Source organism: Ginsengibacter sp. (genome assembly GCF_057362405.1).
In genome coordinates this window covers 1-57,671 of sequence record NZ_JBMQQG010000082.1, presented here as the reverse complement: position 1 = coordinate 57,671, position 57,671 = coordinate 1, and the positions used below count along the sequence as shown (strand labels likewise).

Genomic DNA, 57,671 nt, shown 5'->3' with positions numbered 1-57,671 from the left:
ATAAAGTAGAATTCGACTTGCAAAATGGACAAAAAGGCATGAATGCCGTTAATGTGAAATTAATCGGCTAAAATCGATATTTTCAAATTACAAAGGGAAGTTTAATTACTTCCCTTTTTTTATTTAAAGATCCTGCCAATTAGTACATTCAGATGCAACTCAGGTAACATTTTTAAAAGTTACCTCCAGCCGAATAGCTACCACCCAATTCACCTCTAAAACATCCTTATAAGGCAATTCTAATACTTTACCAGCCTATATTTGTAATCAATAAAAAAACTAATGAAAAAAAATATTCTTTTTGCATTTATTATTATAATCACGGCAACTCGTTGCTCTCATAAAATATCGGGGAATACTACAGTTGTTCCAAAAAAAGAGGAACCCGCAGCCAAAGTAACACTCATAAAGGGCCAGAAATACATTGTAGAAAATAAGATAACTACCACCAGCACTTCTGAAATGCAGGGGCAATCAATGCAGACAAATGCTGATATAACCTCTGTTTATAACATAGAAGTGAACGACGTAAAAGACAGCATTTACGATTTGACCAATAAGATTGCTGCTATTAAAATGAATATGTCTACAATGGGTCAAAACATTACTTTCGACTCGGAAAAAAAAGAAGATATGGACGGCGAAATGGGAAGTAATTTAAAAGGTTATATTAACCATGCATATCCTGTTGTTATGGATTTATCAGGCAAAGTTATTTTTCACGAAAAAAATGATTCTGCACAAAATAGTGCCCCTACTCCGACTGAAATGATGCTAAAACAAATGGGTGATCCTGAAGCACAGGGTTATGGAGCAACATTTGCTTTCATCGCAATTTCAAAAAAAGCGCAGACGGGCAACAGTTGGCAGGATTCGACGTCAAAAGACGGCGTTAGCCGTGTAACCTATTATTCTATTAAAGAGGTAAAAGAAAATATAGCGACGATTGCCATTTCCGGAACGGAAACACGGGATACAAAAATTGAAATGCAGGGGATGGAAATCAACACAAGAACCAGTGGCAAATTTTCCGGGGAAGAAACCGTTAATATTAATACCGGGGTGATCTTACAAAATAATACTACAATGGTTGCCTCAGGAAACATTAGCGTTATGGGGCAGGAAATTCCTACAAAAATTAACGCTACGTCATTAACGACAGTAAAGGCGATGTAATTATTTAATCTTCCAGGTAAGTTAAAAATTTGCCTGGTCTGCTGCTGTAATTTTATTACCTTTTTTTTGCTGCAAATACAAAACGACTGAAAGGTTATTTAAGTCAGGCGATGAAGGCATATCTATCGTTGCTTCATTACTTCCGTCAGCAACTCTGTTTATGGTTTTAAAATTTGTTACGACGTTATAGTTAGTGAGTGTAGCTCCTCCATTCTCTCCCGCTTTTACATTCGTACTTGTCTGCTTTTGAACAAGAGCAATATTCAATACTGCATTGCCGGTTTTTCCCGATACATCGAAATTTATAATCGCTTTTCCCTGTCCGTCCGGCAGGCGGTCATTCTCAAACTTTACCGAATTGATCGAAACAGTGGCTTCAGGTTGTTCGGCCAAAGCTTTATCAATCGCATCGGAAATTTTATTTGCATCACTTCCGATCATTTCACTTTCACCATTTACTACAAGTTGCGGCGTATATACATCCGAATGTAACGCCGACGCGTAGTCGTATTGTCGTTTCGTATATTCTTTTGAACTATACGGATCCTTCCAACCTAAACGGTCCCAGTAATCGACATGAAAAGACAGAACAATCACATTTTCTTTAGTGTTGTAACTGCCCATGAGCCTGTCCGCAGAAGGACAACTTGAACAACCCTGGGATGTGAACAGTTCAAGAACTGCAACCTTTTTATTCCCGGATACGGATATGCCGGTTTCCAAATTTGCAGTACCTCCTTTGGATTTCACTCCACACGAAGAGATGCAGAACCATAATGTGACAACTGCACTAACTGAGAGAACCAGGTAAACAAACTTTTTCATAAAAACTATTTAATAAAATACGTGAGATGGTTTTGCAAAGTTTCGGTTAAAAATACTTTAACTTTTCTTCTTCAATAGTTGCTTAACTTTTTCAGTCAACTTTAAACGCATTCACTTTTCTTTACTGCTGTTAATAGTATTTTTGCCGCGTGAAAAAATATTTCGGATACATTGCCTGTTTGGCATTTTGGATTTTTTATTTTCTAATTTGCAAATCGCTTTTCCTGGTTTATCATCATCGGCTTACTGAAGCACTAACCGGCGGTGAAATTTTTAAAGTGTTTCTATATGGTTTGAGGATGGACGTATCCTTTGCGGCGTATATCTGTATTTTCCCTTTTGTTTTATTTTTTGTTAGAAATGCTTTCATAAAAATTCGAATTGAAAAGGTATTAAAAATTTATACAATTATCGTCATTGTATTGCTTTCATTTTTAACAACAGCCGACCTGGAACTATATACTGCATGGGGCTATCGGATGGACGCAACTCCATTGCTTTACCTGAAATCTCCCAAAGAAATGGGCGCCTCCGTTTCATCGTCCCCATTATTTTTGTTATTAATCATTTTTATAATTCTGTCTACATCATTTATATGGCTCTACAAAAAAGTGGTTAAAAGATATGTTCAGTTCCCGCCAGCCAGGTTTTCAATTCTTAACTTTTGCATCTCATTGTTTCTGATCGCATTCTTGTTTGTGCCTATCCGCGGCGGTATTCAAAAAATCCCAATGAACCAAAGTGATGTTTACTTTTCAACAAAATTATTTGCAGATCATGCTGCGCTAAATTTACCATGGAATATTTCCTTTTCTATTCTCAACAGGAACAATAAAAAAAATCCGTTTGATTATTTTCCCGAAAATCGTGCAGGGCAAATAGTTGGCGATTTATATAATACAGGGGCGGCGAAGATTCCCTCCATTTTCAATCTTAAAAAACCAAATATCCTGTTTATTATTCTTGAAAGCTATACCGCAAAGTTTGTTGGCTGTCTGGGTGGCGAACCAGGCGTTACTCCCAACCTTGACAAGATTGCAGCCGATGGATTATTATTCACAAATATTTATGCAGCCGGAGATAGAAGTGAAAAAGGCCTAATGGCAGTATTGAGCGGCTACCCCAACCAGGCGTTAACCTCTATAATAAAAACGCCAACAAAAACACAAAATCTGCCGTCTATAACAAAAACACTGGAAGCTAATGGATATGGCACCAGCTATACGTACGGTGGCGAACTTGAATTTGCCAACATAAAATCTTATCTCGTCAACACAGGCTTTGATAAACTGGTGAGTAAATATTCCTTTCCCATCTCGGAAAGAACGACGTCGTGGGGCGTGCATGACCAGTTTGCTTTAGATACTTTTTTTGCAGATATTAAACGAAAGCAGCAGCCTTTTTTTGCAACAATATTTACACTAAGCAGCCATGAACCTTACGATGTGCCGGCCTTTCATAAATTTAAGGGAAATGATGTAACATCAAAATTCAGAAACTCCGTTGCCTATACGGATAGCTGCATTGGTCTATTTATAAATCGCTTAAAACAAGATCCGTTGTGGCAAAATACATTTATTGTATTAGTGGCTGACCATGGTCATCCTTTGCCGGGGTATGACAGAAACGATCTGCCTTCAAAATTTCATATCCCGTTAATTTTTACCGGTGGTGCATTAAACATGAAAGGGATAGTCACAACAATAGGATCTCAAACAGATATTGTATCAACAGTTTTAGATCAACTTAATATTCCCCGCAACAAGTTCAAATGGAGCAAAGACTTGCTAGATTCATCGGCACGGCCATTCGCTTTTTATAGTTTCAACAATGGGTTTGGATTTGTTACTCCCACAGGCATCGTAACAATGGATAATGTTTCGAAAAAAGTAATTTACGAAAAGGGCAAAGTTGATTCCGCCGACATTAATAACGGAAAGGCATACATGCAATTCTCTTTCCAGGATTTTTTAAACCGATAGTACCTGTGCAGGCTGCAACCGCCTGTAAAAAATAGCCAGTAGAAAACAAATAGAACTAATAACCAACCAAAGCGTTTGGTACCCTGAATGTTCTGCAATTAAGGAACCGGCATACGGGCCCACAGTTTGGGCACATGCCCACGCCACGCTATATAATGCTGCATATTGCCCGCGGTTACTTTGTTCGGTTCTCGCGATCCAGAAGGCGTTCATAAAGGGCATGGCCAGTATTTCACCAAAGGTCAGAATCAACATTGAAAGAACTGCAATCATTCCATAATTTACTTTGGGCAAATTCAGTGATAAAAAAGCCATGGATACCAGCAAGACGCCTCCCGATATAAAATGGAGCGAGGGGCGTTTCCCTTCAAGTGAAAAGATGGTAATCATTTCAAAAACGGCAATAATCAACCCATTGAGCGCCATAATCAGCCCGATAAACAAAACACTTAAATGAAAATGTTCTTTAAAAAAGACAGGGATGGTAGTGAAGAGCTGGAAAAAACACAATGCAAATAGAAACACTAAAAACACAAAAGAAATATAAGTGCGGTCTTTGTAAGCTGAATTTTTTACTAATGTTTTTTCCCGGGTTTTTACTTCGGTAGCGGAATTACGTTTAGGCGACAACGTTATATATAAAAGGCATGCTGCCAAAAGGTTAGTAATTCCGTCAACCCAAAACAATAAATTATAATTAAAACTCGCGATAATTCCTCCCAAAGCGCCACCTGCCGCCCAGCCGAGATTAACAGCAAGCCTGTTAAGCGAATAGGACCGTGTTCTGTTAACCTCTTTACTATAATGAGCGATAGCGACCGTATTGGCCGGCCGAAAGGACTCATTTAAAATAGCAAGAATGAAGGTGCATATGCAAATGCCCGTATAGGACCGAACTTCACCAAGTATGATAAACATAGATCCGCCGAAAATCAAGGCAAACAATTGTACATAATAGTATCCAATTTTATCTACTAACTTACCACCTGCAAGAGAACCAACAATAGCCCCCAGCCCGAAAAGACTCATAACAAACCCGGCTTTGCCAATAGTAACACCATAATGTTGCGTGAGATACATAGTCATAAAAGGTATCACCATTGTTCCGCTCCTGTTTACAAGCATTACAAGCGAAAGCCACCATGTGCCTGGTGAAAGACCGCCGTAAGCTTTTTTGTAAAGGGAAAGTGTTTTGCCAATCATAATGTTGACAAATATAGATTAGTTACTAATGCAATTCTTGCTGCATTAACGGCGCCAGGAGTACACTCCATTTTTCATATTGAAGCGCAGATGGATGTAAGCCATCGCCTGCGACAAGCTGAAGATTATATTTAGCCTCCCTGGAGATGGGGGTTATATCAAGATAGTGCACTCCCGCTGCCAAAGTGATGGTTTTGTTGGCGGCGTTAAATTCGTCAATTTCTTTTGCTATCTGTGCAGTATCAGCACCCGCGGCATAAGGTGTAACGCTGTAATCCGGAATAGAGAGTACGATTACATGTTCCTTATTATTGCCAGCATATGAAACAGACCTGTTCAGTAGTTCGGTGAACTCGGCTTTATACTCGGCAATACTTAGGTGCTGATATTGATTATTAACGCCAATAAGAAGGGTTACAATTGAGTAATTGGTTTTGGGTGGATTAGCGTTTAAAGCGTTAATCAGGTTGGTGGTCGTCCAGCCCGTTACCGCAATAATATCGGGTTCTTTTATTTGGATACCTTTTTGTCTTAACAAGTTAACAGTCTGTACCGGGTATCTGTCGGCAGTATCAACCGACTGGCCAATCGTATAAGAATCGCCGAGAGCTAAGTAGGTTTTTGAAGTATCTGCAAAAGGTGCCTGGTTCATAACTACATCGTTACTTTTTTTCGCACACGATATTATGGATAAAAACGCAATTGACAGCGAAACCAACTTCTTCATAACGCATTTTTTAAGTATTAAAATCCTATATACGAAAAAATACAGGAGCAGGTAACGACATTATTAAAAAAGGCGATTGATATTAATCAAACGCCTTTTATTCTCATTAGCTTTAAGAATAATCTATTTATACAATATTTCATAATACTCATTAGCCATCCGGTTGCTGTCAAACTGGAACTGAACATCTCTCATTCCGTTTTTTACAATTTGTCGCCACGTATCAAAATCATCATAATAGATAGGCAGTATTTCCTTTTCCAGGATTTCGTACAACTTATTTAAATCGTATTCATCCTGCTCTTCAACGTGCATGTTCATATAATCGGCAGGAGGCACTACAAACCCATTATTGCCGTTGTTGATGAATTCGCATATCCATCCGTCGTTAGTACTAAGATTTACAGCCCCGTTCATCGCTGCGGTCATTCCACTTGTTCCGCTTGCTTCCCTGGGCACGCGAGGATTGTTTAGCCATACGTCAGCCGATTGCTTCAATCGTTTGCTTAGTGTAAGCTCATAGCCGGTACATACCGCAACATTTTTATATTGCTTACTCAAATTCACCAGGTGATTAAAATCAGCTATTGCAGGAAAGTCAAGTGGGTAGGGTTTACCGGCCCATATTATTTGTATCGGGTATTTCGGATTATTTAATAACGCTTCAAAACGTTTATGATCTCTCGTTAGTAACTCAGCTCTTTTATAGCCGGCAAATCTCCTTGCCCAAACAATAGTCAGCACCTCGGGTTTCATCAACTTACCGGTCTGGTCTGCAACAATTTCAAATCCTCTTTTCTTAAGATATTTCTTCCTGTCATCAAATACAGTATCATTTCCCTCTTCTTTTGCCCGATATAATTGTTTATCTGCCCAATAACGCCAGTTCTGGGCGTTCGTGATAGATTTTATTTCGCAAATACCTTCATACTTTTTCCACATTTGCCTGCTCACTTCTCCATGAAGTTGCGATACTCCATTTGCCAGGTGAGCAAAACGCAATGCGGCAAGCGAATGATTAAAAAGATTGTCCGTAATGCCGGTGAGTTCCCTCACTTGTGCCAAAGGCATCCCATAGAAATAACTCATTTTCTCGCAAAGAAACATGTCATGCTTTTCGTTACCAGCTTCTTCAGGGGTATGTGTCGTAAATACTAATCGCTTTTTTACTTCGTCTTTATTACCAAATTTTTTAAACAGGTAAAATACTGAACTTACAGCATGGGCCTCGTTAAGATGGTACAGATCGGGGTTAAAATTTAGCTGATCAATTAATTTGGCGCCGCCAATTCCCAGCAAAATAAACTGGGCAATTTTAGTGGCAGCATTTCCATCGTATAACCTGTTGGTTATTGTCTGGGATACATAATCATTTTCCGGCACATCAGTACTAAGCAAAAACAGTGGCGCTGTATTAAATGTCTTCGGATTTAAATGCCAAACTTTAACCCATACAGGATGGTCGTGAATCGGAATCTGGAACATGATGCCGGTATCTTCCAGAAAATTATAGATCTTATCGATCCAAACTACGTTCAAAGTCTGGTCCTGGTTTCTGGCCTGATCATAGTAGCCTTCTTTCCAAAGAATACCAATACCAATCAAATTTTGTTTGAGCTCATAAGCACTGCGTAAATGAGAACCAGATAAAAACCCCAAACCACCGCTATAAATTTTCAAGGGCTGGTGAATCGCGAACTCCATGGAGAAATAAGCAACCTTTTTTGAGTATCGTGCTTCGGTTTCATAGGGGACCCTGTAATTTTCAAAACTCATAATATAATCAGATCGAATTTAATGAGGGCGCAAGATAAAAGGAAAATTCAACATATTGAAGGTTTCGGCTTGCAATTGTAAGTTGCGTCTCTCATGTACAGTAACGTTAAACATTAATAATTGTTTTGTATCAAATTAATTTTTGTAAACTATCAACGTGCCAATTGTTCCAATGCTGCCCTTATGATCAGTTCGATTCCTGCTCTCATATTAAACTAAAAGATAATTTCCCGTTTGGCGTTTTAAGATTGACTTATCAAATTTAATTTTTAGATTTGTCTAAATTTTTTTTTAAATAACATGAAATTATCTGAGAGCGAAGAAAACTACATCAAAAGTATTTATAACCTCCAGTCTAAAACGGAAAAGGTAAATACCAACTCACTCGCGGCTTTTCTTGATACAAGTGCGGCATCCATAACCGACATGCTGAAGAAATTAAAATCAAAAAATCTGCTGGAATATAAGAAGTATTATGGATTCAGGTTAAATAATGCCGGCAATAAGCAAGCGCTTAAAATTATAAGAAGGCACCGGCTATGGGAATTTTTTTTGGTATCGAAGCTTGATATGGAATGGGAAAAAGTTCATGATATTGCTGAAGAACTGGAACATGTAAGCAGCACAGAACTGATAGAAAAACTGGATCACTTTCTCGGTAATCCTAAAATAGATCCTCATGGAGATCCTATTCCCGATGAAAAAGGCGTTATGCCTGTTCTTCAGCAAATCGCCCTAAAAGATTTATCCATTAAGAAAAATGCAGTTGTAAGTTCTGTCAGCAACCAATCGCCGCAAATGATGGAAATGTTGAATCATTATGGATTAAAAATAGGCTCCCCAATAAAAGTTCTGAAGTCTTTTGTATTCGACGGATCGCTCCAGGTTAAGATTGCCAAACAACCAGAGTGCATTATCAGCGGGCTGGCTGCTCAAAATATTTTTGTATATGATAGTTGAGAAGAAACTATACGATAATTCCCTGAGTGAAGTACATGGAAGCATCGAAACGAAGAGATTGGGTTGGAAAAGAATATTTTCTTTCCTGGGGCCAGCTTATCTAATAAGTGTTGGTTACATGGACCCGGGAAACTGGGCTACAGACCTGCAGGGAGGAAGTAAATTTGGCTACGCACTTATTTGGGTATTGCTGATGAGTAATCTTATGGCTTTACTTCTACAAGGGTTGTCGGCTCGCCTGGGTATTGTAAGAGGGCGTGATCTTGCGCAGGCTAACCGGGAAGCATACCCGAGAATAATCAACTTCACGTTATACATTCTTGCAGAAATCGCCATTGCTGCATGCGACCTAGCCGAGGTGTTAGGAATGGCAATCGGTATTCAGTTACTTACCGGTTTACCTTTAATCTGGGGAGTTAGCCTCACAGTGTTCGATACTTTTTTATTACTCTATCTCCAAAAGTTGGGCATGCGAAAGATGGAAATATTCATTATTACACTTGTTGGAATAATAGCCGGCGCCTTTTTGATTCAAATGATTATGGCAGCGCCCGCTGTCAGCGAAATTGCTACAGGCTTTGTGCCCCACATACCTAATAATGAAGCATTATATATTGCCATCGGGATTATTGGTGCTACGGTAATGCCACACAATCTTTATTTACATTCCGCACTGGTGCAAACAAGAAAAATAGAACGCACTGAAAAGGGAATAAAGCAAGCTATTAAATACAATAGAATTGATAGCACCGTCGCACTGAACCTGGCTTTCTTTGTTAATGCTGCCATCCTGGTTGTTGCAGCCGCAGTTTTTTTTAAATCCGGCAATTCACAGGTGGCAGAGATACACGAGGCCTATCATTTGCTTCCAAATTTTTTAGGAAACGTGGCGCCTTATTTATTCGCAATAGCACTAATAGCTGCAGGCCAAAGCTCAACAATCACAGGAACACTTGCAGGCCAAATTGTAATGGAAGGCTACCTGAGTCTGCGTATTAACCCATGGTTACGCAGACTTATTACAAGGCTACTCGCAATTATTCCAGCGCTAATTGTAATAATCATTTATGGCGATAAGCAGGTTGATTATTTGTTGGTACTTAGCCAGGTTATCCTTAGCCTGCAGCTTGGTTTTGCAATTATTCCCCTAATCCATTTTGTTAGCGATAAATCGAGGATGGGAAATTTTGTAATAAAAACTCCAACAAAGATAATGGCGTGGCTTATTGCCGTTGTGCTTATATGGCTTAATGTTCAAATGCTGGTAAGCCAGTCTGTGCCTGTATTTGAGGGAAATGCAATTATGCCAAAAATAATAATTATTGCAAGTGCCCTGTTTTTCAGTGCCTTACTTTTATATCTACTTTTTGAGCCGGCAATAACAAGAAGAAAAATGGCAGCCTCTATTAAAATACATCCCGAAATGGAAAACATCATACTTGATATCCCACGATATGACAGAATAGCTGTTGCGTTGGATTTTTCTGAAAACGATAAAAAATTGATCAGTTATGCAATAGGGCAAGGAAATGAACGGACTCATTATATACTCCTGCATATTGTTGAAAGTGCATCGGCAAAATTATGGGGAAGCCAGAGTGATGATTATGAAACAAGAAAAGATCATGCTCAGTTGGATGGCTATGTTAACCAATTAAAAGAAAAAGGATTTAAAGCAACAAGCCTCCTCGGATTTAGAAACCGTGCAAAAGAAATTGTAAGGCTCGTAAAAGAAAGTAATGCAGAAATGTTAGTTGTGGGAGCTCACGGCCACACGGGTCTAAAGGATCTCATTTATGGAGAAACTGTTAATTCTGTAAGGCATGAACTTCGGATTCCTATATTAATGGTGAGTTTAAAAGATGAAAATATTTGATGAGACTCACGGATGAAACAGACTGCTATTTTATCACGACACTTTCCCTGATCTTTTCAATTGCAGCAGCTATTTTACTATTCCATTCTAATTGCTTTTGAACGTTGATGCTATGATTAGTTTCCCGGTCATATAAATGCTGTAACTCCGAATTTTCTTTATATACTTTATCAAAAATCGAGGTCAGTAATTTCGCATAATTTCCCTTCGTAAATTTTGCCTTTTTTATTTCAGCAATAAATTTTTCTGCGCCAAGCCTTGTAATATCAAAATGATGCTGCTCATGAAGTAAATGATATTCGGAATTTATCCGGGGCTTTCTCCATGAATCGCTTTTAGTGAAAAAAGTATACACACCAATGTTTAGGTAAATATTCCTTTTGTCAAATTTCATTTGAGAATCGAAGGCGAAACCCGACGCAGTTACCGCGCCGGCAAAATTATTTTCAATTGGCTTCCCTTTAAAATCACTCCATTACAGGTCCCTGTTAAAATCATAGTAAATAGTATCACTTTTTATAGAAGCCTTTCTATTTTCCATAAATGCGTGTACGATCACTTTCTGAGCCATACAATCATGCATTATTGGTATAGACATCACCAGTAGAAGAACGGTTTTATACTGCATCATTTTGAGTGTAAATATGTTACAAAAATTTTACGAAGGCCCGAAATAAAAAGTTAAATCCCATGGTGCATTGCCCCGGTCAACGGGTGATTTTATTTGCAAAACATTACATCACATAAAGCATAATTTCTATTCAATAAAATGCAGCTATACTTCGTTATAATACATTGCCTTGATCAGAAATAAAATAAATTACCTAAATTGTTGTCTCAAATTCTTTTACCAATTCCGAAAAACTGACATGGATTCCTTCCTGACGGACATATCACATCTCAACAACTCTTCAGAATTTTTATGTGGCTTCACCGATACTGACTTCCGGTTTTTACATATGAACCGGTTATTTCAGAAATACTTTGGATTGGAAAATGAAGAATGGAAAGGGCGCCTGTTTACTGAAGTGGCCCAAATTTTCCAAATGGAAAAATTCCTCGAAGCTAACAATGAATGCATCAATAATCCTGGTAAAATTATTTGCATTGAAATACAAACTACAACAGCTACCTCCGAAAACTGGTTCAAATGGGAAGTAACTGCAATTGTTAATCAAAAGAACAAGGTGCAGGGCATCCGCTTTTTAGGCACGGATATTACAAAACACAAAAAGGCAGAACATACCCTATTACAACAGGCCGTTTTGCTTGACAACATTTCGGACGCAATTATATCGAGCGACGAAAATTTCTGCATTAAGAACTGGAATCGTAAAGCGGAAATGATGTTTAATTTATCATATGAAAATGGCGCTAGCGCTCCTTCACACAAGATTGGCAAAATAGATTTTGTAAATGATTCGGTAATTAATTTTAAGAAACAGGTTCAAGCCAATGGCTTCTGGAACGGTGATGTTTTAGTCGAAAAAATGGATGGTAACCAATTGCGTCTGCAAGGAAAAGTAAACGCAATTTTAGATTCAACGGGAAAAACGACGGGTTTTGTTGCGATGATCAGTGAAGTGGCAAAACAAGAAGTTACCGAAAACAAATTCAGTCTTGACCAAAAGAAATCAGAGCTTGACCGGGTTAAAGAACAAGATCAGTTCCATACTTTTATGGAGTATGCCCCGGCACTTGGATGGATAAATGATGAAGATGGCATATTGCACTATATGAACACTTTATTTCAAAATTCCTTTGGCCTGCCCGACAGCGCAATTGGTGAAAATATTTTTGATTATTATCCTGTTTCAATGAAGCCTAATTGCAAAGCGAGCGATCTTGAAGTGCTGGAAAAAAATACGGGTATCGAAACTTTTGAAGATAGCGTTGCCGGGAACGGTGAAAAACTTTGTTTCCAGGTTTATAAATTCCCGGTAGGTCACCACAATAAAAAAAGACTCATCGGCGGCCTGGCTTTTAATATTACGGGCCAGGTGAATGACAAGATGGAAATTATAAAAGAAAGAAACCAGTTTCAATCTTTTATGGAAAATGCACCATTATTAGCCTGGATTACAGATGCGAAAGGTGTACTGCAATACATGAATACACGCTTTAAAACTTCCTTTAATTATACCGATGATCGTTTGAACAAAACGATCGGGAATGGTCGGCCAATTTCAGAAAGAGAAAAAGTTCTATTGCCACACGAAGATGTCCTCATAAAAAAGAAAAGCATTGAATTATTTCATGAGTGGACGGATTCGGACAATAAAGTGCATTCTTACCGGACTTTTAAATTTCCAATACAGGATGTTGAAGGTAATTATCTTGAAGGAGGACAGTCTATTGATATTACGGCTGAATTATTAACCCAGCGTGCCCTGCAAAGGAGTAATGAACTATTTGAATATGCAGGCAAAGCCACCCGTGATGTTATTTGGGACTGGAGCCTAAAAGAAAATAAAATAAGAAGAACCGGCGGTTATAAAAATCTTTATGGTTACGAAATGACAGACCTGTATGAGCCGCACAATTATGATAAAATACACAAGGATGATATTGCCAACGTTATGAAAATTGTTGAAGAATCATTCAATAGTGATGCTTCACGCTGGCAGCTTGAATATAAATATCTCTGTGCCGATGGTTCTTATAAAATCGTAATTGACCAGGCATACATCATTAGAAATAAAACCGGCAAAGCGGTACGGGTAATTGGGTCGATGCAGGACGTAACGGAAGAACGTGATTTGCAGGAACAGGTCCTGATAACTGAAAAGCAAAAAAAGAGAGATGTTGTTAATGCAGTAATTGATGCCCAGGAAAAAGAAAGAAATGAACTTTCGGCAGAATTACACGACAATGTAAACCAGTTACTGGCGGCAGCAATATTGTATTTAAAGACGGCGCAAAAACAGGAAGTCATTAAAGAATCTCTCGTATCGCAGAGCCTCGATTATGTTCAAAAAGCGATTGAAGAACTCCGCAATATAAGCCGCAACCTTACTCCTTCAGAATTAAAAATGAATGGCCTTCGTGCCGCATTAAAAGTCTTTGCCGAAAAATTACACATCCCCAAAAGTTTTGAAGTCAACCTTACATTCGGTCAATTGTCTGAAAGCAAAATAACGCAGCCACTTAGATTAGCAGTATATCGTATTATACAGGAAGTAATTAATAATATTCTCAAACATGCCAATGCAAACAAGGTAAATATTAGCGTGTCTGAAAAAGACGATGTCCTAAACCTAACGGTGACGGATAACGGAAGAGGTTTTGATTTAGTTTCCTTCAAAAAAGGATTGGGAATAACCAATATTTATAATCGGGCCGAAAATTTTGGCGGTTATGCGGAAATAATTTCTTCGCCGGGAAAAGGTTGTACCTGGCACGTAAATATTCCGTTGAGTGAAACGAATCAGCAGCCTGTGATAAAAAATCAATATGTTTAAATGGCCTCAATGTTTTTGGCTGAGAAAATTTTGTGCGCTATTCGCAATCTCATCTGTTTCAATTTTATTCATACATTTAAAATGACCCAGGGGACATTTATCAAACCCAATTTTGCTGCAAGGCCTGCACCACAATTTGTTCACCTGGAAAATTTTATATTCAGTATTATAAGGATACATTCCAAACGAAGGAACTGTATTGCCCCAAACAGAATATACCATTTTTTTAAAAGCCGCAGCAATATGCATTAGTCCCGTATCGTGGCTTATTACCAAATTGGATCTGCGAATAATATCAGCAGATTCATTTAACGAAAATTTGCCGCAGGCGTTATAGATTTTTATAGAATCAACACTGCTGATATCAGCGCCGTTATTAAAGTCTTCTTTGCCTCCGAGCAAAATAACCGGGTATTCAATTTTAGCACACAGGTCTTTTAATTTATCTACGGGCAATTTTTTTGTAAAATGAGCGGCGCCAATGGCAATGGCCAAAAACCCCTGTGAATGCGAAAAAGGTATATCTGAATCTTTAACTTTATCATTTTCAGGAATAAAAAAATCAAGGCCTAATCCATCATTAACCACGCCCAAGCCTGAGACAGTTTCCATATACCTGTCAACGATATGTTTTTCAGGCATCAGGTTTATTTTAAAGTTAGTATATATCCATTTTTGGGTATTTAACTTATTAAAAGAATGAAAGGGGACACCTTTTAACGCCTGTTTAATTCTCAGCGTTCGTAAATTAAAATGGAGATCAATCACAGCGTCAAACTTTTCTTCTTTAAGAACATCTACGGTATCCTCAAAATCATCATCAAGCGTGATAACTTTAGTTAAGTAAAGGTTCGATTCTACAATAGATGCAAAATTTTTTTTTGTAAGAAACCAGATTTCTGCGTCGGGAAACTGTTTGCGCAAACAGCGTACAACCGGCGTAGTTAGTACGATATCGCCAATGGAAGAAAACCGGATAATTAGAAATTTTTTTGCCAAGAATTACGCTGATTTACACTAATAAAAATATCAATTTACCTTCATACAATTTTCTATGTTTTTAGCATCATCTGTTTTATAACCTTCATTTGGAAGGAAGGGCTACATTTCAATATAATCAAGCTCTTTATGAAATGTTTCTTCGCTCAATACAGCAGCTATTATACTAATTATCATGACGATAACGCCCGTGATAAAACCGCTCATAACATAGTTGAAATAATATTGTAAACCGTTAAAAAGCAAAAGCATTAAAGGCAAAGAACCCCTGACCATATTGGGAATGGTGGTTGCCGCGGTTGCCCGAAGATTAGTCCCGAACTGCTCGGCTCCCATAGTTACAAATATGGCCCAGAAACCGGTTGCCAGTCCAAGCCCCCCGGAAATCCAATACATGGTAGCGGCACTACTCGCGGCCGTTTGCATGAAATACAATGATATCATTACTATGGTCATGATATAAAAAACATACAACGCCTTTTTCCTGCTCTTTAAAACATGACTAAGAAGACCTGCTAACACATCTCCGATGGAGATTGCGATATATGCATACATGGTAGCCTTGCCCGGGCTTACGTCTTCGTTGATGCCAAAGCCCTTTGCAAACTTATTGGAGAAGGCAATAAGAATACCTATTACATACCATGTTGGGAGGCCCAATAAAATGCTGCAGGCATATTTCTTAAACCTTTTCCTGTTACTAAAAAACATCAGGAAGTTTCCTTTAGTTACGGAGCGATCCATTGATTGATACATTCCCGATTCGAATACACTTACACGCATTATAAGCAAAAGAAAACCGAGACCGCCACCAATGAAATAGCAAATTCTCCAATCATATCTCTCCGATATAAAAAAAGCGACTACGGCTCCCGTTAGTCCGAGGCCTGCCACCAGTGAGGTACCAATTCCTCTCTGTTCTTTTCTCAGCAATTCAGCAACTAAGGTAATGCCGCCGCCCAATTCACCGGCTAGGCCAATACCAGCGATAAACCTGGCGATGGCATATTGAGGTACGGTTTGCACAAAGCCGTTAGCAATGTTGGCAAGAGAATATAATATAATAGAGCCAAAAAGTATACTAAGTCTTCCTTTCTTATCGCCCGCTATTCCCCATATAATACCACCGATCAACAAACCAATCATTTGAATACCCAGGATCAATTCTCCCTGTTTGTCTATTTCTGTTGCACTTAAGCCAAGCGATTTCAAACTGGGAATACGAACGATAGCGAAAAGAAGTAAGTCGTATATATCGACAAAATAGCCTAATGCTGCAACAATTACAGGAATCGAAAACACCGCAATCTGTTTCTTGTTCATATCAAAAATCAAATAGTTGTATTGTTCCTACCTTCCTTTTTTTTAGGAACGAATACCTTCCATAAAACCGGGAACGTAGTAACCACAATAATACCCACTACTATTACTTCAAGATGTTCTTTTAAATCGAAGTGAAACTGGTGCATGATGAAGGTTTGCAAAAAATGGCCGGCAAATAACATACTACCAACCCACAATATGCTACCAACCATATTATAGTAAGCGAATTTTTTATGGTTCATTAAAACGATACCTGCTACTATGGGCGCAAAGGTTCTAACAAACGGAACGAACCTTGCCAACACGATAGCCTGGCCTCCATTCTTTTCATAAAATTCATGCGCTTGTACCAGGTATTTTTTTTTGAAAAAGAACGTATCTTTTCTTTCAAACAAAAAAGGTCCGCTTTTTTTCCCGAACCAGTACCCCACATAATTTCCCAAAATTCCCGCTATCGAAATCAGCAACCATAAAATAAAAAGATCTGCCCATTGACTGTTGGTTTCAAACATCGCTGAGGCGACAATGCCCGGAACATGGTTTGTTGTACTGCTGAAAATACCCGTAACAAAAAGCAAAGCATCACCTGGCAAAAAGAAACCGGCAAACAATCCTGTTTCGGCAAACACAATAAACAATATCATCCATAAGCCGCCGTGCTGTATATAGAAATGAGGGTTCAGTAAATCTCTAATACTTATTCCTAAAATGTCTAATAATTCCACTGATAGTTTTTTAAATTATTAATCGGCAAGTTCACCTTCCCATTTACTTACGGCTGATGTAGCCAATGCATTTCCCAGCACGTTAGTCATAGTGCGAAACATATCGCAAAAATGATCTATTGGCAATATTAAAGCAATTCCTGCAGGTGGAATATGAAACATACCGCAAGTTGCTAACACTACGACCAGTGCGGCACGGGGCACACCCGCAATTCCTTTGCTGGTAAGCATTAGCACGAGCAACATGGTAATTTGCGTTCCTACGTCCATATGAATTCTATATGCCTGCGCTATGGCAACACTCGCGAATGTCATATACATCATACTGCCATCAAGGTTAAAACTATATCCTAACGGTAGCGTAAATGCAACAATTTTTTCCGGACAGCCAAAGCGTTCAAGCTCTTCCGTTAGTTTGGGAAAAACAGCTTCGCTGCTTGTGGTACTGAAGGCAATTAATAACGGCTGTGCAATTCTTTTTAAAAGTAAGGGAACTCTATTCTTTAAAATTAAATAACCAACGGCGATTAGTACCAACCACAGTAGAAAAATGCCGATAACAAAAAAGAAAAGATAATCGCCATAGAATCGAAATATGCTAAATCCGTTAGTGGCAATAACTGCGGCCAAAGCGCCAAATACACCAAGAGGAGCGAAATTCATTACATACCCAACCATTTTTAAAATTACATGCGACACACTTTCAAGCGCCTTTATTAGAGGCTTTGCATAATCACCAATGGCTGTAGCAGCAATTCCAAAGAAAACACTAAAAATTACAATTTGTAAAATTTCGTTTGACGCCATAGATTGAAAAATGCTCTTGGGAAAAACATGCTCCACAAAATTGGTTAAAGAAAACTGTTGCGTATTCGTCATTAAATCCTTTGCTGCAGACACATCCGCTACACTTAAATTGATGGCATCCCCGGGCCGGAAATAATTCACCAATACAAGGCCGATAAATAGACTTACCAGGGACGCAGAAACAAACCATAAAAGCGCCTTACCACCTATTCGCCCAACGGTTTTTAAATTACCCAATTTTGCGATGCCTACCACCAATGTTGAAAATACTAACGGTGCAATAATCATTTGTACCAATCTTAAAAAAATGGTGGTTAATAAATTCATGTTAACCGAAAAAGAAGCAACAAAAGAAGATGAAGAATTTTCATGCACGATGTATCCAAGCAAGCTTCCTGCAAGCATTGCTATGAGAACATAAATGGTAAGCCTGTTCTTATTTTTACTGATAGTCTTTGTAAAACCCATAAAGTTTGCAATATAATATTTAAAATGTGTTATAAAGCGTAGCGGTTAAAAATTACACACTGGTTCAATATTTTAAAAATTAATTCCTTACTTTTCCAAATTGATAACCAAAACCATAATTCATTTATATGAGTTTATTTATTACTAAACCTATGAGCAGCCTTATGGCTGAGGCAAGCGAATCGGGCAATACATTGAAAAGAACTTTGGGTCCGGTTAATTTAATTGCCCTGGGCATAGGTGCTATAATAGGCGCAGGGCTTTTTGTAAGAACAGCTGCAGCCGCAGCTCAGAATGCAGGGCCTTCGGTAACGATTGGTTTTATTGTAGCTTCCATTGGGTGTGCATTCGCAGGATTGTGTTATGCAGAATTTGCGTCGATGATTCCAATAGCAGGAAGTGCCTACACTTACTCATATGCAACCATGGGCGAGTTTATTGCGTGGATTATAGGATGGGATCTCATTCTTGAATATGGTGTTGGTGCCGCAACGGTAGCTATCGCATGGAGCGAATATTTTAATAAACTGTTGCAAATTTTTGGACTGAATGTTCCTTATCAATGGTGTCATTCACCGTTTGAAGTTTCTACTTCCGGCATTCATGGTATCATGAATATTCCAGCTTTATTCATCATTATCGTACTTAGTTTATTATTGATAAGAGGCATGCAGGAGTCAGCGGTAGTAAATGCGATCATTGTTATTTTAAAGGTTGCAATCGTGGTGGTTGTTATAGCAATGGGATGGCAATATATACGGCCCGAAAATCACACACCTTTTATCCCGGCCGATTCTACTTATACGGATCAACAAGGAATATCACATCATTATGGAGGTATACTTGGAATATTAGGTGCAGCGGGTGTTGTATTCTTTGCATTTATTGGATTTGATGCCGTTTCAACTGCTGCGCAGGAAACGAAAAATCCTAAAAGAGATATGCCGATTGGTATACTTGGATCGTTGGTAATCTGTACAATTTTGTACATACTTTTTTCATATGTACTCACTGGAGTTGCTTCAGTTAATGATTTCAGAACTCAAGGAAAAGAAGCATCAGTAGTTTATGCAATTGAACACATGAGCGGGGCAATGGTCAACGGCGTTTGGATCCCAACTTATAAATGGCTCAGTAATCTTGTAACCATTGCAATTCTTGCAGGCTTTTCTTCAGTAATCCTGGTAATGCTAATGGGACAGTCCAGGGTATTTTATTCTATGAGTAAAGATGGGCTTGTTCCTAAAATTTTTGCCAAAATTCATCCCAAGTTTAAAACGCCATATAAATCAAACCTGATATTCTTAATATTTGTTGGCTCTTTTGCTTCCTTTATTCCTGGCGACATTGTGGGAGATATGACGAGCATAGGTACCTTATTTGCCTTCATGCTGGTGTGTGCCGGCGTTTGGATAATGAGGCGCAAACATCCCGAAATCAAAAGAGGATTTAAGGTTCCCGCTGTAGGCCTGGTATCAATTCTAGGTATTTTTGTTTGTGGCGCTATGATCTTTGGCCTGGGCTGGACAAACTGGGCAAGGTTGATAGGCTGGCTGCTTATAGGGTTTATTATTTATTTTGGTTATAGCCGCTATCACAGCAGGCTGAGAAACCCAGGTAAATTTCCGGAAGATGAAAACCCTCATGTTATTCCGGAAGAGGTACCTCCTTTAATATAAAGACCGAACTCCTTACTAACAGTTTAGCTTATACGTAGTTAAGAAATTAAAGAAATACTTTGCTGTTGTTTTGTAAGATTAAAAAAGTGTGTTTATAGCCTACCAATACATGAAGTAAATTTTATTACATAACTTCTTCAAAAATGTTATCGCTAAAGCTGTTTTTCTTCAACAACTGGTAATGTTTTTTTAAGGAAACTATAAGTGGAAAGCGTCGGTAAGGAAGATTATTTTTTTCGGCAAACTTTTTAACAAGTGCGGTGATTTCAGGATAATATACATGGTTAACTGATGGAAATAAATGGTGCGCAATATGATAATTAAAACAACCCATGAAGAACCTGGTGAACCAGTTATCTTCTGCAACATCATTAGTTGTGCGTAACTGATGCTCAAACCAACTTGTAGGTAACTGGCCATTTTTATCCGTTATTGGAAAAGAGCTATCAGGCACGGCATGAGGAGTAACTAATACGATTAACCCAAATATACTTGCGGTTAAAATCATAATAAAAAATGCAACCAATATTTGCATCCAGGTTATATGCAACACTAATTTAGGAATTACAATAAGATATGTAAGGAAGAAAAGTTTAAATAAACCCAGTTTAATATATTCAATTGCCGGAATTTTCGCCACCTTATGCACCAGTTGTTTTTTGCGAAAAAAGTCTTTAAAGTCGCGGACAAAAAGCCAGTTAAATAAGAACAAGGGGTAAAGCATGGGAAGATAAATATGTTGGTAGCGATGTATTGGCGAATAAGGGGCATTAGGAAATACCCTCGCCATAGGACTTTGCTCGAAATCACTATCCCACTGCAACACATTCGGATAATTGTGGTGAAGCCTTATATGTCTCAGGCGCCAGATATAACTATTGGCACCCATCACGTCGAATAAGTGTACATATAGTTTGTTTAACGTCTTACTTTTAAAAAGTGCATTATGTACCGCTTCATGGATGAGATTAAGAAAATTCAAATCAATCAAAAGACCTAAAAACAGATAGCAGGCATACAATACCAAAGAGTTTTTACCAGCAAGCAGCGCAATAATGTAAAATGAAAAATATAAGGCAGGAAAAAGAATCGCCTTGATGGTAATTATAGGCTCTCGCTTTTTTTCCAGTCGTTTTACTGTGTGATTAACTTCTTCTCTTAATTGTTGAAATACGTCTTGTTTTGCCGGCACTTTCAGAAAGGTCGGTTTCCTGGTTGTCTTTTCCATAACAATTCGGTTTACTGACTTTACAAACATCTTAGGTTATTTTTTAACCGATTATGCTTGATTATTACTTCCTATATAAAAAAGTTGTTATACCAAAATCAGACCAATTAGCATTTTCATGACAAAATGCTAATTGCCATTACAGTAACCAAATTACTGCCGTAATGTCCACTTTCTTTAAAAATGAAATAATGCCAGTTGTCTTGTAAAACCGGCAATAAGGGGGACATCTATCCAATAAAAAGAACCGTACTTATAATTACTTTACGAGATGTAGAGAGTGGCTCTAATAAGGTTCGATTGGCGCCAATAGAAAATCTGAATAAAAATGAGTTGATAAAATTTTCTAAGATGTGAGATAGACATAAATTTAGATATTATTAAAAATTAATTTATGGCGAAAGCTATCTTGATTCAGTACTCTTAAATTTGTTTCCACGGCTCATCAAAATCTAAATTACTATCCTTTTGAAAAAGATAACATCGATATTTATGGGAGTCACCTTAATTGGGCTATGTGCATTCGCATTCCTTCAACAACAGCAAAAAATTACGATCGCTGCCGCGGCGGACCTGAAATTTGCGATGGATTCAATCATAACTTCTTTCAAGTTGCAAAATTCCGGGGCGGATATACAAGTTGTTTATGGCTCCTCCGGGAAATTCTATCAACAAATAGCCAATAGTGCTCCGTTTGATATTTTCTTTTCGGCTGATGTAGACTACCCGAATAAATTAAAAGATCAAGACCTGATAAATGGTGATATTAAAACGTATGGCATTGGTCAAATAGTTCTCTGGAGTAAAAAAACAGATCCCAATAAAGAAGGAATGAATACATTGCTTGATGTGGACATTAAAAAAATTGCCATTGCCAATCCCTCTCATGCGCCATATGGCAAGCGTGCACAGGAGAGTTTACAGTATTTTAAATTATATGATAAAATTAATGGCAAGTTAGTAATGGGAGAAAACATTTCGCAAACCGCTCAATTTGTAACAACGGGCGCTGCCGATATAGGCGTAGTTGCCTTATCGCTTGCGCTGTCCCCGGCAATGAAAAACGAAGGTGGAAAATATTTTCTTATTCCGGAACAAAGTCATAGGTCATTAGAACAGGCATATACATTGCTGAAACATGCTGAAGGAAATGCAACAGCCACTAAATTTTTCAATTTTATTTCGTCACCAGCAGCTGTCAGTATCTTAACCTACTATGGCTTTTCTCAAAAGAAATAAAATGAATCAATTAAAAGGGATTATAAAGGGAATACAATCACATCAAGGCTTATCCATTGTGAAAGTGCAGGGCCCAAATAATTGCCTGTTTACTTCATTAGTTATGGATGATGTTGAAAGTGCCGATTGGTTAAGAGAGGGAAAACCGGTAGCGTTGCATTTTAAAGAAATTGAAGTTATGATTTCAAAAGACCCCGATGTAAGAGTGAGCACACAAAATCGCCTTCCATGCAAAATACAATCCATGAACAACGGCATAATATTATGCCAGCTTGAGTTGTTGTTTGGTGAAACAGTCATAACTTCAATTATCACGGCAAATGCATGCAAACAACTGAACTTACAGGAAAACGATCATGTAACAGCGCTCATAAAAACAAATGAAATAAGTGTATCTCCTGATGATTGACTTATCGCCATTATGGCTCAGTTGTAAGTTGGCTCTTATTGTAACCATCCTTTTGTTCGTTATTTCTATACCGCTAGCCTACTGGCTCGCTTACAGCAAATTCAAATTAAAGACTGTTGCAGAAGTGATCGTAACGCTGCCGTTGGTTCTGCCGCCATCTGTGTTGGGTTTTTATTTATTAGTTGCCTTCAGTCCTGCAAATACTTTTGGAAGATTTATTGATACGTATTTTAATCTGCGCCTTGTATTTACATTCACGGGGTTAGTAGTTGCATCCATTATATACAGTTTGCCGTTTATGGTTAACCCTGTTGTGGCAGGCTTCAGGAATCTTCCAGCCTCATTAAAAGAAGCATCGCTTACTTTGGGGAAATCAAAATTTACCACGCTTATAAAAATCCTTCTTCCCAACATCCGGGCTTCCCTGCTAACCGGCATAGTAATGACCTTTGCACATACAATTGGAGAATTTGGGGTTGTGCTGATGGTTGGGGGGAGTATACCTAAACAAACGAGGGTGGTATCTATTGCTGTATACGATGAAGTAGAATCAATGAATTATCATAACGCAAACGTATATGCGCTGATTTTATTTTTATTTACTTTTTTAATTCTTTTGGGAGTTCACCTTATTAACAATAAAAAACGGGCGACTACCCTTTTGTAATGATCCAGTTCCGGGCATATAAGATATTGAACACCTCACAAGGTAAAATGCCTTTGGAAGTTTCATTCACTTTGGAGCATGGCCAATTATTTTCATTATTCGGAAAATCAGGCGCCGGTAAAACAACTATTCTTCGCATACTCGCCGGTCTCACTAACGCAGACGAAAGCTTTATTGAAGTTGACAATGAAATTTGGGATGACAACGAAAAGAAGATACACCTTCACGCACAAAAGCGTTCCATTGGTTTTGTTTTCCAGGATTATGCATTGTTCCCTAATTTGACTGTAAAAGAAAATATTCAATTCGCTTTGCAAAAAAAGAGGGAACGCAACATTGTACCGGAATTATTGGAATTGATGGAACTGGAACAACTGCAACACAACAAGCCCGCCAGTTTATCGGGCGGCCAGCAGCAACGGGTGGCCCTGGCAAGAGCCATTGCAAGGCAGCCAAAAATTCTTTTGCTGGATGAACCACTCTCCGCCCTTGATGATGAAATGCGTTTCAAATTGCAGGATTATATTTTCAAGGCTCATCAGTATTATAAGCTCACAACAATATTAGTAAGTCACCATCTGCCGGAAATATTCCGGTTGTCCGATACCGTTATAATACTTGACGAAGGGAAAATCATAAAGCAGGGCAAACCACTTGATGTTTTTACAGAACAAAAGATGAGCAGTAAATTTAATGTTACCGGCGAGATAATTGACATCCGGAAAAACGACATTGTTTACATTGTCAGCGTCCTTTCCATGAACAACATTATAAAAATGATTGCTACGGCAGATGAGATCAATAATTTGAAGGTCGGGCAGAAAGTGCTGGTAACGTCAAAAGTTTTTAATCCTGTGATACAGGTAATTTGATACAGGGGCCTTTGGCCACCCAAAATTTTCCATAACCTACTGAGGCATTATTCCTCATGTTCAACTACCTCCTCTTCAGGGAAAGGCTGATCTTTCTGAATAAGTTGTATTATTTTTTTACGTTCACCAATTATTAAAAATGCTATTAAAATTTTTACTGCCGATACCATCAATTTAGCTATGGGCGGCTTTGTTGCCTGGAATTTTAATTGAGATTGTTCATAATACGCGTAGAGGTAATTGCAAAAACCGGGTATTTCCTCAATCAAAATATAGCCTGACAGAATTATTAATGCAATGGTTAAAATATTCACTGCGGAAACATTGAAAGTAAGGTACTCGTCACTTAACTGGGGTTCCAGTTTTAAAAAAGCCACCATAGATTCTGTTTTAAAAATTAATACATAGGCAATAGAACAGTATAACGCCATTATAAGGATTGTAACTAACAAAGTTCCGGCTTCAAATCTTCCATCATGATCAGCCATAGTAAGCAGGGGTGCTATTAAATAAGGCAGCCACGCTAAAATGTCTTTAATAATAAAAAATCCAAACACTTTAATTATGATGCTAAAAAGATCTTTGAGTTTCATGTATTTATTGTATAGACGTTAATATGGTAACACTAAATCTATAACAAAAAATCAATTTACGCCAGGCCGTTACTGCTGGCAGATTTCAGGGAACACCTTTTTTTCGTTCCCGGCAGCTAACTTTGCATTTCAAAATATAACTTAAAACAGTTTTACATTTTCATTCCTGCCATTGGATTTTTACCATGCTCAAAAATGAATTCACTATTGAGTAAGTATGCGCCGCTTGTTACAACCACATCGCCATCCTTAAGCCCGGATGTTATTTCAACTGCATCATTTTCTTCCACGCCTGTTGTCACCATCCGTATTTCATAAACACCCGGCTTTGTCTGCACCCAAACTGTAGACCCCTTACTGTCTGTTAATACGGCATCTGATGGCAGTGTAAGAGAGTTGTGTTGCTTTTTATTGATGATAAGATAGGCTGCCATTCCCGGATGCAGCAGGTTATCCTTATTCTGTATAGTGGCCCTGATCAGGTTTATTCTTGTATCAGGATTCATTTCCGGATTTACAAAATCTATATTTCCATTAATATCCATGTTGTTTAAATCCGGAATTTGAATGGTGACTTTATCATTCATATTTACGGAAGACATTTGAGTTGTATAAACCTGTGCCTCGGCCCAAAGTGTTGCAAGATTAGCAAGCTGCACTATGGAGCCGCCTTCCATTACATAATCACCTTCATTAACGTCGAACGAAGTAATGTATCCTGCCTCAGTACTGTAAAACGATGTAAGCGTGGATGCTTTTTTGCTCCCGGCAATTTGCTTAATTTGTGCATCGCCCATGCCCCATAACAATAATTTATTTTTAGCACTTTCCACCACAGCTGCATAATTAATAAGCGTATTGCCAATAGTACTCTCCTGTTCCAAAGCGTTTATGTATTCCTGTTTGGCATTATTCAGCTGTTCACTGTAGAGATCAAATAATTTATCTCCTTTGTGAACAAAATCACCTACATTTTTGAAGTAAATTTTATCAACCCGGCCTTCCACCCTGGCATTTACTGAAGACAATTCGTTTTGGTTAAAATTCAGGGTCCCTGTAAGAAGGAGTTTGGCACCGACGTTTCCTTTGCCTATCGTATCTGCCTGTATGTTTCCAAGCCTTATTTGTTCTCCACTTAAGTGAATTTCTGTTGGCATTGCCGGCTTACTGGCCAGGGAAACAGCAATCAATTTCATCCCACAGATAGGGCAATTTCCCGGATGATCCTCATGCACCTGCGGATGCATACTGCAAGTATAGTAAACATTTCTATTTACGGGCGCTAACTTCTCTTTGGGTTTTTCTTTGCACGAAGAAAAAATAAGCAATAAGCAGTATGTAATTTTCAGTAATACTCCACTTTGTCCTTGTATAATTAAAGTAGTATTTTTTAACGTGTGTTTCATTTTGTCTTTTATTTGCAGGTGACTGATCTTTCTTTTAGTTATTTGTTATTCATTTGCTTTAATAAAACTTTCACTATCCACCAGGTACTGGGCATTTGTAGCTATGGTATCAGCTGTATTGAGCCCTGAAAGTATTTCCACCTTCTCACTGGTACGGATACCTGTTGTTATTTTATGCGCCTTAAATCCATCTTCTGATTTAATGAAGGCAACTTCGTTTATGCCAAGCGTTAGCACGGCCGTCCGTGGCACCCACAGACCATTCTTACGTCCGGTATAAATGCTGGCCGCAACCTGGCTGCCTACGGTAAGCATATCCATATTATGGAAATATACCCTTGCCGTGATTGTTTTATTGTCGTTCCTGAAGAAGGGTTCAATAAAATCAATAGTTCCATTTATAATCGCATCGGTTTCTGTTTCGGGAACAGCCCTTACGCTGTCGCCTTTCTTAATAAATGAGAGGTCATTCGGAAAAATTTGTAAAGCAACCCATGCTTTATGATGATTCATTATCATAAATAATGTTTGTCCTTTCTCCACATACATACCTTCTCTTAACGACAGTTCCTGGGTGACAGATGCGCTAATGTTGACTCCTGTTTCATTCATATTATGCGTCATACCGGCATCATGAACATGCCCCGTGTACTTACTATACACACCAACACTGTATAAGGGTCTGCCTGATGTGATAACTTTATTTAATTCTGTTGAACTCATACCAAGCAACAGCAATTTTTGTTTGGCTGCCCTGATGAAAGAAATATTCTGCGCATCATTCTTTAACAGGAATAATAAATTTTCCTGAGCAGTTAATAATTCCGGGGAATATATGTCCATCACTTTTTGTCCAGCTTCTATTTTTTGATAACGATACCGCAGATACAGTTTTTCAATCCGGCCTGATACATTTGATGAAATAGTGCCGGCAGCGCGGGTGTCGGATTCAATTGTTCCATATGCTTTCACGGGAATATCAATATCACCTTCACGAGGTGTTGTAACCGGGAGGGAAGCCACCACATACTCATTGGTCGGTTTGAGTAATGATTCAAGGTTAACATTATTGATAGCAGCGGGCTTTGCATTTACCTTAATTAGCGTCATACCGCAAATAGGGCATTTACCGGGATGATTTTCTTTTACCTGCGGGTGCATAGAACATGTGTAAACTTCCGCCGATGAAGAGTTCGGCGAAACTGATTTATTCTTCGCATTATCACAGGCTTGCATAAACGAAGCAGTTGCTAATACAAAAGCTATATAAATACATAATTTATTTTTCATTTCTCATGATTTAATCTCTAATAATTTCTCCAGGTCAACCTGCATGCCTAACAGTTGTTGCAGCTGATCCAGGTACTCAAGTTCTGTGTTATTCAAAGTTTCCCAGGCATCATACAACTCAAAAAGTTCGGCTGTATTTTGCTGATAAGCCAACAGGTTGCTTTGATAATTTTTCTTAAGCGCAGCTATGATATTATTTTCAAATAACTGCACTTGTTTTTGCTTTGCTGTTATATCTTGTTGCAATTGATACGCCATGCCGGAGAATTCATTAGCCATAGACGCCTTCTCGATTTTTAAAGATTCCACCTTCCACCGGATACTTTCAATGTTGGCTTTATTGGTTCGCGTTGACCAGTTCATCGGAATTTTTACCGTTCCCATCAAATTGAACATGATGGGTGATCCGCCAAAGCCAAACATATTTCCGAATTGAACTCCAAATTGTGGTTTTAAGCTTGCCTGTTCTATATTTTGTTGCAGGTAAGCCAGCTGAATATTTTGATCGATCGCTTTTATATCGCTTCGGTTATTATAAAACACGGTACTGTCGAATACCATTGTTGAATAATCTTTAATAGTATAATTTGTATCCACGGAAAAGGGAGTAAGTTTGTCCCGGTTCATTAATGTATTTAGCGCAATTCGTTTTTGAACTATCTCATTCTGCAAGCCTACACGCATATATTCGATGTTACCCAATGATGCTTTTGCTTTATAATAAGCGCTTATTTTTCCTAACCCATTCTTGTATCTTGTTTCTGCATTGGTGATCATAAACTGCAACAGCTTTTCGCTTTCAGCAAGCACAGATAATTTTTTTTCAATAATGATCCATTCGTAATAGTCTTTTTTTGCAGCGGCAATGAGTTCATTTAATGTTGCCTGTTTGTTTTCTTTTTCCACAGAAGACATGGCTGTCATAAAGGCCTCATTGGCTTCATTGTATTTTTTATTAGGGAACATTTGCTCAGCACTTATCATGTAGCTCCCCATTCCATTTTGGGCTGGCATAGTGCCGGTAGCTTTGGAGCCACTCCAAAGCCTTGTGTTATAAGGTGTCATCCAGAATCCAGTGGAAACCTGCGGTGCATCCCAGTTCCTGGCACCCTTTGCGGCAGCATCCAGCGAATTTATTTTCGCATCAAATACTTTTAAAGACGGAAAAGATTGCTGTATTGAATCCACCACATCCTTAAGTTCAAGCGTTTGCGAAGATGTTTTAACATGTACTAATAAAATGGACGCTAGAGATATAATGAGTTGTTTCATAATTTTCCTTTTTAAGGTTTTACTTCAGTTACTTCTATCTTGCCAAATCTTTTCAATTCATATTCTTTATTCATTAAAAAAATAAGTGGCGTTACCAGTAATACATAAATAGCTGAGGTGACTACTCCCCCGACCATCGGTAATACAATCGGCTTCATAACATCGCTGCCCACACCAGAACTCCATAAAATGGGAACCAGTGCAAAAAGTGAAACACTAACGGTCATGATCTTGGGGCGTAACCTTTTAGCAGCCCCCCTAATTGTATATTCACTCAGATCATCTTTTGTAATAGTTTCCCTGGAATTTCCCTTTTTGGCAACAAGCTGTTGCATGGCATCATTGAGATAAATGATCATCACAATGTTGGTTTCCACAGCAAGCCCGAACAATGCTATAAAGCCAACGGCAACTGCTACTGATAAATTCACACCCCAGAAATATATGATGAAAGCGCCCCCGATTAGAGCAAAAGGCAGCGAGATCAAACTGAGGAGCGCCTCCCGGGCTGAATCAAACGCAAAATACATGGCGATGAAAATAATAGCCAGCACAAAAGGCATGATGAACTTCAACGTCTTTTCACCGCGAATAAGATTTTCATATTCACCGCTCCAGTCAATAAAAAAACCTTTTGGCATTTGACCTATGGTAGCGTTTAACTTTTGCTGTGCTTCCTGGACAGTGCTGCCCAGGTCTCTTCCTCTTACGTTGAATAATACCGTTCCTCTAAGCAAGGCATTTTCAGAATTGATCATCGGGGGACCCTCGGTAATTTTTATATCGGCAAGTGCACCCAGGGGTACAGGGCCAAAACCTGATGTTTGAACCTGCAAATTCTTAAGTGCCTGTATGTTGTTGCGGTAATCCTGGCCGAATCTTGCATTCACTGAAAACCGTTGTCTTCCCTCTACTGTAGTAGTGATGCGGGCTCCGCCCAATGCAGTTTCAATAACCGCGTTTACATCATCTATACTCAGGTTGTAACGGGCAATTTCTTCGCGGTTTATATTTACATCAATGTATTTACCACCGGTTATTGGTTCTACATATAAATCTTTAACACCAGCAATTCCTTCCAAATCTTTTTTTATAACCTGGGAAAATTCATAAATGCTGTCGAGATTTTGCCCATATACTTTTACGCCCACATCAGTCCTTATTCCTGTTGACAGCATGTTGATCCTGTTAATTATCGGTTGTGTCCAACCGTTAGTAACACCCGGTATTTGCAGTTTACTGTTTAGTTCATTAATGATGCTGTCTTTGGTTACTCCTTTTCTCCATTCACTTCTTGGCTTCAGCATTACAATTGTTTCAATCATGCTGATAGGAGAATTGTCAGTTGCTGTGTTGGCCCTTCCTGCTTTACCCAAGACAGACTTTACTTCCGGCTCAGCTGCGAGAATCTTATCCTGTACCTGTAAAATCCTTTTCACTTCACTATTAGAAACATCGGGCAATGTAACAGGCATAAACAATATGGATCCTTCATCAAGCGGCGGCATAAACTCAGAACCGAGGCTCATTATCATTGGCACACTTGCTGCAAGAGCAACCAGCATAATGCCTATGGTGGTCTTGCGCCATTTAATACATGTCCTGATAACAGGTTCGTATATTTTTTCCAGAAAACGGTTAACAGGGTTAGCGCTTTCTGACCTGAACCTACCCCGCATAAAGAACGAAATCAAAACCGGCGCAAGCGTAACTACCAATATGGCGTCCACAACTAATATGAATGTTTTGGTAAATGCAAGTGGATGAAACAATTTACCTTCCTGGCCTGTAAGTAAAAACACAGGAAGAAATGAAGTGATGATGATAACAGTTGAAAAGAATACGCCACGCGAAACCTGCTTGCAAGCCATTTCAATTATACGCATTCTTTCCGCCCGGGGAATTTTTTTATATGGTTTTCTTAATTTCATTTTAAATTTTATTATGCCGGTTTATGAATCGGCGTTTTGCCATTCTGATAAATGACGGTAAGCATTTTCACTCATGATGATTCCGTTATCAACAATAACACCAATGGCCAACGCTATTCCCGTTAATGACATGATATTAGATGACATGCCAAATGCGTTGAGCAGGATAAAACTAACGGATACGGTTATGGGTATTTGAATGATGATACTGAGGGCGCTGCGCCAATGCATCAGGAAAATGATGACGATGATGCAGACAATACTTATTTCTTCGATGAGTTTGTCTTTTATGTTAGCTATAGCGGCTTCGATCAGTTGGCTCCGGTCATAATCAACCTTAAAGGAAACACCCGCCGGCAGGCCTTTTTGTACATCGGCCATTTTTTTCTTCACAGCCTGTATCACTTTGTCCGCATTTTCTCCATACCGCATAATTACTATTCCACCAACCACTTCGCCTTCGCCGTTAGCATCAAAAATGCCCAAACGTAAGTCGCCCCCCATTTGCACGGTTCCAATATCTTTTACCCTCACCGGAATGCCGTTGTTATTACTCAATGAAATATTTTCGATATCATTTTTGTTTTTGATATAGCCCAATCCACGAATGATGTAACCCATGCCGCTCATATCGAGCTTTCTTCCACCGACGTCATTATTGTTAGCTCTCACTTTTTTAATGACATCCATCAGGGAAAGACCGTAGAACTGGAGCTTTATAGGATTTACTACCAACTGGTATTGTTTTTCAAAACCACCGAAAGAAGCCACCTCGGCCACTCCCGGAACGGTCTGCAAGGCAAATTTTACATACCAATCCTGCAAGGCTCGTTGTTCTCCAAGGTCCATGTTTGGTGCGTCCAGGTGATACCAGAAAATATGCCCTACACCTGTTCCATCCGGACCAATGGTGGGAGTTACTCCTTGTGGTAACAGGCGTTGTGCATAATTTAATTTTTCGAGTACCCTTGTCCGTGCCCAGTATATATCAACATCATCATCAAAAACGATATATACAAAACTCATCCCGAACATTGAAGTGCCGCGTATATCTTTCACCTTTGGCACACCTTGCAGGTTGCTTACGAGCGGGTATGTTACCTGGTCTTCCATAATCTGGGGACTTTGCCCGGTCCATTCAGTAAATACGATTACTTCATTTTCACTTAAATCCGGTATCGCATCCACAGGATTCCGCTGAATGCTATATATGCCCCAGGCAAGTAACGCCAGGGCAACAGTAAGCACTATAAACCTGTGCCGTAATGAGAGCTCAATTAATTTGTTTACCATGTTTTATTCTTTAGGCTTTACATAAGTTCCTTCTTTCAACATCTTTTCCTGCTCAGGTGTTATTTTCTGCTTAACCAGCGTCATACCACACTTGGAGCATTCACCAGGGTGATCGCTCATTACTTCATTGTGCATAGTACAGGTGTAGATTTCATTATTTGTTAATGGAACCAGCGCTTGAGTGCCCGATTGCTTTTTTGCAGTGTTATTTGTTGGCGAAGTACTACATGCAATAAAACCGGTAGTGAATGCTGTTGTCAGCATTAGTACCCATACAATACTTTTCATAACTAAAATTTTAAAAATGGAAACGGTATAAATAAACAGGCAGTTATAATAACGCTATTGGCCCGGCCGGATGCCAGGCAACTATAAACAAGAGATCATCAAATGCGATAGACGCAGTTAGAAATATAAACTGCAACCCCGGGATGCAACGGTGGGGCATGGCTTCTGTTGCCATCAATACCTGGGACAGCCCCTACGAATTTAACAGTATGAATTAAAGTGAAGGTGAGTGTGGGCTGAAAATCATTAGTGCAATTTACTAATATGGTTGAAGCCAGGTGGCTATTCTTAACCTTATGGTATTGGAATTTTGTTTGGCAGCATTTGTCTTTACTTTCGTCTTTGTTACATGCTTTACCGCCGTCTACCCGTAAGGAAAGCGTTACCGATTTTAATTTACCGCAACAATAAAATTCTTTTACACTAAATCCTAGGGAGGAAATAGCATAAATACAAATTATAAATATAGCGGCTGCCTTTTTCATCGTGTACTCAAAAGTAATAAAGGTTTTTGTACCCTGTTTGTAAGATAATATATATTATTTGCAAAATTTTATGTTTTACGTCCCTTAAAAATACAAAAGAGGAATTCTAATAATCTTCCTGAATGCCTGTTGTGTGCTCACCAAAAATGGACAGTGCCTAAAACGTTAACAGCCTGTTTTTATTTCTTACGGCATTATATTTTCCTCTGCAAAATAATAATCCACAGCTTCCTGCACAGCCTGTAGTGAACTGTACCTGGGGCTATAATTCAATAATTTCTTTGCCTTTTCAATGCTTGCATTAGGGCTATGCGCAATATGATCCCAGGTGAGGTCCGCATTCGTTTGACTAGTTGTTGCTTTCCATTCTTCCCAAGGCAGGAAAGTGAGTTTGGCTTCGTTCCCGTACCACTTCGCCATTGCAGTGGCAAAACCTCTTAACGTAAGCGCCTGTTCAGAAACAATATGAAAGGCCTCTCCTATGGCACTTTGCCGGTTATCAATGGCTTTACAAATAGCCTGCGCGACGTCATCTGCATGCACATGATGTATGGTTTCCAATCCAAGATTGGGTAAAATCACTTCCTCGCCTTTGGCAAGTTTTATGAACACTTCGGAATCAAGATTGCCTGCAGGATTAATGGGCAGCCACCCCGGCCCGGTAATATGCCCGGGATGCAGTATAGTAACGGGAAAACCCTTCCGTCTAAAAACTGAAAGAAGGTAGGTTTCAATTTTCGCCTTGTTGATACCATATTCGCCAAACGGTTTTCGCTCCTGGCTCTCACGGGTAGGCACCTGTTCACTTTGGCCATGCACCCAAATGGTGCCGCAGTGTACAAAATGCTCAACCTCACCTGTCAGAGCCTCCGTTAGCATAGCAGCACTTTTGGGTGTAAAACAAATGAGATCAATTACTATTTCACCGTGAAGTTCTTTAATTTTTGAAGCAAAAATTCCCTTATCTTCAGATTCAGACCTATCAATAATAACGTAGGTGACTAACTTCCACAGCGGATGAACAGTGTATGGTTCGCGCCTTTTTCTGCTAACACAAATTACCTCGTGTCCCGCCATTATTAATCGCGGAATTAAATAAGTGCCAATGTGCCCTGTACCTCCTATAACTACTACTTTCATTTTTCTTGCAATTTTGTTTCATTAATACCTTCAAAAATCTCGCATAAATATAAGGTACCTGCTTCATATTGTTTAGCCGTTTTCCAATTGTTTGATGCCAGCATACGACGTTTCTTTTGCAAAAAACATACACACTTTTGATAAATACAGATTTGTCTCTTTTAGCAGGCAAACTAACGTTTTTGATGTTATAGGATTATGTATCGAATATAGAACAAACATCTTTCTACTTCAGCCTCTCAAAGTTTGAAAGCCACGCTGTATGGAGCGCACTAATAGTACCAGCACTACCTTCAAAAATATCAATCACCGGATGGTGGATTTAAGTTGACCGGGTTATCTTCTTTTACCTTTTTAAATTCCAGCCGGCCAAACTTCCAGGTAAAGTTGATTCCGAAAGACCGGAAAGGAATACGCTGAAGACTACTAACGGTAAAATTTGATTTTACAGCGTATTTACAAAAAGTTTATAAGATGATATTGGCCAACAAATGTTGTGCGCCATTCCTCAGACTCCTCACAGCTTCCTGGCTTTTTATAGACCCAACAATCTTAAAAAACCCGCTTTATAACTGCTTCCAATTGGAATAATGACTTTATTAATAAGAATGGAATTACCCTCTATACTTTCAACTTTAGATTTATTAATAATAAACGAACGATGAACCCTCACAAAGAGGTTAGATGTCAATAACTTTTCGAAGCTGCTAAATGAAATTGCAGGAAGAATAGATTTATTCACTGTAACCACTTTTGTATAATTACCCTTTGCCTCGGCATATAGCAACTCTCCGTAACTTATTTTGTAAATTTTGCCTTCAGCTTTAATAAAAAAATGATCGGGAGAAGTTTCATCCTGCGGCACATTATTAGTCGTATTTAATTTATCAGCTACCTTATCTATTGCTACTATAAATCGTTCCAAAGAAAAAGGTTTCAGTAAATAATCGCAGGCGGTCAGGTCAAAAGCATTAACAGCGTATTCTTTGTAAGCAGTAGTAAAAATAATTTGCGGCGGTTGTTTCAACGTTTTTAGAAAGCTTAATCCATCCAAAACCGGCATGTGAATATCAAGGAAGATGATATCAATTTTATTATCGTTCAATACATTTCTTGCTTCAAAAGCATTGCCGCAAGCAGCAACAACATTTAGAAACGAAAGATGGCTACAGTAGTGCACAATAATATCGCAGGCAATAGGCTCGTCATCTACAATAAGGCAATTCAATTGCTTCATTTGGTTTTTATTTTAAGGCAAATTTTATAAAATCCCTCTTCATTGAAAGTTTGTAAAGAATATTTGTCTCCATATAATAAATCAAGCCTTTTTTGAGTAACAGAAAGGCCAATGCCTGAATGGTCGATATTACTAAGGGTCTTTGCTTCGTCCGACCTATTGTTTTTTATAGCTAACACTATTAAACCGTTAACAAGTTGAAAATGGATATTGATAAGAACATTTTTATGGGATGTATCTTTTGAATGCTTAAATGCATTTTCAATAAAAGTCATGAGCAACATGGGTGGAATCACAGTATTTTCAATGTTTTGTTTTGAAATATTAACATCAAGCAACAACCTTTCGCCAATACGCATCTTTTCTAATTCAATATAGTTTTCAATACAGCTTAGCTCATCCTGCAACGGCACAAAAGTTTTATTGGTATCATATAAATTGTACCGGAGAAGGCCAGACAATTTTAACAGCATTGGCGACACCTTATCGCCCTGCTTTAAAGAAAGTCCATACAAATTATTTAATACATTAAATAAAAAATGCGGGCTTAACTGGGATTTTAATAACTGCAATTCACTTTCCTTTTGTTCCTGTATTATTTGTGAATCGTGTAATTGCCTGAGTATGGTGGTTCTTGTAATTGAAAAAAATGCGCCCAGTGAAAAGAATAACGCAACAACAAATAGAACAGTTACTATAATGGAAGTGATGCTATTGTTTGTGAGAAGCCGCGAGCCAAATATGCCAGTTGCACAAAGGAGAATAATGGCGACACCTGACCATGCTACAAATTTTTGGAACTGGCTTGACATAAGCCATTTTCGGCAGCACCATCTTCCTGCGTACAGGCACAGCAAAAGAAATATTCCGTAAAGAAAAACCCTGGACAGCTTTTCCACAGGCAAAGCATTTATTGCGGATGGCAGGCAAAACATAACAAGAAAGAAAATGATGAATACAACATGAATGCTCATCCTGCTTTCAAACAGTTTTCTTAGTATCCCCTGCAAATGTTTCATACGTAAATGTAACTAACCGCTTTTTCAGTAGCCTTATAAAATTGATGAATACGTTAATATGAATGTCGAAATGCTTAAATGGGATGACCAATGTTTCGACAGAGATATTATCCGATCTGTCAGTTCTTACAGACAATACATCAAAAAAGTTTTGTGCAACTAGAAACACGGAGAACATTTGTGCATGATTTTAAACTAAGCCAACAAAATAATTATGCAGTACAACAATCAATTTGTTATTGAAACCAACAACCTGGCATTCGGGTTTAGCAATAAAAAGATCAACATAAAAAATATCAACATAAAAGTAGAACGGGGATCGATCTACGGTTTTTTAGGACCTAACGGTGCCGGTAAAACGACGACAATACGTTTGTTGCTTGGTTTATTGAGAGACCGGAATAATTCGGTCGCTCTTTTTGGCAAAAATCTTTTACAAAACAGAATAGAAAGCCTATCAAAAATCGGCGCACTGATAGAACAACCCTCTTTATACGAGCACTTATCAGGGTATGATAACCTAGAAATTACAAGACAATTAAGAAAGATTCCGAAAGAAAAAATTGATGGCGTATTGCAAATCGTCAGGCTTTCAAAAGCGGCACATAAAAAGGTTAGAGCATATTCTTTAGGCATGAAACAAAGGTTAGGGATTGCACTTGCATTGCTGGCTGAACCCGAATTACTCATACTTGATGAGCCGGTAAACAGCCTGGATCCAGGCGGAATGATGGAAATGCGTGAGCTGCTTAAAGCCATCAATAGAAAATATAACACCACCATCTTCCTGTCAAGCCATTTAATTGCTGAAGTAGAGAGAATTGTTACTCATGTTGGAATTATAAATATGGGCGAAATGCTTTTCCAGGGAACGATAGAAGATTTATACAATCTTCAAAAGAAGGATTTGAAAGTTCATATACAGGTTGATAATGCCAGCGCTGCCATTGAACTTCTTAAAAAATCTTATTGTGTAACTGATAATGGGGGCAGCCTGGATATAACTATTAAATCTAAGGACGAGGTCAGTGAAATCATGCAGATATTAATGGTTAATGATGTAAAAATATACGAAGCTGTCATTGAAAGTAAAAATCTTGAACAACTCTTTTTAGACATGACACACAACTACACGGTTAGCTGAATTTCGCAATAAAAATTCCTGCAATAATTTATCATATACAATCTTATAAAATGAAAGAACTTCTTGTTGTTTACCGTACAGAACTAATCAAAACAAAAAACTCTTTTGCCTTCTGGTTGGTGATCCTTGGTGCTTTATTTATTCCTGCATTTTTTGTTAGCAATATTGGCTGGCATTGGACTGACTACGTGCATCACCTTGTTGAAGACAATCCCAATCCATGGAATGAATATTCGAGAAAACTATTCAATGGTGTTCATTTTACATTCCTGCCTTTATTGATCGTTTTGATAGTAGCCCTTGTTTTTAATATTGAACACAAATCAAATACCTGGAAACATGTTTTTGTATTGCCTGTTTCTAAAACAAAAATCTTTATCGGCAAATACATGGTGCTCGTAACTCTTGTACTGTTACTCTATTGCCTGCTGTTTATGTTTTATTTACTTGGTGGCTATATGTTAGGAATATGGAAACCGGAATTTGGTTTTTTGAATCACTTTCCGTCTTACATGTATGGAAATGTTCACACAAGCATTGTTGCTTACATCAGCAAGTCATTCATTACAATACTGGCAATACTTGCCATTCACTTTTGGCTGAGTTTTCGTTTAAAGAATCTATTCTCAACTATTGGGATTGGTTTAGGCGGAGTTGTTTTGACGATAGGTATGTACATTTCCCACTGGCACAGCCTCATGTATGTTCCTTATGGCTTACCTGTATTGATGTGCAACTATGCTCCGGACATACAACATTTTCTAACGTCGTTTCAGGCAAATAGTTTGATTTACTTTACTATCATTTCTATTGTAAGTTATTTTGATTTTGTAAAATTCTTCAGAGGGTAAAGAATGGTTTACCTTGATGTCTGCAATAAGGTGATATAAGTGGCATGATGATATCTGATTCGTAATCTATCGTCTGGCGAGATTCAACATAAAAAAAGCGACAATAAAAACTGTCGCTTTACTTACCCACCCATTATTCGAAATAAAATTAGAACGGAAGATCGTCTGCAGGTTCCTCCATAGTTGCCGCAACCGGCTTGTTATAATTTGTATTATAATTAGATCCTGAAGAAGTGGAAGAAGATGAAGAAGCAGGGCTTCCCGAATTTCCTTCGGTACGGCCGCCTAAAAGTTGTATCTCACGGACCCTCATTCTTAAAGTAGCAGCGGCCTGGTTTTCTTTATTCATATAACCTTCTGCTTCCGGAGCACCTTCTGCAAAAACCAACTGGCCTTTCTTAAGATAAGGAGCAATAGCGGTTCTGTCTGTCCAATAAGCGCATTCCACCCAGGTCGTGCGTTCTCTTGGCGTACCTGTAGAATCTTTAAACTTTTCTGTGTGTGCCACACTGAAATTAATAACGTTTTTACCGTTAATTTCCTTTACGATGCAATCTTTACCAAGATTGCCGATGACTTGTAACTTGATCATGACTTTGTTTTTTAATTTTTAACCGATGTATCTGAACGGCCGCATTCTAAGTGTAAGAATGAAGCGAAATCTGCTGATTTATTACAAACCTAATTCATTTTCTTTTTCAACGAGGTTACCTGGTCCTGCAAGTTACTCACCAAATTAACCAATGAATCCACATCCCAACGCTGCTGCTGCGTCACCTTATTAATGGCGGCCTGGGCCTGCCAAACTTCCAGCACATCGGCCGTATGGACCTGGTAAGGCTGGTAAGCCGGATTATCACTTACCAACGTGAGCTTGTTTTTATTTTTATTGCTTTTAACAACCCTTTTATATACAATGCCTTCGCTTTTGCTAACGACAATATATGCGGCATTGCTCTTAATATTATCAACGCTCTCCACTTTTTCACCTACAATCACGCTGCCGCTTGGCGTAGGCATCATGCTATCTCCTATTATTTCGAAAGCCCTGTATGTACCACCTGAAAGCATGGGCAAAGTAAAAGTATTTAGCTCATCGATAAATTCACTATCCGCATAACCTGCCAGGTAACCTGCAGCTGCTTTTACCGGAACGAAATGAATCAGATTCCTGTCGGCACTCATCATTTTAAGCTGGCGCCTTTTGGCCAGGTAATTAGAACCTTTGGATTCACTCAGATCGTGGAGCAATAACTCATCTAATGTTACTTTAAAGATTTCAGACACAATTTCGAGAACATCTGTTCTTGGTTCTGCTCTTTCTTCTTCGTAAGCTCCAACAAGCGAACGCTTGATTCCAAGTTTGGAAGCAAATTCTTCCTGTGTCCACCCCCGAAGCTTTCTTAAATATTTTAAATTAAGACCTGCCAGCGCCATAGTAACTAATTTATTTAGACAAAAATACTAATTAATTTAGTTCTGCCAAATTTATTTTAATTATTTTTTTGGGAGTAATTTTAAAGAATTAAAAAATAGTCTTTTAACGCCCTTAATTGATACGGCCATGTACAGCTGCTTTTATAAATACCTTTGTCTTTCAGTTTTAATAACGGTTGCAAATTTGAATTTAAGCGGCATCGCCCACTTGATTAAACCAGTTAAGAGTTTTCAAATTCAAAAAATATATTCGCGATATGCCGGCGATACGGGCATCAATCAGAATAAAATTTCTGCAGATACACTTGAACTGATATCCGATAAATTTTCTTTTACCGAAGGCCCTGCCGTTGATAAAGAAGGCAATATTTTTTTTACCGATCAGCCAAATGATAAAATATGGGAATACGATATTAACGGGAAACTGTCTCTTTTTATGGATAGTGCCGGCCGCTCTAATGGTTTGTATTTTGATAAGAACGGCAATATTATTTCGTGCGCAGATGAGCACAACCAATTGTGGTCAATAAGCCCTCAAAAAAAAGTTACGGTTCTTGCTGATAACATTGGCGGCGAAGTATTAAATGGCCCCAATGACGTTTGGGTTAATCCGGTAAATGGTGATATATATTTTACGGATCCTTATTATAAAAGAAATTATTGGGCGAATGACCATCCGCACATAACAGCGCAAAATGTTTATTATTTAGCCCGCAATACAACGAAGCCGGTTTTGGCAGACGGACAACTCACACAACCAAATGGTATCATCGGAACCCCCGATGGCAGATTCTTATTTGTAGCTGATATAGGGGCGAACAAAACGTATAAGTACCACATTGCTAAAGACGGAACATTACTTGGTAAGGAACTTTTCGCCAACCAGGGTTCTGACGGCATGACGATAGACAATGAAGGAAATATTTATTTAACTGGCAAGGGAGTTACAGTTTATAATAAGGAGGGAAAAATAATACAACACATACCCGTACCCGAAGATTGGACAGCCAACATTTGTTTTGGTGGCAAAAACAGGGATGAATTATTTATTACCGCTTCAAAATCGGTTTATACATTACGTACCAGGGTAAGGGGAGTTCAATAGCCTTCAGTAGGTAGATAAACTGCAGCTCGTTATAAACTCCGCATTATAATTAAATCTCCTGCTTTTCGTTCAACAAAGACATGAAATAGAAAAATAGCGTCAATCCTATTACGCAGATCAGCGGCAGAAAAAACGAACCAAATATTGCGGCGCTCGCAAGAAAGACAATAAGAAGGACTGAACAAATTATTCCAATCAGCACTAAAACAATGGCCAACAAGTTTCTTAGGAACATAGGTAAGGGTTTTAAAGAATTAGCATAATAGTTAACATAGTTGGGATAAATACCAAAAATGTGCCAACTTATTTGCCAATTTTCACGAAACGATCTTACTCTTATTAATAAACGGTAGCAATCTATAAGCTTAATACAATGGCACACAGTATAATTAAGCATGCTTTTAATTATCATGAAAGTGTGCATACTTACCTGGAAATAGCGGGTAAATTTCTCTATTTAAAAATCGAAAACCAGGAAACAGAATTACTACAATTACGTAGCTGTTTAAATAGCTTTGCTGAATGTCTGCACTGTCATTTCTTTATTGAAGAGATAAGCATCTAAAGCGGCACAAATATTACGTATAAATAACCTGCCTTTTGCAGTTACATTTATTACATCCTCGTCTATCTCCACCAAACCATCAGCTTCCAGGGATGAAAGCTTTGATAAAATGTTTGTCAAAAAATCAACATCGTGCAACCCTTTGTGTAATGTTGTTTTATTCAAACACATCAATTCATGAATATAATTTTGAATTAAAAGATCTTCTTCATTCAATAAATGGCCATTTACTAACGGTAAGTTTCCTAAGTTGATTTTAGCTTCATAGTCTTCAATAACTTTTTCATTTTGAGCAAAGGCATCTTTTGTTGCACTGATAGATGATGCCCCGAGTCCAATGATCAGCTTCGACTGTGTTGTGGTATAGCCCATAAAATTCCGGTGAAGTTTGCCGTTCTCTGCAGCAATAAATAATGGATCATTCTCTAATGCAAAATGGTCCATACCTATACTTTCAAAACCTGCCTGTTCCAGGAGGATTCGGCCCCTGTTATATATTTCCCATTTTACAGATGCCGGCGGCAGGTCATTTTCTGTATACCTGCGCTGGGCTTTGCTTTTCCAGGGAACGTGTGCATAAGAATAAAAGGCAATGCGATCGGGCATCAACTTTTTAATAAGGAAAATGGTATGTTCAACAGATTTTACCGTTTGATGCGGAAGGCCATAAATTAAATCAACATTAATGCTTTTGAAATTGTATTTTCTTGCCCAATCAAAAACTTCTTTTGTGCGTTCGTATGTTTGATTTCTGTTTATGGCGAATTGTATATAAGGATCAAAATCCTGCACGCCAATACTGATCCTGTTAAACCCAATGGCAGCTAATTTTTTTATGTGTTCTTCGGTAGCAGAATTGGGATGTATTTCAATACTGAACTCATGTTCATCTTTAATAACAGCATCTTTGATGATATTGGTAATAAGATAGACGAGATTGTCTGCGCTAAAAAAAGTTGGCGTTCCTCCACCCAAATGAATTTCTTTTATTTCGGGAATTCCCGGCAAAATGTCGCGATACATTTTCCATTCTTTCAGAACTGCATCAATGTATGATTGCTCAACATTGTGGTTTTTGGTAATTCGCTTATTGCAGGCGCAAAATGTGCACAGGCTTTCACAAAAAGGTAAATGAATATAGATACACAATTCGCCATTTTCTGAGTTGAAAGTATTAATTACCGATTGCGTCCATTTGCTATTATCAAGTTTGGAAAAATCCCAATAAGGCACGGTTGGGTAACTCGTGTAACGCGGCGTGGCCACATCATATTTGGTGAGTAATGGCAATATATCACTCATACTTTCAGATTGATTCATATTACAAATGTTACATAGAACTGAGGCCTATACAATGACAATAATTAATGTTTTTTGTGATTAATATCATCTGTTTTTTGTTTTCTTGTCATATACCATGGTTCCGAACTAATTTATTTTTAAAAAAAATAGTTAGCCGATCCTTTTTTACAAAGGCTTTCAACAGGTTGGTTTTTTACACAAATAGCGAGTAGCCATGATTCATCCCTTGCATCGCCGGTATTTAATAAATATTCAAATGCGTTTCCTAATGCTCTTTATTATATTTCTCACCGTAGCTTATTGCTTATTCGCCCGGGAAGATCCGCTTGCTTACTATAACAATCGCGACCCAGGCAGCGTGTCAGAACAAATTTATCCTAAACTCGTAAACAGTTTTTATGAGCTGAGAAATAACCAGCCATTTTGGTTCTCACCGGCAGCAAATTCTTATTCTTTAAGACAATTATTAAAGGAGAAGATCGATAGTTCTATCAATTCAGGACTGAAGAAAGAAAAATATCACATAACAGAAATCAGGGAATATTTTGACAAAGATTTCTTATCCTCAGATAGCATTTTAGTTAAAAGTATAGACCGAATCTTTACTGATGCTGCAATTGCTTATAGTAAAGATATGTACCAGGGTAATGATATTGAGCACTGGATGTTATCCGATGAACTTTCATCTAAGCGGGAAACAGATGATAACAAATTCTTATTGCAAGGTCTGTCGAATGCTAACTCAAGGGAAGAACTGCTGGCTTTTTTTAATTTGCTGGAACCACACGATGCCGAATATCAGACTATCAAAGAAGATCTACAATTAAAACGTGACTCATTAACTTCTCTACAAAAAAAACAACTGGGCACTTCTCTGCAATTTTACCGTTGGATGCATCATTTTAAATTTGAAAAATGGATCGAAGTAAATATTGCATCTGCAACGTTACGTTATTACGAATACGACAGCATTATATTAAGAATGAAAGCCGTGGTAGGCAAACCTTCAACTAAAACACCACGCATTGCAACGTACTGCAACTACATCGTTTTGTACCCTTATTGGAATGTGCCGGCAAGTATTGCGTTGAACGAATTGCTGCCTCAATTTAAAAGAAACCCGGGCGACGTAGACGCACTCAATATGCAGGTGTTGGATTTAAAAGGAAACATTATTGATCATCACAAACTGAACTGGAAAAATTATAGCAGGAATTATTTCCCGTTCCGCATCCGCCAGTCAACCGGTTGCGATAACTCTCTGGGAGTGATAAAATTTAATCTTACGTCGCCGTTCAGTGTCTATTTACATGACACAAACAACAAAGTTGCCTTTCTTTCGGGCTATCGTTATTACAGTCATGGCTGCATTCGCATCCAGGAACCGATAGAACTTGCCAATTACCTGTTGCCAAATAAAATAGATAGCAATTTCCTCGCATCCTGCCTAAAAGAGCAGCAACCTGTAACATTAAAAATTGATAACCTTGTACCGGTGTTTGTTGTTTATCAAACTGCAGAAACAAACGCTTCGGGAAAGTTGCAATACAATAAAGATGTATACCGGCTTTTAAAATAAAAACTATCAATAATATCTTACATGCAGATAGATCAAAAAAATTTAACAGGCTTAACAGATGCAGAAGTATCTAAATCAAGAGATGCTTATGGATTAAATAAAGAGCATGCCGGAGAAAATCGTTTATTGCTTCGCGTATTGAAAGAAATCTTCTTCCAGCCAATGTTCATTTTACTGCTGGCAGCTTGTTTAATATATTTTTTTGCCGGACGTTATTCAGATGGAATTATAATGATGGTATCCATTTTTATTGTTTCAGGTATTTCTTTATACCAGGAATACCGGAGCCAGGATGCCATAAGTGCCTTGAAGAAATTATCATCGCCCAAATCAACGGTTATTCGCAACGGCGTTCAAATTAAAATACCAACAGAAGAAATGGTGGTGGATGATATTGTTGTATTAGAAGAAGGAGAGATAATTTCTGTAGATGGCATTCTCATTTCGGCAAATGATTTTTCCGTTAATGAATCTATTCTTACCGGTGAATCATTTCCTGTGGAAAAATACGGCGATAACAATGATAGAGTTTACAAAGGCACTCAGATAATCAGCGGCAGGGCTATTGCGAAAGCTATTGCGGTTGGCAACAAAACGATGTTGGGTAAAATTGGTTTATCAGTTAAAGAAGTAAATATTCTCAAAACTCCTTTACAGCACCAGATCAATTCATTCGTTCGCATTATGGTGTGGATTGGAGGTATTGCTTTTATTTTCGTTGTAGGGTATCACTATATACAGTCTGGCGATATTATTCAATCTTTCCTCCAGGGCCTAACGCTTGCGATGAGTATACTGCCCGAAGAAATTCCTGTTGCCTTTACAACATTCCAGGCACTTGGTGCATTTAGATTATTAAGAAATAATATTATCGTAAAACAACCTCAGTATGTTGAAACCCTTGGCTCAGCTACCGTAATTTGTGTTGACAAAACAGGGACACTCACGGAAAATGAAATGAGTATCGCATGTGTGTATGATGCGATACATAAAATTTCGATTAAGGTTGAAAATAAAAATAATTTACCCCGGGAATTGATTGAATATGCGATGTGGTCAAGCGAAACGGGACCTTTTGATCCGATGGAAAAAGCAATTCATAACTTATACCAACAAATAACGGACGAGGATAGACGTACGCAATACCAACAGGTACATGAGTATCCGATAAGTGGTAAGCCACCCATGATGACACACATTTTCAAAAACAATTTCAATGAAATTATTATTGCCGCAAAAGGTGGACCCGAAGCATTGCTGGATAAGAGTGGCTTGGGTACTGAAGATATTAAAAGCGTTCAACAACAATTGCAATTGTATGCTAATGAAGGGTTCAGAGTATTAGGTGTTGGCAAGGGATGTTGGAACAAATCAACCTGGCCGGTATCGCAGGAGGAATTTGATTTTAAATTTTTAGGGATGATTGCCTTTTATGATCCCCCTAAGGCAAAAATTTCCGGCACCGTTAAAATATTCAAGGATGCAGGCATTTCTGTAAAAATGCTTACGGGTGATTACCCGGAAACATCAATGGCCATAGCACGTTTTATTAAGTTGGCTGATGACGGTAAATATATAACGGGTAATGAAGTAACACATCTATCGCCTGATGAATTAAAAAAACAGGTAAAGGAAATTAACGTTTTTGCCCGAATGTTTCCCGAAGCAAAACTGAGTGTTATAAATGCGCTTATTGAAAACGGCGAAGTAGTTGCGATGACAGGCGATGGAGTAAATGATGCACCTGCATTGAGAGCCGCCCACATCGGTATTGCTATGGGTAAACGCGGAAGTGAAGTGGCAAAAAATACCGCGGGATTAATTATTACTGATGACGATCTTTCTCATTTAACAGATGCAGTTGCTCTCGGCAGAAAAATTTATGATAATCTCAAAAAAGCGATTCAGTATATTGTCTCCATCCATATTCCTATTATCCTGATTGTAACATTGCCATTACTTTTTTCATGGAAGTTTAATGAAATTTTTACGCCTATCCATGTAATTTTTTTAGAATTAATTATGGGACCAACCTGCTCTATCATTTATGAAAATGAACCAATGGAACCTGGAACCATGTTGCGTTTGCCAAGACGTTTGTCCTCAACTTTTTTATCAGGGAGGCAATTACAAATAAGCATTGCGCAAGGTATAATGATAACAGCTGGTTGCCTCGGCATTGGATATTATTTCATGCAACAGCATCAAAGTGAAAACATGATCCGAACTTCAATATTTATAACATTGTTATTCTGTAACATCTTTCTTACGCTTAGCAATCGTTCTTTTCACTATTCCATATTCCAAACTATCCGTTATAAAAATTCGCTTGTTCCCGCGATAATTGCAATTACGCTGGTTTTAATATTTTCATTTCTCTATGTAGCTTTTTTTAGAAACTTGTTTGGGCTTGAGCATGTTTCGCCAACTTATTTATTATTCTTTATACTGGTAGCTGTAATAAGCACAGGTTGGATTGAAATAATAAAGCTTGTTCGAATGAAGTTGGGTAATAATAATAAATGAGAAATCAAATAAGTCGGTCATCAATGTGGCCACATAATCGAAGTCCGACAATTTGCCCAGGTGGGCCTTTCAACTATTTGTCTTCATAAAAATCTTTCACCCATGCCACAATTTGATTTTGTGTCATGCTATCAGTGGTTTCAACTCTCCTGATAACTGGTGATTGTATCGATTTCTTCAGCATAAATTTTTCAAGTTCTGTTTTCATTTCTGCGGGGCCAAACAAAACTATTTCGTCGGCGCCTTTAATTTCATCAACAACCTTTTTTAAATAATTCTGTATCTCGTGATTTTTTCGGTTTTCCTTTTTTGTTTCGAAATTCGCAAATTGAACGCCAATTCTTGAAAACATTTTTGTTTCTCCCGCAACTCTTTCCCGGCCTTCAATTAAAGACTCGACGGTCTTAATAATATGCCCTTTGCCTTTCAGGAAAACAATTACGGCCTTTTCAGTATCGATCCAAATGCCGGCCTTTGTATTTTTCATTTGTCTGTTTTTTTAAATCATTAATGAATAGTCCTCGTAAAACAATTACTGCCTTGCAGGTATTGCGAGCAAAGCTATTTTTGTATGATAGCTCATCGATTTGGTCAGGCTTCTATGAAACATGTCTTCCCAAAATCCCCTCTCGTATTTAACCATGGCCAGTATATCAATATCGTTATCCTCAATATAATCGGAAAGTGATTGTTTAAAATCATTACCGGTAAGATGCATAGCCGATAAGTTTTTTTCGTTATATCTTTTGCTGATCATGTTTTCATACTCGGAAAGATTACGGGAGTCTTCGGCATAGATAAGCGATTCTTTATTTACTTCCTCGCTAAATACCACCACTTCTACCTTAGCCATAAATAAATCGGCCATTTCAAAAAGAAAATCAAGAATGAACTTTTCCCTTTCAAAACGATTGGTGGCGAAAACAATTTTTTCCGGTTTCTTCCAATGGTAATTGCAGGGAATCATCATCACAGGCACCTGGCTGTTTCCTATGGTTGATGACGTGTTGCTTCCAAAAAACATTCTCCTGATGCCATGGGCGCCCGTAGTACCCATTATTATAAGGCTGATGCCATCAGTTTCTACCGTTTCCCTCAATGCTTTTTGAAGCGATTTTTTGGAAACGATAGTTGTTATGTCAATACCTTCTTTCTCTTTAATACTGTTCCTAAGCATCTCTAACTTGTTTATAGCCTCATTTAGCTGAATTTGATTGAACTCCTTATTGACGCCCATGTAATCGGTATAAAGATCCCCCTTAACGTCGAATGAATGAAGCACAATAATTTCAACAGGAAGAATTTTTGCTGACTGCACTGCATAGTCAACTGCGTTATTTGCGCATGCTGAGAAATCGGTGGGAACTATTATTTTTTTTAACATTGTTCTCAAATTTTATTAGAGTTAATTAATCTTTATATATCTAAACCTTAATGCATGGCTACCGGTGTTGGCCAATAAATAATGGTGCTTCAAGCGCCTCCATTAACACGTCAGCCATACTTACTTTAAACCATCTTGAAATATCACTCCGCTGATAAGCTCCAAGCACGACCAAAACATTCTGTGTGCTACTTCTCAAATACTCAACAATTTGTTGTTCCGGATTGCCTTTTAAAACGGTATACTTTACATTCTCAAAATGTCTTTTGATAAACTCTTTCATTAAGAGCTTATCAGGTAGATGCCGGCCTGCTTTTTTTTCATCTTTTACTGTTATTATTTCGGCCGGTAGCTCCCTCATGCATCCCAGCACATAGCTAAACATTTTTATAGCATGCAGGGCATAAGGTTTCCCATCGTAGAGTAACACGATTCTGTCAATTTTTTTAAAAGCGGCAGGTGTAACTAAAACAGGGCATTGCACGTCACCCAATAATTCTTTAATAAAGCTGGTAGGGAGCGATTCTTTAAACCTTGAAAAAGTTTCATATTCATCTATAATAACCAGGTCGGCAAAAATACTTTCATGTTTCAATTCCTGGAAAGCAATGCTGGTATCCCTGTGAATAGAAAAATTAATTTTTGCTAATTCGCAAGCCTTCCGGAAAGTGAGCACCGCATCGTCTCTCTTCTTCTGATCTCTTTTATCAAGCTCTGCTAGTTTTTTCTGAAAGTCGGACGCATTGGTCATTACTTTGTACACGCTATATGTGTGATAAATAATCTCATCAAGGAATACGCCAACCAGGTGGGCTTTCGCTGCCTGTGTTAGTTGAATGGCATATTGCATCGAACTTTCAGACATTTTATATCCATCAAAAACAACCAAAAACTTTTTCACGAATGCTTCTTTTATTAATAAGATAACCAGTTTTACCTGCGCTCTCCATCATTGCCTTCTAGTTTAGGTCCCGTTCTGTTACAATTCTCAATCATCAATTCAATATCGAATACAAAATACTATACTAGTATTTCGAATTCAATGAATAAAATCAGTGATCATATTGATATATATCATTCATTCGGCAATTAATTGTCATCATCTTTATTTAGGGAGACGTGAACGAGTTTTAGGAAACCGAAATGCCGGAACAAAAAATAGCGGCCATCGAATCTTCGGAAAAGCAATTTTTTCACCTGGCAAAGTTGCAAGCTGATACCATTGAGGCTATGTTTTTATAACGAATGATTTTAGATTTTCGAAGCCGTAAGGCTCACAATTTTTTACAGGGTTTTTGATAAGATGTATGCAAAGGACTCAAAAAATAGTTTTCTTGATTATTAAATATCTCGAGCTGATACTTCTTGGTTCGGCCGTTTTATATTTTGGGGAAACGCTTTTCATTCCATTATTTTTTGGACTATTGATCGCAATGATAATGCACCCTATATGCAAGTGGCTGGAAAATCATGGCTGGAGTAAAACGGTCGCTATTGTGGGCTGCCTCTTTATAGTAACTGTTTTGATGGCCGCCCTGGTTTCTTTATTAATTTGGCAATTGAACGTATTTGGAAAAGATGCAAGATCTATATTCGGAAGAGTTGAATACCTGATACAGAATATACAAATCTGGATTGCGGATAATATTGGGATTTCAAAGAATGTGAATACCAACTGGGAAAAAAATCTTAATGACAACCTGGCCAACCTCCTGAAATCATCCCTCGAGGTTACTATAAACACGTTTTTTATATTATTTCTCACGCCGGTGTTTACAACGCTGTTCATGTATCACCGGAAAATATTTGTACAGTTTCTAAAACAAATAGTACCCGGCCGGTATTCAGTTGTACTCAATAGTATTTTGCAAAAAATTATCTCCACTTATTTTAATTATATCAAAGGGATGATATTGGTTTATATTATCGTTGGTATCCTTAATAGTGCCGGCCTTTTTGCACTCGGAGTAAGGCATGCACTGCTGTTTGGTTTCCTGTGTTCCATTAGTACTATTATTCCGTACATTGGAATTTTCATTAGCGCATTACTTCCCATTTCCGTGGTTTGGCTGGATACTAATAATGTTTGGTACGTTGCAGGTGTAATTGCGGTATTTAGTTTTGTGCAATACCTTGAGGCAAATGTTATATTTCCAAAAGTGGTAGGAGCCCAGCTTGAAGTAAGCACACTTGCCATGCTGGTTGCTATTATTGCAGGCGGCATTATTTGGGGAGTTGCGGGTATGATACTTTTTATTCCCTTTGTAGCAATATTAAAAATCGTTAGTGACTATGTTGAAGAATTGAAGCCACTAAATCTATTACTTAACCGGAAATAGGCGGATTTCTATTGGCACTTAATTAGTGAACTGATCAACAATTATTGCGTTTATCAGATTAATTTAAAAAATGAATTGGCACCTAATCAATATTGAAAAGATATTAGATATAACGGGGAGTTCGGTAAACGGATTGTCAACTTCAGAAGCTATAATAAGATTGCAGAAATATGGCTCCAATGAAATTCAAAAAACTAAAAAAACGCCGCCCTGGTTAATGTTTCTTTACCAGTTTAAAGATTTTATGATAATGGTGCTGATAGTTGCTGCAATCATTTCAGGCATTTTAAGCGACATTACAGATACGATTGTAATTATCGCGATAGTGATAATAAATGCCGTTATAGGATTCGTGCAGGAGTATCGTGCTGAAAAAGCAATGGACGCATTGCAAAAAATGGCGCTTACCAATGCGTTGGTCATAAGAAACAACCACCCGATTTCCATTTCATCAATTAACCTCGTGCCCGGAGACATCATCTTAATGGAAGCCGGGAATGTGGTGCCGGCAGATGTCCGTTTAATAGAGGCCTTTCAACTAAAAATTAATGAATCATCACTCACAGGTGAATCAGTTGCAGCAGAGAAGGTGACTGAAACGTTAACCCAACAAAATCTTTCCCTGGGAGATTATACCAACATGGCCTTTAACGGAACTTATATAACAAACGGGCACGCAAGAGGCATTGTTGTAGCTACAGGAATGCAAACCGAGTTTGGAAAAATTGCACGCCTGTTGGAGGCTTCAACCATACAAACTCCTTTACAAAAAAGGCTTACCGTCTTTGGAAAAAATCTTGCATTTATTATCTTATGTATTTGCTCGGTAATATTTATCGTGGGCTATTTACGAGGCGAAAATATTGTGTTGATGCTATTAACCTCCTTGTCACTTGCCGTAGCGGCGATACCAGAAGCACTGCCTGCGGTAATAACAATTGCGTTGGCATCAGGTGCAAAAAAAATGGTAAAGAAAAATGCTTTAATAAGAAAATTGCCAGCGGTAGAAACACTTGGTTCGGTAAGTTTTATTTGTACAGATAAAACGGGGACGCTTACCCTAAATAAAATGACCGTTGAAGAAATCGCAACCGCCGATTCAGGTATCGACAAAAAGCACAATGACCAGGCAACTATTTCAGAAGATTATGAAATGCTGTTGCGTGCAATGGCACTAAACAATAATGTTTACCGAAACGAAAATGCGATATCAATTGGGGACCCGACCGAAATGGCACTGTATGATTATGCATTGTCCAACGGCTTTGATAAGGATGAAATTGAAAAAGAATTTCAAAGGGTTGCTGAAATTCCTTTTGATTCTGAAAGGAAATGTATGACGACTATTCATAAACATGGGAATGAATACATCGCTATTGTAAAAGGAGCGATGGAAGTATTGATGCATAAAGCAGACGGTGCGGCCGACTTAGAATTTTGGAAAGAGTCATTAAATAATATGCTTGCCAAAGGTCTGCGTGTGTTGGGGTTTGCCTTTAGAAAATTTGAAAGTTTGCCTTTGATAATAACATCTGCCGGTATTGAAAATAATTTGAAAATTGCCGGCATAGCAGGAATTATAGACCCACCAAGGGAAGAAGCAAAACAAGCTGTATACGAATGCAAAACTGCGGGAATAAAACCGGTAATGATTTCAGGTGACCATCCCATAACTGCCGCAACCATCGCTAAAAGACTTGGTATTATTGAATCAAAAGACGACAGGATTATTACCGGTGCGGAAATGAATGCCATGAGCGAAAAAGAATTGCTGGAAGTGGTAGATCATATAAAAGTGTATGCCAGAGTTTCGCCTGAACAAAAACTCCACATCGTGAAAGCCCTGCAAAAAAAAGGAGAGTATGTTGCGATGACCGGGGATGGTGTTAATGATGCGCCGGCTTTAAAACATGCAGATATTGGCGTTGCGATGGGCATTACCGGAACTGATGTTTCAAAAGAAGCAGCAAACATGATCCTGTTAGATGACAACTTTGCCACTATTGTAAAAGCGGTTAAAGAAGGCAGGAGAATTTTTGATAATATCAGGAAATTTATCCGTTACATTCTTGCGGGCAATACTGCTGAAATATTGACGATATTCCTGGCACCTTTTTTCGGTTTGCCTATACCGTTATTACCTATTCATATACTATGGATAAACCTCGTTACCGATGGCTTGCCCGGCCTGGCACTGGCAACAGAACCGGCAGAAAAAGATATTATGAAAAGGCCACCAAGATCCTCAGGTGAGAATATTTTTGCAAAAGGATTAGGCGTACATATTATTTGGGTGGGCTCACTATTAGCAACAGTAACAATTGCTACTCAGGCTTATTCGATTTACATTAAAGATGCTCATTGGCAAACAATGGTATTTACCGTTTTGTGTTTGGGGCAACTCACCTATTCCCTGGCTGTCCGCTCGGAGACAGAATCTTTTTTTCAACAAGGCCTGTTTTCTAACAAGCGTTTATTCTTCACCGTTGTTTTTAGTTTCATAGTACAACTTGGAATTATTTATTTACCTTTTTTTAATAAAATATTCAGGACGGCTCCGCTGAGTATCGGCGAGCTTCTATTTTGTGTCGCTATGGCATTCGTAATATTTTTTACAGTTGAAATGGAAAAATGGATACGCAGAATGAGAAAAAATAAATTGGCAAGACTGCACTACGATATTGATTAAAAAGTAATCTCAATTGCAGGTGACATCTCAATAAACTATTTGATATGATGGGCTGCCGAAAAACATGACTAAGGTCAAGCGTTATCATAATCTTAATCAGGGAAAAAAGCTGGCAAACTTTATAAATTTGGCTAAAGCCAGGAATCATGAAAACAATATTAATAGCCACCGACTTTTCACCGGCATCACACAATGCTTCTGTTTATGGCGTGGAGTTTGCCAAGGCGATTAACGCTAAAATTATTTTGTTTAATGCGTTCACAGTTCCCAATCCACCGCCTTCCATTACCGTTAGCGTATCCCGTTACGACATAATGATGCAAACCGATAAAATCTTATTAGAAGAAGCAAATTTGCTCGACCCCGGTCGCACTTTAATTGAAATTGTTTGCGATGAAGGACCGACGACTGATGCCATCGTTAATCTTGCCAATGAAAAAAAGGTTGATTTTATTATTGTGGGAATGAAAGGTGCCGGCAAAAGTTTAAAGAAGATATTTGGCAGCACCGCTACGGCCCTGGCAAAAAACACAAGCATCCCGTTGATAGTTGTTCCTGAAAAAGCAAAATTCAAAAAGCTGGACATTATGGTGTTTGCTAATGATGCCGCAGTTCTTGATAGAGGCATTCCCAAATTTATTACGGAAATTACACAAGCATTTAAAGCAAAACTTTATGTTGTAAGGATCCTCAAGAATAAAAAGGTATTTAAAATTAATACACCACATCTGCTGCAACAAACGAATGGGGTCACAACATTTGAATACTCAGTGGATGCCGATATTAGCTATGCCCTAAATACATTTATCGAAATGAATAAAGCAGATATGCTGGTGATGATTCCCCACAAACATTTGTGGTTGAAACGCCTGTTTACCAAGAGCGAAACAAAAGATATGATCTTTCACACGCATGTGCCTCTATTAATTCTGTCTAAAAATATCCTGGCAAATAGCTATTCAAGGGATAGTAAAAACAAACAGCAAAAAATAACTGCCTAAATAATGTTAATGCGGTAAGTAATTTGGTATTGTCATATAAGTGCAAGAGGCCATAAAATATCAAACGAATACACATAGATAAACAAGGTATTGAATTGAATTTGGATGTACATGATGGGTTTCGCACCACTTCATAAAGATGCTATTTTATCTGTTCGTTTTTTATTTCAGGTTCCTCCGTTGATCATCTTACTATGTCAGATCAGACATCCCTTGCAAAGCAAATCTCTTCCAAAAGCCAGCCCAAACGCGTCAAGCTATTTACTGATGAATCTCACTCTTTGGTATGACTTCAGTCCTGTGTTTAGCCCTCGCAAAAAAATACTTTTGTATTGTAACTAATATCTATAACATTTAAAAAAAAGATCATGGAAACAAAAGCATTAACCAGGTTAAACGAATCAATGCCGTCCGTTTTTGATGATTTCTTTAAACCATGGACCGATTTGTTTGATAATGGTGGCTGGAATATTCGGCCGATGAATATTCCCGCAGTAAATATTACAGAACACCCTGATGAATTTCGCTTGTCACTTGCCGCACCCGGTATGAAAAAAGAGGATTTTAAAATTGACGTTGATGGAAACATTTTAACGATCAGCAGCGAAAAAGAAGAAAATAAAGAAGATAAGAATAAAAAGTTTACGCGTAAAGAGTATAGCTATTCTTCTTTTAGCCGTAGTTTTTCTTTACCTGAAGAAATTAAACAAGAAAAAATTAATGCTAAGTATGAAGATGGGGTGTTAAAGATTTCGCTGCCTCGTAAAGAGGAATCTAAAAAGCCGGTGGCAAAAAAAATTGCAGTGAATTAATTGCGCCAGCTACTGCTCTGCCTTGGTTAATGACAGAGCAGTTTTTTATATGCTGAATTAATTTTAGCACCTTGAAAAATAAGAATATCCGAATTTCTTGTGACCGTAATAACAAGATTTAGAATATCTGATGAATTAATTGTTAAATGTTTCCATTATTAAAATTTTAGTTGTGGATTTTTAAGGGTATAAATTTTATGAATAACAACAGGAAACATAATGAAACAAACTATAAACGATAACGTATTAGGCAGAAACAGAATGAACGAGATACCTAAAATTAATCAACTGCAGGTTGAAGTTAACACATGGAAAAGGCTTTTAAACTTTTTCAGCGATGAAAACGTCTGCTTAAAAAACCGGCTTTCAGAAATACTTAAGAATGGGTTTGACAGAAAGCTATTAGAAGAATTCGAAAATTTTCAAAACAAATTTATTAAGCAGGATGAAACGATAACTTTTCTCAGGAACGATATTGCCGAACTTGACAAATTATTGTTGAACGAAAAATTGGGTATGAGTGTAAATGAAAATGCCATTAATAGAAAGCTTGAACATCTTCGCAAAAACATAGTCAATTCCGAAGGAAGATTTTTTCAACTACAACTTAATTTCAATACCTATGTTTTGGAAAATATGTAACCAGCCAGGAAAATAATTTACTGCTAATTGATGAGGTTCTCGAGCTTTTTGTAATTAATGATTTTAATATTTCCACCCGAAATTTCAATTAATTTTTCATTGCGAAAATCACTTAACGTTCTTATCACCGATTCCGTAGCAGTACCTGCAATGCTGGCCAGGTTTTCACGGCTGATGTCAATTGTAAAAACACCGACTTCCTGTGAATTATATTTCTTTTGGAGCATGATTAAAGCTTCGGCTACTTTTTTACGTAATGAGTTATAGGCAAGTCCCAGCAGGTGATCTTCTTTCTCCGTAATATTTTTCGCTAATAATTGTATAAATTTTTTAGCTACTTCCGGGCTTTTATTCAATAGCTCTTCAAATTCTTCTTTGGGAACAATCGCCAACTCGGTTTCTTCCAACGCTTCTGCAGTATCCTTGTAAACGGTTTCCTCCAAAAGAGCGATGTAGCCCAGGAAATCACCGGCACTAAATAATTCTGTTACAAGTTCCTTTCCATCATCATGAATTTTAAACGATTTTACTTTTCCTTTAACTACATAATAAAGCCGGTTTGGGTAATTTCCCTGAGAATAGATTATTTGTTTTTTTCTATAGGTATTGATGTTGCGGCCTTCAACAAGATTTTGTAAGCTATCCTTTCCAAAAGAAGTTTCCATGAGACTTTGCAAACCTTCCAATCCCGGTGCTATTTCATTTTTCAGCAAGTCAAGCTTTTTTAACCGGCTCTCAACAGCGTTCAATAGCTCAATTCCTTCAAAAGGCTTGGTAATATAATCGTCGGCGCCTAGTTCCATTCCTTTGCGAAAATCTGACCGTTCTGTTTTTGCTGTCAAAAAAATAAACGGCGTATTTTTTATAGCCTCATTTTTATGAACCGCATGAAGAACCCCATACCCATCGAGCCCGGGCATCATAATATCGCATATAATAAGATCCGGCGTATGCTCAATTGCTTTTTCAACGCCTATTTTTCCGTTCTCTGCCACAATTACTTTGTAATTGGAAAGCTCAAGAATCTCCGCGGTGTTTTCGCGGATATCGTCATTATCTTCTATAAGTAGAATCTTTCGCATATTATTTGAATCTCATATTATTTCTTTAAAATTAAGGTAATTATAAACTCGGTGCCTTTTCCGAGCTCACTTTGATAAGTGAGACTGCCGTTCATAAGCTCTGCGTATTTTGAAACGATATGTAACCCAAGGCCCGTACCTTGTATATTTCCTGCGTTAGCTCCACGAAAAAATCGTTCCGCTAAATGTTGCTGATCTACTTTTGAAATTCCAATTCCGTGGTCTTTTACTGACAATTTAAACTCCTTTTCATTTACGGAAGTTTTCATTTCAATGCAGGTATTTTCCGACGAAAATTTGCTTGCATTTGAAACGAGGTTCATTACAATATGTTTCAATAATGATGGGTCTAATACTACCTCCGGATTCCCTTCGTGTACATAAGAAATCTCCTGCTTCTTTTTCAGGTTATCTTTTATTTCTTCCACGATTAATGCAATGAAATTTTCAATATTAAATTCTGATAGCTTCACTTGTATCTTACCTTCCTCAATTTTTCCGACACTTAGAAAATCATTCAAAATATCAGTAAGCATGTTTACCGATGAAATTATTCTATGCAAATGTCTTTCTCTCTTGGGTTGTTCATCCGTGCTTGAATATTTTTCAATTAAATAGGCCGAGGAAAGAACTGTACTTAATGGCGTGCGGAATTCGTGGGAAGCCATTGATACAAAATTTGACTTCAGTTCACTCAATTCATTTGCTTTCTCGAGAGCTGTTTTCAAATCTTCTTCAGCTTTCTTTCTTTGAGAAATATCGATTGCAATAACCATAAACCCGGTGATCGAGCCGCTACTATCCAGTATAGTCGTAAGCGTTAGTGATATAGGAAATGACGTTCCATCTTTTCTTAC

At 38.0% G+C, this 57,671-nt stretch carries 49 protein-coding genes and 1 pseudogene (1 of these 50 running past the window's edge); 21 read left to right on the top strand and 29 right to left on the bottom strand.

What is annotated here, in order from left to right; genetic code table 11:
- On the top strand, positions 1–71 hold the end of the coding sequence (locus ACO1O5_RS07360; protein WP_486269193.1) for a cold-shock protein. It extends 133 nt beyond the left edge of the window; only the last 71 of its 204 coding nucleotides appear in the window; its start codon lies off the left edge, out of view; its stop codon occupies positions 69–71.
- 211 nt (positions 72–282) lie between these two features.
- Complete coding sequence (locus ACO1O5_RS07355; protein WP_486269192.1) at positions 283–1,176, top strand: DUF6263 family protein; 894 nt, start codon at positions 283–285, stop codon at positions 1,174–1,176.
- Between the two features lie 21 nt (positions 1,177–1,197).
- Here the strand turns inward: ACO1O5_RS07355 and ACO1O5_RS07350 are convergent, their stop codons facing one another.
- Positions 1,198–2,001: a DUF1223 domain-containing protein gene (locus ACO1O5_RS07350; RefSeq protein WP_486269191.1), complete on the bottom strand. Its 804-nt coding sequence runs from the start codon at positions 1,999–2,001 to the stop codon at positions 1,198–1,200.
- 149 nt (positions 2,002–2,150) lie between these two features.
- Between ACO1O5_RS07350 and ACO1O5_RS07345 the strand changes: the two genes are divergently transcribed.
- Positions 2,151–3,983 (top strand): LTA synthase family protein, encoded by a 1,833-nt coding sequence (locus ACO1O5_RS07345; protein ID WP_486269190.1) that lies wholly within the window; start codon positions 2,151–2,153, stop codon positions 3,981–3,983.
- Here ACO1O5_RS07345 and ACO1O5_RS07340 read toward each other — a convergent pair.
- The 3 genes from ACO1O5_RS07340 to glgP form a co-directional block, all read right to left on the bottom strand.
- Positions 3,972–5,186 carry an MFS transporter gene (locus ACO1O5_RS07340; protein WP_486269189.1) on the bottom strand — a complete coding sequence of 405 codons (1,215 nt, stop codon included), beginning with the start codon at positions 5,184–5,186 and terminating at the stop codon, positions 3,972–3,974. The two genes, ACO1O5_RS07345 and ACO1O5_RS07340, sit on opposite strands and share 12 nt — an antisense overlap.
- A 25-nt stretch (positions 5,187–5,211) precedes the next feature.
- Positions 5,212–5,913 (bottom strand): SGNH/GDSL hydrolase family protein, encoded by a 702-nt coding sequence (locus ACO1O5_RS07335; protein ID WP_486269188.1) that lies wholly within the window; start codon positions 5,911–5,913, stop codon positions 5,212–5,214.
- 123 nt (positions 5,914–6,036) lie between these two features.
- On the bottom strand, positions 6,037–7,689 hold the full coding sequence (gene glgP, locus ACO1O5_RS07330) for an alpha-glucan family phosphorylase (protein ID WP_486269187.1): 1,653 nt from the start codon (positions 7,687–7,689) through the stop codon (positions 6,037–6,039).
- A gap of 300 nt (positions 7,690–7,989) precedes the next feature.
- On the opposite strand from glgP, the gene ACO1O5_RS07325 reads away from it, so the two are divergent.
- Positions 7,990–8,649 (top strand): metal-dependent transcriptional regulator, encoded by a 660-nt coding sequence (locus ACO1O5_RS07325; RefSeq protein WP_486269186.1) that lies wholly within the window; start codon positions 7,990–7,992, stop codon positions 8,647–8,649.
- Entirely contained in the window at positions 8,639–10,525 is a 1,887-nt protein-coding gene (locus tag ACO1O5_RS07320; protein WP_486269185.1) for an Nramp family divalent metal transporter, read from the top strand. The genes ACO1O5_RS07325 and ACO1O5_RS07320 overlap by 11 nt, the downstream gene beginning before the upstream one ends.
- A gap of 25 nt (positions 10,526–10,550) precedes the next feature.
- On the opposite strand, the gene ACO1O5_RS07315 is transcribed toward ACO1O5_RS07320, so the two are convergent.
- Together ACO1O5_RS07315 and ACO1O5_RS07310 are read right to left on the bottom strand one after the other, a co-directional pair.
- Positions 10,551–10,919, bottom strand: a complete 369-nt coding sequence (locus tag ACO1O5_RS07315; RefSeq protein WP_486269184.1) for a DUF922 domain-containing protein — start codon at positions 10,917–10,919, stop codon at positions 10,551–10,553.
- An 81-nt stretch (positions 10,920–11,000) separates the two neighbouring features.
- Positions 11,001–11,156 (bottom strand): hypothetical protein, encoded by a 156-nt coding sequence (locus tag ACO1O5_RS07310; protein ID WP_486269183.1) that lies wholly within the window; start codon positions 11,154–11,156, stop codon positions 11,001–11,003.
- A 238-nt stretch (positions 11,157–11,394) separates the two neighbouring features.
- Between ACO1O5_RS07310 and ACO1O5_RS07305 the strand changes: the two genes are divergently transcribed.
- The gene (locus ACO1O5_RS07305; protein ID WP_486269182.1) at positions 11,395–13,986 is read left to right on the top strand and encodes a PAS domain-containing sensor histidine kinase; all 2,592 of its coding nucleotides are present in this window, start codon (positions 11,395–11,397) and stop codon (positions 13,984–13,986) included.
- Between the two features lie 6 nt (positions 13,987–13,992).
- Here ACO1O5_RS07305 and ACO1O5_RS07300 read toward each other — a convergent pair whose 3' ends face one another.
- The 4 genes from ACO1O5_RS07300 to ACO1O5_RS07285 all read right to left on the bottom strand — a co-directional run bounded on the left by ACO1O5_RS07300 (position 13,993) and on the right by ACO1O5_RS07285 (position 18,308).
- Positions 13,993–14,985 carry a glycosyltransferase family 9 protein gene (locus ACO1O5_RS07300; RefSeq protein WP_486269181.1) on the bottom strand — a complete coding sequence of 331 codons (993 nt, stop codon included), beginning with the start codon at positions 14,983–14,985 and terminating at the stop codon, positions 13,993–13,995.
- A 102-nt stretch (positions 14,986–15,087) separates the two neighbouring features.
- On the bottom strand, positions 15,088–16,308 hold the full coding sequence (locus ACO1O5_RS07295; protein ID WP_486269180.1) for an MFS transporter: 1,221 nt from the start codon (positions 16,306–16,308) through the stop codon (positions 15,088–15,090).
- A gap of 8 nt (positions 16,309–16,316) precedes the next feature.
- Entirely contained in the window at positions 16,317–17,033 is a 717-nt protein-coding gene (locus ACO1O5_RS07290) for a DedA family protein (protein ID WP_486269179.1), read from the bottom strand.
- An 18-nt stretch (positions 17,034–17,051) separates the two neighbouring features.
- On the bottom strand, positions 17,052–18,308 hold the full coding sequence (locus tag ACO1O5_RS07285; protein ID WP_486269178.1) for a dicarboxylate/amino acid:cation symporter: 1,257 nt from the start codon (positions 18,306–18,308) through the stop codon (positions 17,052–17,054).
- Positions 18,309–18,436: 128 nt separating this feature from the next.
- On the opposite strand from ACO1O5_RS07285, the gene ACO1O5_RS07280 reads away from it, so the two are divergent.
- Positions 18,437–19,987, top strand: coding sequence for an amino acid permease (locus ACO1O5_RS07280; RefSeq protein WP_486269177.1), 1,551 nt, complete (start codon positions 18,437–18,439; stop codon positions 19,985–19,987).
- Between the two features lie 124 nt (positions 19,988–20,111).
- On the opposite strand, the gene ACO1O5_RS07275 is transcribed toward ACO1O5_RS07280, so the two are convergent.
- Positions 20,112–21,215, bottom strand: a complete 1,104-nt coding sequence (locus ACO1O5_RS07275; RefSeq protein ID WP_486269176.1) for a fatty acid desaturase family protein — start codon at positions 21,213–21,215, stop codon at positions 20,112–20,114.
- Between the two features lie 468 nt (positions 21,216–21,683).
- On the opposite strand from ACO1O5_RS07275, the gene modA reads away from it, so the two are divergent.
- From modA to ACO1O5_RS07255, 4 genes are read left to right on the top strand one after another with little or no spacing between them, the layout of a single operon-like run.
- Entirely contained in the window at positions 21,684–22,454 is a 771-nt protein-coding gene (gene modA / locus ACO1O5_RS07270; protein ID WP_486269175.1) for a molybdate ABC transporter substrate-binding protein, read from the top strand.
- Position 22,455: 1 nt separating this feature from the next.
- Positions 22,456–22,863, top strand: a complete 408-nt coding sequence (locus ACO1O5_RS07265; protein WP_486269174.1) for a TOBE domain-containing protein — start codon at positions 22,456–22,458, stop codon at positions 22,861–22,863.
- Positions 22,856–23,530: a molybdate ABC transporter permease subunit gene (modB, locus tag ACO1O5_RS07260; RefSeq protein ID WP_486269173.1), complete on the top strand. Its 675-nt coding sequence runs from the start codon at positions 22,856–22,858 to the stop codon at positions 23,528–23,530. Before ACO1O5_RS07265 ends, modB begins: the two co-directional genes overlap by 8 nt.
- Positions 23,530–24,402 carry an ATP-binding cassette domain-containing protein gene (locus ACO1O5_RS07255; protein WP_486269172.1) on the top strand — a complete coding sequence of 291 codons (873 nt, stop codon included), beginning with the start codon at positions 23,530–23,532 and terminating at the stop codon, positions 24,400–24,402. Before modB ends, ACO1O5_RS07255 begins: the two co-directional genes overlap by 1 nt.
- Positions 24,403–24,449: 47 nt before the next feature.
- On the opposite strand, the gene ACO1O5_RS07250 is transcribed toward ACO1O5_RS07255, so the two are convergent.
- The 10 genes and pseudogenes from ACO1O5_RS07250 to ACO1O5_RS07205 all read right to left on the bottom strand — a co-directional run bounded on the left by ACO1O5_RS07250 (position 24,450) and on the right by ACO1O5_RS07205 (position 36,356).
- A complete protein-coding gene (locus ACO1O5_RS07250) occupies positions 24,450–24,995 on the bottom strand; it encodes a hypothetical protein (protein WP_486269171.1) in 546 nt (181 codons plus the stop codon).
- A gap of 152 nt (positions 24,996–25,147) precedes the next feature.
- Positions 25,148–26,401 carry an efflux RND transporter periplasmic adaptor subunit gene (locus ACO1O5_RS07245; protein WP_486269170.1) on the bottom strand — a complete coding sequence of 418 codons (1,254 nt, stop codon included), beginning with the start codon at positions 26,399–26,401 and terminating at the stop codon, positions 25,148–25,150.
- 45 nt (positions 26,402–26,446) lie between these two features.
- Positions 26,447–27,691: a heavy metal-binding domain-containing protein gene (locus tag ACO1O5_RS07240; protein ID WP_486269169.1), complete on the bottom strand. Its 1,245-nt coding sequence runs from the start codon at positions 27,689–27,691 to the stop codon at positions 26,447–26,449.
- Between the two features lie 3 nt (positions 27,692–27,694).
- Positions 27,695–28,963 (bottom strand): TolC family protein, encoded by a 1,269-nt coding sequence (locus ACO1O5_RS07235; RefSeq protein WP_486269168.1) that lies wholly within the window; start codon positions 28,961–28,963, stop codon positions 27,695–27,697.
- Positions 28,964–28,974: 11 nt separating this feature from the next.
- Positions 28,975–32,187 (bottom strand): annotated as a pseudogene (locus ACO1O5_RS07230) (efflux RND transporter permease subunit).
- 3 nt (positions 32,188–32,190) lie between these two features.
- Positions 32,191–32,475, bottom strand: a complete 285-nt coding sequence (locus ACO1O5_RS07225) for a heavy metal-binding domain-containing protein (protein ID WP_486269167.1) — start codon at positions 32,473–32,475, stop codon at positions 32,191–32,193.
- A 98-nt stretch (positions 32,476–32,573) separates the two neighbouring features.
- Positions 32,574–32,960, bottom strand: coding sequence for an HYC_CC_PP family protein (locus ACO1O5_RS07220; RefSeq protein ID WP_486269166.1), 387 nt, complete (start codon positions 32,958–32,960; stop codon positions 32,574–32,576).
- A gap of 186 nt (positions 32,961–33,146) precedes the next feature.
- Positions 33,147–34,100, bottom strand: coding sequence for an NAD-dependent epimerase/dehydratase family protein (locus ACO1O5_RS07215; RefSeq protein ID WP_486269165.1), 954 nt, complete (start codon positions 34,098–34,100; stop codon positions 33,147–33,149).
- A gap of 535 nt (positions 34,101–34,635) precedes the next feature.
- Complete coding sequence (locus ACO1O5_RS07210; protein ID WP_486269164.1) at positions 34,636–35,337, bottom strand: LytR/AlgR family response regulator transcription factor; 702 nt, start codon at positions 35,335–35,337, stop codon at positions 34,636–34,638.
- Positions 35,334–36,356, bottom strand: coding sequence for a sensor histidine kinase (locus ACO1O5_RS07205; RefSeq protein WP_486269163.1), 1,023 nt, complete (start codon positions 36,354–36,356; stop codon positions 35,334–35,336). Before ACO1O5_RS07205 ends, ACO1O5_RS07210 begins: the two co-directional genes overlap by 4 nt.
- A 214-nt stretch (positions 36,357–36,570) precedes the next feature.
- On the opposite strand from ACO1O5_RS07205, the gene ACO1O5_RS07200 reads away from it, so the two are divergent.
- Together ACO1O5_RS07200 and ACO1O5_RS07195 are read left to right on the top strand one after the other, a co-directional pair.
- Complete coding sequence (locus tag ACO1O5_RS07200) at positions 36,571–37,500, top strand: ABC transporter ATP-binding protein (RefSeq protein ID WP_486269162.1); 930 nt, start codon at positions 36,571–36,573, stop codon at positions 37,498–37,500.
- Between the two features lie 50 nt (positions 37,501–37,550).
- A complete protein-coding gene (locus tag ACO1O5_RS07195) occupies positions 37,551–38,351 on the top strand; it encodes an ABC transporter permease (protein ID WP_486269161.1) in 801 nt (266 codons plus the stop codon).
- Positions 38,352–38,499: 148 nt separating this feature from the next.
- On the opposite strand, the gene ACO1O5_RS07190 is transcribed toward ACO1O5_RS07195, so the two are convergent.
- Together ACO1O5_RS07190 and ACO1O5_RS07185 are read right to left on the bottom strand one after the other, a co-directional pair.
- Positions 38,500–38,943 (bottom strand): single-stranded DNA-binding protein, encoded by a 444-nt coding sequence (locus ACO1O5_RS07190; protein ID WP_486269160.1) that lies wholly within the window; start codon positions 38,941–38,943, stop codon positions 38,500–38,502.
- 89 nt (positions 38,944–39,032) lie between these two features.
- Positions 39,033–39,788, bottom strand: a complete 756-nt coding sequence (locus tag ACO1O5_RS07185) for an XRE family transcriptional regulator (RefSeq protein ID WP_486269159.1) — start codon at positions 39,786–39,788, stop codon at positions 39,033–39,035.
- Between the two features lie 127 nt (positions 39,789–39,915).
- On the opposite strand from ACO1O5_RS07185, the gene ACO1O5_RS07180 reads away from it, so the two are divergent.
- Complete coding sequence (locus tag ACO1O5_RS07180) at positions 39,916–40,893, top strand: SMP-30/gluconolactonase/LRE family protein (protein ID WP_486269158.1); 978 nt, start codon at positions 39,916–39,918, stop codon at positions 40,891–40,893.
- 505 nt (positions 40,894–41,398) lie between these two features.
- Here the strand turns inward: ACO1O5_RS07180 and hemN are convergent.
- On the bottom strand, positions 41,399–42,760 hold the full coding sequence (hemN, locus tag ACO1O5_RS07175; protein ID WP_486269157.1) for an oxygen-independent coproporphyrinogen III oxidase: 1,362 nt from the start codon (positions 42,758–42,760) through the stop codon (positions 41,399–41,401).
- Between the two features lie 268 nt (positions 42,761–43,028).
- On the opposite strand from hemN, the gene ACO1O5_RS07170 reads away from it, so the two are divergent.
- Complete coding sequence (locus ACO1O5_RS07170; RefSeq protein ID WP_486269156.1) at positions 43,029–44,339, top strand: L,D-transpeptidase family protein; 1,311 nt, start codon at positions 43,029–43,031, stop codon at positions 44,337–44,339.
- Between the two features lie 21 nt (positions 44,340–44,360).
- Positions 44,361–46,865, top strand: coding sequence for a cation-translocating P-type ATPase (locus ACO1O5_RS07165; RefSeq protein WP_486269155.1), 2,505 nt, complete (start codon positions 44,361–44,363; stop codon positions 46,863–46,865).
- A gap of 73 nt (positions 46,866–46,938) precedes the next feature.
- On the opposite strand, the gene ACO1O5_RS07160 is transcribed toward ACO1O5_RS07165, so the two are convergent.
- Genes ACO1O5_RS07160 through ACO1O5_RS07150 form a run of 3 tightly spaced genes read right to left on the bottom strand, consistent with a single transcriptional unit; the run spans position 46,939 to position 49,150 of the window.
- Positions 46,939–47,352, bottom strand: a complete 414-nt coding sequence (locus ACO1O5_RS07160; protein ID WP_486269154.1) for a hypothetical protein — start codon at positions 47,350–47,352, stop codon at positions 46,939–46,941.
- Between the two features lie 45 nt (positions 47,353–47,397).
- Positions 47,398–48,249: a universal stress protein gene (locus ACO1O5_RS07155; RefSeq protein WP_486269153.1), complete on the bottom strand. Its 852-nt coding sequence runs from the start codon at positions 48,247–48,249 to the stop codon at positions 47,398–47,400.
- Between the two features lie 58 nt (positions 48,250–48,307).
- A complete protein-coding gene (locus ACO1O5_RS07150) occupies positions 48,308–49,150 on the bottom strand; it encodes a universal stress protein (protein WP_486269152.1) in 843 nt (280 codons plus the stop codon).
- Between the two features lie 433 nt (positions 49,151–49,583).
- Here ACO1O5_RS07150 and ACO1O5_RS07145 point away from each other — a divergent pair, with 433 nt between their 5' ends.
- The 5 genes from ACO1O5_RS07145 to ACO1O5_RS07125 all read left to right on the top strand — a co-directional run bounded on the left by ACO1O5_RS07145 (position 49,584) and on the right by ACO1O5_RS07125 (position 55,732).
- On the top strand, positions 49,584–50,588 hold the full coding sequence (locus ACO1O5_RS07145) for an AI-2E family transporter (RefSeq protein WP_486269151.1): 1,005 nt from the start codon (positions 49,584–49,586) through the stop codon (positions 50,586–50,588).
- Between the two features lie 70 nt (positions 50,589–50,658).
- The gene (locus ACO1O5_RS07140; protein WP_486269150.1) at positions 50,659–53,277 is read left to right on the top strand and encodes a cation-translocating P-type ATPase; all 2,619 of its coding nucleotides are present in this window, start codon (positions 50,659–50,661) and stop codon (positions 53,275–53,277) included.
- A gap of 146 nt (positions 53,278–53,423) precedes the next feature.
- Positions 53,424–54,278 carry a universal stress protein gene (locus ACO1O5_RS07135; RefSeq protein WP_486269149.1) on the top strand — a complete coding sequence of 285 codons (855 nt, stop codon included), beginning with the start codon at positions 53,424–53,426 and terminating at the stop codon, positions 54,276–54,278.
- A 368-nt stretch (positions 54,279–54,646) separates the two neighbouring features.
- Positions 54,647–55,090, top strand: coding sequence for an Hsp20/alpha crystallin family protein (locus ACO1O5_RS07130; RefSeq protein ID WP_486269148.1), 444 nt, complete (start codon positions 54,647–54,649; stop codon positions 55,088–55,090).
- Positions 55,091–55,309: 219 nt separating this feature from the next.
- Positions 55,310–55,732 carry a hypothetical protein gene (locus ACO1O5_RS07125; protein WP_486269147.1) on the top strand — a complete coding sequence of 141 codons (423 nt, stop codon included), beginning with the start codon at positions 55,310–55,312 and terminating at the stop codon, positions 55,730–55,732.
- Between the two features lie 23 nt (positions 55,733–55,755).
- On the opposite strand, the gene ACO1O5_RS07120 is transcribed toward ACO1O5_RS07125, so the two are convergent.
- Positions 55,756–56,814, bottom strand: a complete 1,059-nt coding sequence (locus ACO1O5_RS07120; protein ID WP_486269146.1) for a response regulator — start codon at positions 56,812–56,814, stop codon at positions 55,756–55,758.
- 17 nt (positions 56,815–56,831) lie between these two features.
- The coding region (locus ACO1O5_RS07115; protein WP_486269145.1) for a sensor histidine kinase at positions 56,832–57,671 on the bottom strand (840 nt) is incomplete at its 5' end.

Bases quoted from the DNA above. Each gene is read 5' to 3' on its own strand.
- ACO1O5_RS07355 (WP_486269192.1), top strand. From the start codon at position 283: ATGAAAAAAAATATTCTTTTTGCATTTATTATTATAATCACGGCAACT.
- ACO1O5_RS07350 (WP_486269191.1), bottom strand. From the start codon at position 2,001: ATGAAAAAGTTTGTTTACCTGGTTCTCTCAGTTAGTGCAGTTGTCACA.
- ACO1O5_RS07340 (WP_486269189.1), bottom strand. From the start codon at position 5,186: ATGATTGGCAAAACACTTTCCCTTTACAAAAAAGCTTACGGCGGTCTT.
- ACO1O5_RS07335 (WP_486269188.1), bottom strand. From the start codon at position 5,913: ATGAAGAAGTTGGTTTCGCTGTCAATTGCGTTTTTATCCATAATATCG.
- glgP (WP_486269187.1), bottom strand. From the start codon at position 7,689: ATGAGTTTTGAAAATTACAGGGTCCCCTATGAAACCGAAGCACGATAC.
- ACO1O5_RS07325 (WP_486269186.1), top strand. From the start codon at position 7,990: ATGAAATTATCTGAGAGCGAAGAAAACTACATCAAAAGTATTTATAAC.
- ACO1O5_RS07320 (WP_486269185.1), top strand. From the start codon at position 8,639: ATGATAGTTGAGAAGAAACTATACGATAATTCCCTGAGTGAAGTACAT.
- ACO1O5_RS07315 (WP_486269184.1), bottom strand. From the start codon at position 10,919: ATGAAATTTGACAAAAGGAATATTTACCTAAACATTGGTGTGTATACT.
- ACO1O5_RS07310 (WP_486269183.1), bottom strand. From the start codon at position 11,156: ATGATGCAGTATAAAACCGTTCTTCTACTGGTGATGTCTATACCAATA.
- ACO1O5_RS07305 (WP_486269182.1), top strand. From the start codon at position 11,395: ATGGATTCCTTCCTGACGGACATATCACATCTCAACAACTCTTCAGAA.
- ACO1O5_RS07295 (WP_486269180.1), bottom strand. From the start codon at position 16,308: ATGAACAAGAAACAGATTGCGGTGTTTTCGATTCCTGTAATTGTTGCA.
- ACO1O5_RS07285 (WP_486269178.1), bottom strand. From the start codon at position 18,308: ATGGGTTTTACAAAGACTATCAGTAAAAATAAGAACAGGCTTACCATT.
- ACO1O5_RS07280 (WP_486269177.1), top strand. From the start codon at position 18,437: ATGAGTTTATTTATTACTAAACCTATGAGCAGCCTTATGGCTGAGGCA.
- ACO1O5_RS07275 (WP_486269176.1), bottom strand. From the start codon at position 21,215: ATGGAAAAGACAACCAGGAAACCGACCTTTCTGAAAGTGCCGGCAAAA.
- ACO1O5_RS07265 (WP_486269174.1), top strand. From the start codon at position 22,456: ATGAATCAATTAAAAGGGATTATAAAGGGAATACAATCACATCAAGGC.
- modB (WP_486269173.1), top strand. From the start codon at position 22,856: ATGATTGACTTATCGCCATTATGGCTCAGTTGTAAGTTGGCTCTTATT.
- ACO1O5_RS07255 (WP_486269172.1), top strand. From the start codon at position 23,530: ATGATCCAGTTCCGGGCATATAAGATATTGAACACCTCACAAGGTAAA.
- ACO1O5_RS07250 (WP_486269171.1), bottom strand. From the start codon at position 24,995: ATGAAACTCAAAGATCTTTTTAGCATCATAATTAAAGTGTTTGGATTT.
- ACO1O5_RS07245 (WP_486269170.1), bottom strand. From the start codon at position 26,401: ATGAAACACACGTTAAAAAATACTACTTTAATTATACAAGGACAAAGT.
- ACO1O5_RS07240 (WP_486269169.1), bottom strand. From the start codon at position 27,691: ATGAAAAATAAATTATGTATTTATATAGCTTTTGTATTAGCAACTGCT.
- ACO1O5_RS07235 (WP_486269168.1), bottom strand. From the start codon at position 28,963: ATGAAACAACTCATTATATCTCTAGCGTCCATTTTATTAGTACATGTT.
- ACO1O5_RS07225 (WP_486269167.1), bottom strand. From the start codon at position 32,475: ATGAAAAGTATTGTATGGGTACTAATGCTGACAACAGCATTCACTACC.
- ACO1O5_RS07220 (WP_486269166.1), bottom strand. From the start codon at position 32,960: ATGAAAAAGGCAGCCGCTATATTTATAATTTGTATTTATGCTATTTCC.
- ACO1O5_RS07215 (WP_486269165.1), bottom strand. From the start codon at position 34,100: ATGAAAGTAGTAGTTATAGGAGGTACAGGGCACATTGGCACTTATTTA.
- ACO1O5_RS07210 (WP_486269164.1), bottom strand. From the start codon at position 35,337: ATGAAGCAATTGAATTGCCTTATTGTAGATGACGAGCCTATTGCCTGC.
- ACO1O5_RS07205 (WP_486269163.1), bottom strand. From the start codon at position 36,356: ATGAAACATTTGCAGGGGATACTAAGAAAACTGTTTGAAAGCAGGATG.
- ACO1O5_RS07200 (WP_486269162.1), top strand. From the start codon at position 36,571: ATGCAGTACAACAATCAATTTGTTATTGAAACCAACAACCTGGCATTC.
- ACO1O5_RS07195 (WP_486269161.1), top strand. From the start codon at position 37,551: ATGAAAGAACTTCTTGTTGTTTACCGTACAGAACTAATCAAAACAAAA.
- ACO1O5_RS07190 (WP_486269160.1), bottom strand. From the start codon at position 38,943: ATGATCAAGTTACAAGTCATCGGCAATCTTGGTAAAGATTGCATCGTA.
- ACO1O5_RS07185 (WP_486269159.1), bottom strand. From the start codon at position 39,788: ATGGCGCTGGCAGGTCTTAATTTAAAATATTTAAGAAAGCTTCGGGGG.
- ACO1O5_RS07180 (WP_486269158.1), top strand. From the start codon at position 39,916: ATGTACAGCTGCTTTTATAAATACCTTTGTCTTTCAGTTTTAATAACG.
- hemN (WP_486269157.1), bottom strand. From the start codon at position 42,760: ATGAGTGATATATTGCCATTACTCACCAAATATGATGTGGCCACGCCG.
- ACO1O5_RS07170 (WP_486269156.1), top strand. From the start codon at position 43,029: ATGCTCTTTATTATATTTCTCACCGTAGCTTATTGCTTATTCGCCCGG.
- ACO1O5_RS07165 (WP_486269155.1), top strand. From the start codon at position 44,361: ATGCAGATAGATCAAAAAAATTTAACAGGCTTAACAGATGCAGAAGTA.
- ACO1O5_RS07160 (WP_486269154.1), bottom strand. From the start codon at position 47,352: ATGAAAAATACAAAGGCCGGCATTTGGATCGATACTGAAAAGGCCGTA.
- ACO1O5_RS07155 (WP_486269153.1), bottom strand. From the start codon at position 48,249: ATGTTAAAAAAAATAATAGTTCCCACCGATTTCTCAGCATGCGCAAAT.
- ACO1O5_RS07140 (WP_486269150.1), top strand. From the start codon at position 50,659: ATGAATTGGCACCTAATCAATATTGAAAAGATATTAGATATAACGGGG.
- ACO1O5_RS07135 (WP_486269149.1), top strand. From the start codon at position 53,424: ATGAAAACAATATTAATAGCCACCGACTTTTCACCGGCATCACACAAT.
- ACO1O5_RS07130 (WP_486269148.1), top strand. From the start codon at position 54,647: ATGGAAACAAAAGCATTAACCAGGTTAAACGAATCAATGCCGTCCGTT.
- ACO1O5_RS07125 (WP_486269147.1), top strand. From the start codon at position 55,310: ATGAAACAAACTATAAACGATAACGTATTAGGCAGAAACAGAATGAAC.
- ACO1O5_RS07120 (WP_486269146.1), bottom strand. From the start codon at position 56,814: ATGCGAAAGATTCTACTTATAGAAGATAATGACGATATCCGCGAAAAC.